We start from the raw sequence: 57,671 nt of genomic DNA, 5'->3' as shown, positions 1-57,671 counted from the left end.
AATCGCTCCCGCCGCGGCAAGCGATGCTCCAACTAAAAAGGCGGCAATAATACGCGGCAATCTCAATGTATGGATTACAATGGTATGATCGTCGGTTCCTCTACCAAAGATCGTTTTCAGGACGTCAATCGGGCTAATGTTCATATCGCCCAAGCCCGTGCTAATGATAAGAACCGCTAAATTGGCCAGGATTAATGCGACCGTAATCAAGAACGTTTTTCTATGAAGGAATATCGAAACCGGCAGTTTGCCGGGACGAAGCGGAGAAAAATGCTTCATGATTTTTCGAGCCCCTTTCGTGCAACGTAGATGAAGAAGGGAATTCCGACGATCGCCGTCACGGCGCCGACTGGAAGCTCTTCAGGCATAACGATGAACCGGGCCGCAATATCGGAAAGAAGAAGTAGTATCGCTCCAAGTATGGCACTGTACGGTATAATCCAACGATAATCGGTACCGGCAAAAAAACGGGCAATATACGGGATGACCATTCCAATAAAACCGATCGGGCCCGCAATGGCAACCGAACATCCTGCAAGTATGCCGATAATCGCACCGGCTGCGATTTTCACCGCCAGCGTTCGCTGTCCGAGTCCTTTGGCAGCATCTTCCCCCATCGTTAATACATTGATATGCCTTGCGATAAGCAGTGCGGCGATCCAGCTGACAGCCATGAACGGCCAAACGGCGGACAGCATTTCCATCGTCCGTCCCGCAACAGAGCCTGTTAACCAGAACAGCACATCATTCAAGCCTTGCTCGTCAAGGACAAGCATGCCTTGTGTAAAGGAAGAAAATAATGCGCTCAATGCCGCACCCGCCAAAATGATTTTTAACGGCGTCAACCCGTCCCGGCCGACCGATCCAAGCAGGTAGGCAGCAGCCGCTCCGACCGCCGCCCCTAAAAAAGAAATCCACATTAATGACGACGTCGATGAGACGGACAACACGGTTATCGCAAAGACAATAAAAAATGATGCGCCGTAGTTGATGCCCAGCACATTCGGGTCCGCCAGTGGATTTCTTGTAATGGCCTGGATAAGTGCCCCGGCAATTGCCAGGCTTGCTCCGATTGCTGCCGCGATAAACGCTCTCGGCATACGGGAAGTTTTGATGATAATTTGATTGTTCGAGCTTTCATCGTAATGGGTAAACGATTGAACGACGTCGCTGAACCCGACCTTTGTCGCTCCTAGAGCGATACTTGAGTAAATACAAACAATCAGCAGGAGGGCACCGATAACAATCCCCAGACTTTTGGCTGTAGCCCCCGGTAAAACGTTCCCCATTTACCTCTCTCCAGTCTCAATACGCATAAAAGAATGAGCGCAATCACTCATTCTTTTATGCCGCTTATGTGATTCCTTGCTTGATCCGAATTACTCCAAATCGAAATAGAAGTACAGATCATCCATCATCATTTTAGCTGCCGTCGCACCGCCGGACATATTCCAAGTGACGTCGTTAACCTTATAATACTTGCCGTTTTTGACGCCCTTCAAGTTATTCCAGAGCGGATTGGAAGTCCAATCCTGCTGCGATTTGAACGATTTTTCATCGCCGGCCCAGTCAGATGTAATATCAAATATAACATCTCCGTCCAGCATTGGTATCTGCTCTTTCGAGCTTAAGCCAACGACGACCTTCCCTTCGACTTGTTGGGCTTTAGGACGGGCGAGGCCAAGCTCCTGAAGGATAGTGCCTGCAAATCCGGTGACATAAAACCGTGCGCTTCCGTCGGGCTGGAAACGAATGATGGATACTTCGGTTTTGAGTCTATCGCCCATTTTCGATTTGAACTTCGCGACCCGCTTATTCCAATCGTCCATAAAAGCTGCAGCTTCATCCTGTTTGTTCAATGCTTTTGACGCAATCTCCATATTCGTTTTCCAATCAAAGACGTCTGTTGTCATGACCGTCGGGGCGATTTCGGATAATTGGTTGTAAATCTTTTCATGGCGCAGTTTGGATCCGATAATCAAGTCCGGCTTCAATGCTACAATCGCTTCTAAATTCGGCTGGTTTTCATTACCGAGGTTTTTGACGCCGCCCATGTCCGCTCTCAAGTAGTGGTACCATGGCTGTTGGACCCAAGATTCTACAGCGCCCACCGGCTTAACGCCCAACGTTAATGAAATGTCCACCATTCCGTTAAACAATACGACTACACGCTGCGGAACGCTGCTTAATACCGTTTTACCCATTGCGTGGGTGATTGTCTTTTTGCTCTCGACCGAAACTGTTTTTGCGGCTGCGTTCCAGCTTACCCACAGACCGAGCGACTCTCCAAGGAACCGCAGCGGGACAAGCGTCCTTCCGTTTTGGATGACAGGCGCTGCGTCCATGGTGACCGCCTTACCGTCTACCGTGCCTACTTTGCTGTTCACGGTAAGCACGACAGTCTTTTTCCCCTTAAGCACTGTTATTTTCCCGGTTTTTTGATCCCAACTTACTTTGGCTCCGATTTTTTCGGCTAACGTTCTGTAAGGAACTAACGTACGTCCGCTTATGTTCTGCGGCGGCACGTCAAAAGAAATCTTATTGCCGTCCAAGACGACGCTGATCGCGCCTGCAGCGGCCGCAGTGAAAGGAACCGCTCCGAATGCTAAAATAATTGCAATCGTTAATGCGAAATACCGGTACATCGATTTGACCATTGCTTTAATCTCTCCCTTTATCATATGTATAATTGATATTGATAATCATTTTCATCTATGATCATAATCTTGTATTGTCTATCTGTCAAGAGTTAATTTTTCCGTTTTAGCTTATTATTCAATGCCCAGCTTTTCGGCTAATTGTCTAAACCCTTGATAGAGTTGATAATCAATCTGTATGACAGCTTCCATATCGATTTCTGACGCATTTGTTTGCTCGGCCAGCACCGTGATTTTCTCGTCAAGGAACGTATACATATCCGGAACGTCCGATTTAATATCGGATTTCAAGGCGTCCCAAGCCTGAATGATTTGGCCGGCAATCGCTTTTATTTCCTCGGTATTGCCGTTCTCAGCCGCTTGCTTTAAATCTTTCGCAAGCGATCTGATCTCCTTCACAGCCGTTTCCATTTCGGCGTTGCCGGCATCTTTTGCGGCAGGCGCATCCGGCTCATTATTATTCATGATCGAACCCTTAACAGCTGCATTTGCCGCTTTATTCGCAGCAATTGCTTCTTTAACCTCTTGGGTTGGTTTGGATTCTTTGGGCTCTTCTATTTCTTCCTTTTTAACGGTTTCTTTCGCTTCGGTTGCTTCGGTTGCTTCATTTGCGTCTTTTGCCGTATTTGCTGCTTCGGCTTCTTTTACTTCTGCCGCTGTTTCGGTCACTTTCCCAGACGGTTCATTTATCTGTCCTTCCTTATTCTCCCCGTCATTCGTGCTTGATCCGGAATCATTTGTAACCGTCGTTGCCGTCTGATCTTCCGTAATTTCTTTATTTTCGGATACCGATCCGCATCCGGCCAGAATGCAGATGCCCACAAGGACAGCCATTACCTTCAATCGATTCACCCGAGATTTCCCCCTCATCGTTATGTAAATTTCAACAATTTCTATCTTAAAACAAATGATAATGATTATCAACAAAAATTTGATAATGATTATCAAATTCATTCTTGCCGAACACGCGATCTATAGAAATGCCGGAACCGCCAACGGCCAGCCTTTAGTTCTCCTAAGCAGCCTCAGGCCACTTAAAAGTAAGCAGTGTCCCGCAGGGACAAAAGCTTTCCACGCTTAGACTACACACGCGAACTCGCAGAATCTCTCGCGTCACTCATGTGTCCAGGTGACAAAGCGAACCAAAAGTAAAGCTGTCCCACAGGGATAAAAGCGTTCCACTCTCAGACTACACAAGCGAACACGCAGAATCTCTCGCGTTACTCATGTGTCCAGGTGACACAAGCGCACCAAAAGTAGAGCGTGTCCCCCAGGGACAAAAGCGTTCCACGTTTAGACTACACACGAGAACACGCAGAATCTCTCGCGTTACTCATGTGTCCAGGTGACACAAGCGCACCAAAAGTAAAGCGTGTCCCGCAGGGACAAAAGCGTTCCACGCTCAAACGACACACGCGAACTCGCAGAGTATCACGCGTTACTCATGTTCCAGGTGACACAAGCGCACCAAAAGTAAAGCGTGTCCCGCAGGGACAAAAGCGTTCCACGCTTAGACTACACACGAGAACTCGCAGAATCTCTCGCGTTACTCATGTGTCCAGGTGACACAAGCGCACCAAAAGTAGAGCGTGTCCCGCAGGGACAAAAGCGTTCCACTCTCAGACTACACACGCGAACTCGCAGAATCTCCTACGTTAGTCCAATTGCGGGTGTCCAGAGGGTGCAACCCTCGGGGCCCTCCCTTGGAAGGGAGGGTTTGGGTGGGTTCGAAAGCCCTTCAGGGTTTAGGTGTAAAAGCCCTTCAGGGTTTGGGTGTTTAAACTCCCTTTAAGGGCCGGGGTAAATCCCTCGAGGGCTACAGATGTAATGACGCTGCAAAATAAAGCAACCGCAGGCAAACATACGAATCGTTTTGCGCGGCGGCTGCTTTATTTTGGCTAAGACATATACAAAAACTCAGGGTGCTCCAGACTGCTGAAATCATGTGCGGAAATCGACCATCCGTATGCCCCTGCATACGGAAATACGACTACATCCCCGATTCGGAGTCTGGCGACATTTTCATTTCGTGCCAAGATGTCGCGAGGGCTGTTCATTCGGCCGACAATCGTCACTGGCTGGTCATTGATTTCAATTCTGGACAAAGGATAGAGCCATCCATCGACCGGTACGATGAAGAACGGGTGCCGGTGTTTCCATGCCCCGGGCAGTAAAAACTGATGGAGTCCTCCGTTTATGACCGCAAAGCTTGAATCCCCGATTTTCTTGATATCCAGCACTTCCGCGGCGTAATAACCGCAAGAAGCAGCCGTATATCTCCCGCACTCGAACAGAATCTCCGGACACCGGGCATTTCCTTCGGGTTCCTTTTCGATGATATGCCCAAGAAGCCGGACAAATGTGTCCCAATCGAAAGTCGCTTCCAACTTCTCATAGTTGATTCCGATTCCCCCGCCGGCATTCACATAGCGCAAGTCGAAGCCGTACTGAGTCTGCCACTTTCTAGCGCGTTCCACATAATGCCCGACCATAGCCGCATGCTGTGGCGCATCAAGCTGATTGGACAGCGAATGAAAATGGAATCCCCGCAGCGAAACGTTCGGACAGCTTCCGGTAATCTCTATCGCTTGAGGAATATCCGCTTCGTCGATTCCGAATTGCGACGGTACGCCGCACATTTGCAGCGTGCCTGAAGGCAGCGGACCGCGCAGATTAACCCGCAGCAAAATGTTGGCTTTCATGCCTAATCGGTCAGCAATCCAATTCGTCCTATGCAGCTCTGAAATGCTTTCGACATGGAGTAAAGATACCCGAAGGCGCAGCGCGTTTTCGATTTCAACGTCCGTCTTTCCCGGACCTCCGAAAATGATGTCGGCGCTGCCGGATATTTCACGAACTTTTTCCGCTTCTCCCAGCGAGGCGACTTCGAAACCATCCACAATAGGCAGAAGGGTTTCGATCATTTTTTTGTCCGAATTGGCTTTAATCGCGTAAAAATATTTAGCTCCGGCAGGCAATGACGCAACGATACGCGCTGCGTTTCGTTTAAGCTCGCCAAGATCGTATATAAACGCGTTGAATGGCTCGCCCGGATGCCTGCTTTTCCTGCTTTGAATATAATCCGATATATGATTCATCTGCTTGCTCCTTTTACCGGTAAATCGAGCGCGGTCCTGGACGCAGCCACCACCATAAGCGCGCCCAGTCCGAAAAACGCGCCGAATTGAATAAAGACGAAAGCTGGGCTGAACCAACCGGCAAGCAGCCCTCCCGTCAGCGGGCCGGCAATTTGACCGATGACGAGAACGCTGCTGGCCGAACCGATGCTCGTTCCCCGGTTATCCGCGCTTGATGTCCGGCAGACCACGAGAAATACGGATTGCAGCAGCGCGCTGAACCCAAAGCCCTGCAGCAATCGCAGCGCGACCAACCACTCGGGACTGGAAACGGCTGCCTGCAGCATAACGGCTGAGCAGCAAAGCGCGGCAGCCCAAGCGAAGTTGCGTTCGACCGGGACAGTGTCGTTCCGCCTCCCCCACCAGGAAGCCGCCGCCCAAGATGCGGCCCAGGTTACGCCTTGCAGTATGCCTATCCACATGGCCGCGCCGCCAGAATCTCCCACCATTTGCTTCACATGGGGCGCAAATACGGAAACCAAACCGTAAGCCCCGATATTGACGCATATCCCGGCTAACATAAATGCGCTGCATCTGCGGTCGGCAAGCAGTTGGCGAAGAACATCAAAAATACCCGCCGGCTTCGTAACATTTTCCCGCTTCCTGCCGATTTCTTTTAATCCGAACGCAGCAATCATCGACCATGCCATCAGTAAGACTCCAAACAGCAATAGCAATGCGCGAAAGCCGATAAAACCCCAGAACAGTCCGAAGATCAGCGGTCCTGCAAACGAACCGGCCGCAACCGCCCCCTCCAGCTTCCCAAGCGCTTTTCCCCGTTCGTTATCCGGAACTGCGCCCCCGGCAAATGCGGCACCGGCATCCACAACGCCGCCGAACAACCCTTGCAGCAGCCGAAGCAGCAGCATCTGCGCCGGCGTTTGGGCGAATCCCATCGCGATAAGTACGACCGATATGCCCACCAGCGCCCGAACGACCATCCACTTTCTGCCGATCCTGTCCCCAAGCTTGCCCCAAAGGGGCGCCGTCAGCGCATACGAAAGAGCCGGCGCCGCCAATGCCAGCCCGCTCCATAGTAAAACATCTTCCTTCTCTCCCATTTCCTCCATATACATGGGCAAGAACGGGGCGATCGCCGTCAAACTGGCGGTTGATAAAAAATGACCGCCCCACAGCAGACGCAAGGTGCTTTTCCAATTCGAAAAACCGCTCATTTTACCGTCAGCCCGCGATTACTCAGTTTTATAAACGGATTCGGGGCCAGTCCGCTTCCCGACGGCATACTTCCCCCCGGTCCGCCCTGCTGCTTCAGCAGCGGCGTCACAATTTGTTTCCACGGCCAAGTTTCCTTCTCGAACAACAGCTCCTCTACCGTTTTCCGATCCTCGTCCGGCCACCCTGCACATGATACCGCATGCTCCAAACTGCCGCGCATGACCTGCCAGAGCGAATCCTCTTCCATTCGGTAGCACCTAGCGAGCGATTCGGCAATCGCATACAAACTGACCTGAATGCCGAGAGTTTGCAAATAGAAGAGCAATTGCTCCGGAGTTTCGTTGTACAGCGAATTTGGCCGGTCGGGTTTAACGATATATTCAGGATCGGCAATACCGTATCTAGTAAGCCAGGGGATATGAAGACGAACCGTATCGTGATCGCGGAGCAGAAGTCCAGCCGGCTTTCCTTGATCCAGTACAAGCAGCACATTTTGTCCATGCACTTCGGGCAGAACACCGAAGCGCAGCATGCGCATGCAAAGATTCAAATATTCGCCGCATAATTCGCCGAATAGCTGCAAAACCGACTTCGCGCCTCGTTGCATGCCCCGCAATTCCATCCAAGAGTCGAACAAATGGCCCTCCGCCCCGGCTTCGTAAACGGAAAACGCCGACATCGGTACGAGCTGGATCGTTTGATTGGACAGCAAATGCCCCGGATACCGGCGAATCTGACAGGACAGATGCCGCGGGCGGTCGTCAAACCAGTCTCCGGCTATAGGCAAGTAAGCCCACCAAGCCGTTTCATCGCACAGGAAAAGCCGCCCGGACAACGTTTCATCAACAGCCCGCAGCCGGTGAAGCAGCCGCTGCCCCCGGTCGCCGTTCGTCATATAAAGTGCCGGAAGCGATCGAATAGCCCCGAGCGATACGATCCCGAGCGGCACTTTGACATGCTGTCCTCCGCCTGGGGGCGCCAGCGAACGGGCCGAAGACGTAGCAGCATATTCGCCGGACGCAATCCCTAGCGGGACGTATACTCCGGCCTCTAACTCGCGCTCCAGCTCCCGGGGCAGCAGCCGCTCCATCTGCCAAGGGTGAACCGGCAGCGCCGCATAATTGTCTCTGCTTAATCCGAGCCGTTCGAAGGCAGCCTTAAGCCTCCCCCGTTCTTCCGCGGACAGGAGAAAATCGGCGGGCTCCTGCCCCTCCGCGCCGTCTCCGGACAGCATGACGTCACGTCTTAACGCAATCCACTGCAGCGGGAAGGTCCCGCCGTATTCCGCACTGTACCTGACGTATTCCTTATCGTCCCATCCTTCCTTCGCTTTCGCCGCCGGGTGAAACGGACGATCCCTCAGCGCGGACCACTGTTCCAGCTCCAGCAAGGGGGCCGGAAATACCGGCGGCCTCCCGCCGTTTGACGTTTGCGCCTGCAGCGATAACGCCTTATGACTTGCCGAGAGGCGGATCTGTTCAAAAAAATGCGTGTAATCGTATTTTGCCGCTAACGATTCGTTCCAGCATTCGGCCAACACCTCTAATAGAGCTTCCAGATCCAAGCTCCTCAGGGTAACGTTGCCGTTCTTTCCCGACTTCGCTTGAATAACTCTATCGCCGCCGCGAAAGAAATACGTCTGATGGAAGGCCGCTTCGACCGGAATAAGGAGGCTGTAATCTTCTCTGCCTCGAACCTCCCGGTGGAACACGAGCTTCTTCGGGCTGCCGGCATCGTTCGCAAGATAGGCGCCACGCAGCGGCGGCGGCAGCTCGCTAACCGCTGCTGCACGGCCATTGCCGTCTTCGGACAGCAGTTCTTCCGCCAATAAGGCGTTAATCAAATCGGTCAGCACATCGGACGATGCTTGGGCAAGCGCATGATCACTTCGCATGCCCGTTATCCCTTCGTCTTCGCCCCTGACCGTCACCCAATCAATCATATGGCTCTCCTCTCGCCGCTCCGCAAATTTACACCAGGTATACGTGCTCGGGATGCGGATGGCTTAAAAAGTCATGATGCGAAATCGACCACCCATAGGCTCCCGCATAGCGGAATAAGACCACATCCCCGATCCGCAGCCGTGGAACGCGCGCATCTTTAGCGAGCACATCCTTCGGAGTACAGAGCTGGCCGACGACCGTTACTTCGGCATCTTCCAGCTCCGTTCTCGGAATAGGGTACGGCCAGTGCGGAAGAGGAATGATTTCAAACGGGTGGCTGTGCTGCCAGGATACCGGCAGACGGAAATGGTTCGTGCCGCCGCGGACGATCGCGTAGTGTTTGCCATGATTGCGCTTGATGTCTATAACCTGGGACGCATACCAGCCGCAAGCAGCCGTTATGTACCTTCCCGGCTCAAACAGCAGCTGCAGTCCGTCCCACGCCTGTTCGTCAAGCACGTTCTGCAGTTCACGCGTGAATGTATCCCAATCGAACTGGCGCTCGAGATCCGCATAGTTCACTCCGATGCCGCCGCCCGCATTCAGGACGGAAACAGTCAAGCCGAATTCCTCGGCCCACTGCCGGACGCGTGAAAAGTATAGGGAGACCAGCTCAGCGTGGCGCTTTGCGTCCAGATTATTGGAGATCGAGTGCAGATGGAAACCTTCCAGCTTGATGGCAGGCAATGACAAAGCGAGGCGGATCGCTTCCGGGACTTCCTCTTCATCGATTCCGAACTGAGTCGGCCTTCCGCCCATCGAAAGCGTCGCTTCGGGAAAGGAAGAATGGAGGTTAACCCTCAGCAGAACCTGAACAGTCGTTCCGCGCTGCTGTGCGATAAGATTGATGCGCTGCAGCTCGTGTACGCTTTCCGCATGGATCAGACTGACCCGGTGCTCAATCGCGCCGGCAAGCTCCAGATCCGTCTTTCCCGGTCCCCCAAACAAAATTGGAACGCTTGACGAAACTTCCCTGATCTTGCGGATCTCACCGAGAGAAGCGGCTTCAAACCCGTGAACGATTCCGGTCAGCTGCTTCAGAATCTCGATATCCGAATTGGCCTTGACTGCGTAAAACAACCGGCACTGCTTCGGCAGCGATTGCACTCGGAAGGCCGCATGCTCCCGCAGCGCCTGTAAATCGTAAATGAACGCGCAAACCGGTTCCGTTCGTGTCTGCGGCCATTGCTCGATAAAATTGACGACTTTATTTGCCGTTATCACATTATTCATTGTTGTTTCCTTTCCGCGCTAATTCTGAAAATGTATGAAGATGCCCGCGCAGCGCCCGGAACGAAATGCCCCTCTCGTCGCCCAGCACGAACGCGCGAACCCCTCTTTCGCGCCAATCCCCGATATCTTCGGCGGCGCGCGGGATCGCACAATACGGAACGCCATTCCGCTTAGCTGCGGCATGTGCTTGAAGCAATCCCTCGCGGACGAGCGGTGAGCGCATCTGCCAAGGCACGCCATAAGATTGCGACAAGTCCGCGGCTCCCTCAAGCACCAAATCAATGCCGGGAACGGATAAAATTTCATCCGCCCGCTCTACGCCCTCCCGGCTTTCTATCATCGGCACGACCATAATTTCTTCGTTGGCCCGCTCAATATAGGCAGCCAGATCATGCTTGCCGAATGCCCCCGGCCGACCGCCGTTGAGACTTCTTGTGCCGTACGGATAATACCGGCAGGCGCGTACGGCCAGCTCCGCTTGCTCCTTGTTCTCCACGGATGGCACGACGATGCCCCCAGCGCCTCCGTCAAGCGCCCGCAAAATTTCTTTCGGATTCAGTTCGGAAACGCGTACGAGCGCTGTAATACCGGCTGCTTCGGCAGCCCGGATCATATGTTCCAGCGTTTCCGGATTAACCAGCACATGCTCCGTATCAATAATGACAAAATCATAATCCGCGCATCCGATCATCTCGACAACGACTGGGGACGGAATGGAACAAAAGAGTCCAAATACGAGATGTCCTCCGCCCAGCTTCCGCTTCAACCGGTTCTCCTTCAACATGCGTTTGCCTCCTTTTTAGCGAAAATGGCTAAGAGGATTGGGAACGTCATGCATGCGGAACTCCGAATCGCCGAACAGACGCCGTTTCGTCAGCTGCTCAACCTGAATCGTATCTGCAAACAGATCGAACTGTTCAAACCGTTTGCGGTGCTGCGGATGCTCCCGCTGATATTCACGAATGACCTTCGCCACAATTCGCCAAAATGCCGTTTCTTCTTGGCCGAAACGCTCTTCCAGAAACATGCAGAGCTCGGCAAGATTAATGAAGAAGAACGCATCGTGGACAAAATCGCGCACGACGGCCGGATCGTCCGTTTCGATAAACGAGTTGCGGTTTATTTTCGGATGGTGAGACGGTACCGGATGCAGTGTCGGGCAAGCGTCCGGATCAGCCAGATGGCGGCGTGAGAAACGAATTCCGTCGTGAAAATCCTTGAGCGCCACACGTTCCGGTTTACCGTCCTTATGAATCAAAATCATATTTTGAGCATGCGATTCCAGCGCCACCCCATGCGCATAAAGCATATGAATGAGCGGAACTACGGAAGACCTGATGAGCGCCTCCGTCCATTCGAGAACCCCATACCGTTCGATCCATGCAGCGATAAGCGGACGGCCGGTCGCTTCGACATGGCATAGCCCGTTAAACGGCACGGCCTCTTCCCCCTTGGACAAGTAACCGTGCAGGCTTTCCCTCCAAATAACGCCAAGCGTTCCATACGCTTTCGCCTGCGCAAGCTCCGGCAGCGTTTCATGGTCGAACGCCGCACCCGCCACTTCGCGAAGAAGAACAACGTTGGTCTTCACCGCAACCGGATCGCCGTCAATGAGTCCGTGAAGCCAGTCGGAAATGAGCGGGGCATTCAAAATCGTATGGCGGGCCAGTATCCGGCCTGTTGACGTATTCGTAATGCTGAGCGGCAGCTTCAGATAGGCTTTATACGGAGATGTCGCGTTCGAGAGCGTGCGGATCGATTGCTGCGGCAGGTACGAATCTCCGCCTTCGCCGAGCGCAATGATTCGTCCTTCGGCGATATTACGGTAAAATGCCGCGCCGATGATCTCTCTCCACTGCCACGGATGAACCGCGAGCAGCGTGAATGCTTCCGGCTCTCCTCCTGCTTCTTTGATCTTTTCTTGAAAGCGCATAAGCGTATCTTCGCCCAGCTCCCTCCGAATGAATGCCGCGTAGTCAACCGAACTGGAATGGGACAAACGGCATTCTTCAACGGAAACCGCCAGCCATAAGGGTTTCACTTCCGGTTTAAATTCCGGACCGTATGCGGCATTATCGGCAAGGCTGAAACCGACCCTCGATTTGTAGCAAGGATGATAGGGGTGGCCATCCAGCACATTCGCTTCCAAGGCGTCATACGACCTTTCCGTTTCGGAAAGCGGGACGGACGAGCGAAGAGCATGCGCCTGGGTGTCTTTGAGAAGCGTCTGAATAAGTTCGTCATAAAACACCGGGATACGCTCTTCGCATCCTGCATTTCCGAGCACCTCGGTTACAAACTCCGTTAGACGCGCTTCCGTCGTTACTCCGCCTGGTTCAATCCGTCTTACGGGATTTTGACGGATTCGAATACGGCCGAAGCTTTGCTTAATCCGTCCGATACAAACATAGGCTGCGGTACCGCCATCCGTCGTCTGCACCGGAACGATAAACCGCTCCTCCCCGCCCGGCAAGCTCTCGCGCTCGAACGGTACGATCCGTTCATATAATAGCGTTTCTAGTAATTGGCTGATAATCCGGTTTTCAACAGCTTCCATATATTCCGGCTTAACGATATCGGTCCATTCGGCGCCTTTTCCGGCATCCGATTTTTCTAATAGATTTGAATGATTCATAGCTCCTCCTTGCAATGGTAAATCGGATTGGGGATATCCACATAAAGCGGCGATTCCCCCCGTTCTTGAAAACGGCTGATCAAATTGGCTTTCGCGGGAAGCTTCTCATTAGTAAGCAAATCCCCAATGTAATCGCGAAGCCTAGAGCAGGTTGATTCGTTTTGTTCATCCTCAAGGAGACGCCGGACAACGGTCCACAGCCCTTCCTCCTCCATGCGGTGATGATAAGCCATGGTATGGACCAATGCGCCCAAATGATTGACGAAGAAGTAGTATTTCAAACGAAACCATGCTTCATCTTCGGAATACAGCACCGGACTGTCTGCGGAAACGAGCGTCTGTACCCATCCGGCATGCTCTGCACGGCCGCGGTCGACACTGATGCCTTCCAAATCTCTGACGTAAAATCGGCTAGGCATGCCATTCTCAATGGTTACGAGCGAGTTTTGGACATGTGCTTCAAGGCTGACTCCGTTGTCAGCCAACAATTTCAGAAGCGGCAGCATCGATATGCGCAAATAAGCGGCCAGCCATTCTTTCGGATCAGGCATGCTTCCTTCATGCGATTGCCTTATCGCTTGAATCAGCTTCGGTTCGCGCTCCCCCGGAAAACTCTCGAGCAGCGAAGCTACGACAAAGCTGTTCAGGCTTTCGCGCCCGGCAAGCTGGTCAGCCTTGCGGAATACGACTGCGAAGCTCGCCGCAAGCCGTTCATCTATGTCCGGGCTTCCGGCGGAAGCCTTCCACCCTACGGTTCGGTACCCGGTTTCCGGCAAAATTTGAAAGCTGCCTCTGCTGCTAAAGACGCCAAGGCTGTTCAAAATTTTGGCCGCATCTAACGTACGGCGCACCTGTTCGAGCGTGTTTTCGCGAATAAAGTTCGTAATTCTGACATGCAGCGGGAGCTTAAAAAAGTATCCCTGCTCCGGATCCCACACGGTTCGAACGGATGAGGTCGGGAATACGGGAGAGCCGAGCGGCCCGAGATCGATGAGCTGTTTCTCCAGCAGCATCTGCCGTACATGCTCATCGCGCTTTACATATTGCGCCTGCCACGGATGGAGCGGAATGAGCCGGTAAAGCGGAAATTGTTCCCCTAGAATCCGTTCCGCCTGAACGAGAACGGCAGGAGCTAACGCTTCCCCGTAACCGTCAAGCTGCTCTTCTTCGACCAGCTCGGCGGATACGGCAAAATAGTGCAGCGTAAAGGCGGCCCGGAATTCCGGGGCATAGACCGGAAGCTCCTCGTCCGAGAAGCCTTCCGAGCTCTTTGGTGTCGGATGGAACGGATGGCCTTCCAGCAGCGTTTGTTCGGAACCGACGTAGTCAAGCCGGTCGGGCTTGCCGCTCTCCCTTCGTTCAAGAGCGCCGGCGATATAAAACCGCATTTTCCGCATGCTGTTCTCGATTTGCCCGCGCAGTTCCGACAGCCTTTCGCTCCGTTTCATATTCTCATCGTATAAGCTGACTTCCTCAAGAATCGCTCCGATTAAACGTTCCGGCTCTACCGGATAAAATGCGCCGCCGTTATTAGACATATAAAACGAGCCGCTATATTGATGCTGTCCGGTCTGCGAATAATAAGCAAGTTGTCCGGCAATCCGGCTTTTGCTGTGCGGAAGCATGGCCGTGAACGGTTCCCCTTGTTCGTCCGGCGGAAATAAACTGGAATCCGCTGCTCCACATCTGATATCGAATGCGCCAATTTCCCGGAGAAAGCTGTTGAGCAGCCCGCGAACCGAAGCCTGCTCGGCCAAACGGGAACTTATCGGATCGACGGCCGGTAGTAGTTGATGTCCTAGCAAATCGGTTTCTCCCTCCTTTTTAATAAAGTTTCAAGCTTATGCCCGCTTTCTCTTCCAACGCTTTGAGGTAAATATGGCGGGCGCATGAAATATCCTCAATGGCCATCCCCATCGGATTCAAAATAATAATCTCCTCATCCGATTCCCGCCCGGCTTTTTGACCGTTCACGATTTCCCCTAGCTCCGCATATAGGCTCTCGCGGGAAAATCGGCCTTCCAGCACTAGCTGGTTGATGATTTTTTTCTCGCGGTTCGATTGATCCCAATCATCCACAACCACTTTATCCGCCTTTATATATACATCTTTTTGCACGTCCATAATCGAAGTATTGCTGACAAAAACCCCTTTCTGAAGCCATTCATATGGAATGTACGGGGTATCCGTCACCGTGCATGTCACGACGACTTCGCCTTGCCGGACTGCCTTTTCAGCCGTCTGCTCGACATGGATTTTAATATCGCTATAACGTGAGGCAAGCTCGTCTCTCAGCCTTCCCGCCGCTTCAGCGTTCACGTCATAAAGATGAAGCTCTTCAATATGCGCAAACTGCTCCAGAAGAGTTCGAAGCTGTGCGCTTGCTATGAGGCCGCAGCCGATACAGGAAACATGGCGGAAGCTTTTGCGGGCAAGACGGCGCGCCGCGACTGCCGTCACCGCAGCCGTGCGCATGCTGCTGATTAGTCCTGCCTCCAATATGGCAATCGGATAATTACTTTGCGGATCGTTAAGCGCGATAAGACCGCTGGCCCTCTCAAGGCCTCTTCTCTGCGGATTGTCGTGCTTGCTCCCGATCCATTTGATACCCGACATAGGAGTGTCTCCCCCGATATGGGCAGGCATGGCGATGATGCGGTCCGCGATATGTCCGTCTTTGCTGTCGGTACGCAAGTAAGGCTTAAGCGGCTGAACGTACTCTCCCTTCGCATGCAGCGTCAGCGCCTGCTCAATCGCCTCCACATAAAGATCGGAACTTTCTCCGCCGAGCGAGGCAATCGTTTCTCTGTCTAAATAAAGCAGCGTTGGCGCTCCTCCGTCATTGGACCGTGTCTGTTCAGGCGCTGCCGTTTGGGCAATGCCTCCTGCTGTTTTCATATTCATTTATGTATGCTCCTCACTGTACGATTTATAGGGATGGATTCGGCAGTGCATCAACCCATTCGTCATTGTAAACGAGATCCAAATAGCGGTCTCCGCGGTCGGGAAACAGGGTAACGATACGAATAGGCCTTTCCGCAACCGGTTCAAGCGTCATAATCAACTTCTGTATCGCCGCGACGACTGAGCCGGTTGACCCGCCCGCAAAAATGCCCTCGCTTAGCAGAAGCTCGCGGCAGCCTCTGGCGGAATCCCGGTCGCCCACATGGATAACGTCGTTGATTTCCGCTCTGTTCAACAACTCCGGTACGCGGCTTGCCCCTATTCCCGGCAGCTCGCGCGGCCCCGCCGGACTTCCGAAAATAATCGAGCCGACCGCGTCAACGGCTACGACCCGGAGCTGAGGATATTTTTCACGCATCCTCCGGCTTGTGCCCATGATGCTTCCGGACGTGCTGACGCCCGCTACAAATATATCCGCATATTCGAGCGATTCCGCTATTTCCGAGCCGGCCCCTTCATAGTGTGCACGCCAATTGTTATCGTTGGCATACTGATTGATCCAGAAACCGTTCGGATCGGCTTGCAGCAGCTGCTGTACCCGGCGTATTCTCGTCTGCAAATACCCGCCTTGATCGTCACGTTCCTCGACCATCGCGATATTAGCGCCCATTTGCTTTAAAATGTTCAGGTTGGTCTTGGCGATTTTGGGATCGACCACACAGGTGATAGACAGTCCGTGTAAGCGTGCCATCATCGCTAAAGCTACACCCAGATTGCCCGAGGTGCTCTCAATGATATGCGTACCCGTATGGATGGCGCCGCTTCTTAATCCCTCTTCGATGATAAATCGGGCAGGGCGGTCTTTCATACTGCCTCCGGGGTTCATATACTCTAATTTCGCGATCACTTCGACGTGCGTCTGCGGGAACATTCGGCTTAAGCGGACCAGGGGAGTATTACCGACACACTCGGCCACCGAATTTTTAATGGCTGACCGCTTTTCATTTTTTTTCATTACCAAAACCATTATTTCCATCTCCCTTACTGACCATAGAATGTGATATTGATAATCATTATCATCATGTCCATATTCAGATTAGCACGATGCCCGGTCCCTGGTAAATTATCCGATCGGATAATTTCTTTTATCCAATTAGAGTATGCTCTTCACTAATTCCCTCCTTTTTTCAGCATTTGCTTTAAGATATAAATAAAATCCGCGCCTGATTTGTCGCTCCCGAGCGCCTTTTTCATGTTTTGAATATGCTTTTTAACCGTATTTTCAGAAACGTAAAGCTCTCCGGCAATGCGCTTTATTGAATAATGCTCACAGAGCATGGCCGCAATTTGCTGCTGCCTGCTGCTCAGATCCGCCGGAAGCGCCTCATCTTGACCGGAAAGCGGCTCCTCTGCCGAATCCTTCTCCTGAAAAGCGCCATTACATTCAAGAGTTACTTTTACGTATTCGGAGATACCAAGGCGCATCGCTTGCTCCATAACGACGAGATGCAGATCGGCCAGCTTGGCGCGTGCCGTCTCATCCTTCACGCTAGAATCGATCGTTAGTCTAATTTTTGTTAAAGACATAGTCCCCTCCCAATATTCCATTAAAAATCATGACGGATTCGAGTTCCTAAACAATGAAAAGGAGAAGCGACTTTTCCGTTCAAGTTGCTTCTCCTTCCTCTGTGCGCCTTATGGTTTCCCTTGTGCCGGTATTGGCTTTTGTTCGCTTGCGTGAGCCGCCAAATATTTCTCAATGCGTTTCTCATCCGATATGAGAGGGCATGTATAACAATAGCGGTCCTCACCGGGCAGACGGTAATTTAAACAGCATTTTGCCCGAAGCAAAATATGCTGTCCTTCATGCAGCGGATCGTCTACACTCCGAAACCGGCTAATAATAGGGTTTGCCGCCTTGCCGGGAAACCATTCCGGTTTATTTTGCTCGGACATAGCACGGAAAACATTCTCAATATGTTTGCGGTTATCGCTTGATTCAGCCTGTTTGATCCATTCCTTCTTCCAATACGCAAGCAGATAGGATAAGGTAGCCCACAGGTTTGATTCCCGGATTCCGGTAAGATGCACGGTATTAGCAAACACGGGATGGACGTTTTCCGAAAGTAAATGTCCGATATACAAATCGTTTTTCCGATTCGGATCATGGATAGATTTCACTGGATTAAACTGGGTCGGATCTGCGATATGAAAGTTCAGCCCGCTGCCGTTTACCGTTATTTTCACCTTCTCCACCGACATATCGATCCCGATTTGATGGTGCGTCCATAAATACAGTCCCCCGGCAATTAACGCGCCGTAGCGTTTAATGAATAGTGAACCGATTACGCTCCTATTCGACGTATTCAACCCTTCACCGAATCGCTTCAGCAAGTAAACAAAATGTTCTTCAGAATCCAAAGCTATACTTTCCTTGGCTTCCTTATTCGTGCATGCTTCAAACGAGATATTGAATCGATTTTGCAATAAAGGTAAATCGAAGGGAACCATATGCTCTGTCTCCTAAAGGGTTAATGAACCTATCTGATGATTATGATAATCGTTCTCAAAACGGATGTCAAATATTGCTTGTCATAAACTTGAATTCGATAAGCAAAACAAAAAAAGACACTAGTCCGCTCACTAGTGTCATTTGAACTATTTAAAGTACAGCGCCAGTTAATCGACCGCCTTAACAATCCCTTGCCGTTCCGAATTCTCATACCTAATTTAAAATTCATAGGTTATCTCCTAATAAGGCTTATAGCCTGCAGCTTGGTAAATCATCTCGGTAAGACCAACCACTTTTTTCGCGAAAATACCCGGTACCATCACTTCATGGCGTCCTAAGATGGCGTCGACGAAGCTTTTGTCCTGATTCGTCGTTTGCTGCGGCAGTTTCGGTATAATCGGCTCCTTACCCAATCGGCGCAACATGATCTTCCCATTATCGTAAAAAATAGCGCCGTCCTCCCCGCAAAACATAAAGGTTTCATGCCAACAAGGAGCACAGCCTACAATGTTCAGTCCGGCTATCGCCCCTTCAGCAAAGCGTATCGACGTAAAGCTATCGATTTCTACAGGCGCCCCCTGCTGATAAAGCTGCGGCTTGACCTCTACCGGAGTCATACCTGTTGTCCATAACAGCACGTCAACGATGTGGCTGCCGGAATCCATCAGCATCCCGCCGCCCGATAACTCCGGTACCTGCCTCCATGTACCGGTTGTCATCTGCTTCCATTCCTGATAAAGCGAAGCGTTAATGGATGTTAGCTTACCGATTAAACCATCGGCAATCGCCTGACGAATATAGAGGAACTCCGGCTGGAAATGCCGTTGATAGGACACCTGCAGCAGCTTCCCCGCTTGTTCTGCCGCAGCGATCAATTGTTCAGCTTCTTCCGAAGAACAGGTCATCGGTTTTTCGATTAACACATGACAGCCGCTTTCCAGCACATCCATGGCTTGATAAAAATGAAGCGTATGAGGGGAACAAATGATAGCCGCGTCCATATCGGCTTGAGCCAGCATCTCTTTATAATCATCGAACTGCTTCACATCCTGCAGCTCAAACTTAGAAACAAACGAATCCCGGCTGTCGGGATTTGGATCCGCAATAGCAGTAATCTCAGCCTCATCCAATTCCAACAATTGTCGCGCATGCAAGTGGGAAATGCCGCCGGTTCCGATCATCCCTATCCGAACTTTGCTCAATATCTGTCCCTCCAGTTAACTGCAATTATTTTTTTATTTAATGCCTGAGAAGGTAATCCCTTGAATAAAAGATCTTTGAACGATGAAGTAAAGAATAATAATCGGAAGCGTAACTAAGACAGAGGCGGCCATTAGCATTTGCCATTCAGCCCCGTGCTGGGTCTTAAAGGCCTGCAGGCCCAACATGATCGTGTACTTACTCTCATCCGACAAATAAATCAATGGTCCCTGGTAATCCGTCCAGCTTCCCATAAACTGAAATAAAGCAATCGTTAACAAAGCGGGTTTACATAACGGAAGCATGATCCCCCAATAAATGCGCAGCTCCGACGCCCCATCTATCCGTGCCGCGTCCTCCAATTCCTTCGGCAGACCCATAAAAAACTGCCGTAGTAAAAATATATAGAAAGGAGCACCGAAAAATGCAGGCAGCCACAGCGGTATGCTAGTCCCGACCCAACCGAAATTTTTAAATAAAATAAAGATAGGAATCATCGTTACCTGATAAGGCAACATCATAACGATCAATGTTAAGGCAAAGAGCGGCTTCGAGCCTTTCCAGGGAATACGGGCTATTCCGTACGCTACCAACGGACAGGCAAACAAGACGCCGAGCGTCGCCAATCCGGAAATGGTCAGTGTATTCCTTAAGTAATTGAAGAACGGTACGTAGTTTACCGAATCCGGATAGTTGCTCCAAACAAGCAGGCCGGGAATCCATTTGGGCGGCCACAGAAACAATTCATTATCCGGTTTTAATGAGGTGGATACCATCCAAATAAACGGCAATAAGAAGAACAGACCGACTAGAATAAGAAAAGCATGCGCACATGCATTTTGTATTCGTTTTATGGATAGCTGAGATCTCATCGATTTCGCCCCCTAATCTTTTCCTTGATAATAGACCCAGCGTTTCTGAGAGATAAAGATTAACGCAGTCAGTATCACTACGATCAAGAAAAGAATCCACGCCATCGCGGATGCATATCCCATCTTCAAATAGCCGAAACCATTCGTATAAAGATACATGACATAGAACATCATCGAGTTAGCCGGCGTTCCCTGCCCGTTCGTTAAGGTATAGGGAAGCACAAAGTTTTGCAAGGCGCCAATCGTTCCCATAATAAGGTTAAAAAATATGACCGGGGTCAAAAGAGGCAGCGTAATATGCTTTAAGCGCTGAATGATGTTGGCGCCGTCGACATCAGCAGCATCATAATAATCCTGAGGAATATCTTGCAAGCCTGCAAGATAAATGACAATGGACTGTCCGACTCCCCATAAGCTCATGAGAATGACTGACGGTTTAGACCAATACTCGCTACCAAGCCAAGCGGGTCCCTGAAGTCCGATTTGCTCCAGCCAATGATTGACCAGTCCGAACTGGGGATTAAGCAGCCACAACCAAATTATCGTCGTTGCGATCGGCGGCACCAAGCTTGGCATGAAGAACATCGTCCGGTAAAAGCCTTGGCCGCGGATTTTCAAGTTTAAGATAAGTGCAAGACCTACCCCGAAAACAATACTGATCGGTACAAAAAATACAGTAAAATAAAGTGTATTATAAATGCTTACCCAGAAGACATGATCCTGGAACAACGTTTGATAGTTCTCTAAACCGACCCACTCCCCGGGGTCAAGGATACTGTAAGAGGTAAAGCTGTAATAGATCGACATGATAAGCGGATAGGCATGGAACAGCAGTAGCCCCAGTATCCAAGGCAAAGTAAAAATAACTCCGTACAATGCCATCTTTCTCTCAAACCGTGTTTTCTTGGGCTTGACCATTAACATTCCCTCCTTAAAAGAACAGATGATGAGCGTACAGCAGGTGAGAAGGGGATGAGCAGCCTCCCCTTCCTCTTCATTAGCGTTTGCTATTTTTTAAGCTTAGCCAATTCAGCATCTACGTTCTTTTTGACTTCATCCAGCAGCTGCTGAGCTTCACCCTTGCCATTAATGGCCAGGTCCTGTACGCGCATCGTTTCATTCCATAAGAAGGAACCCACCGGCGTTACCGGTCTTGTAAAAGCGGTAGGCATCATATCTAGAAATATTTTCAGGTTAGGATTTTCAGACAGCTTCAGCTCTTCATTGACGGAAGGCATCACGCTGATATCATTGCCTGCAGTCGGGCGCTTGTTCCATAACAGCGTACCTTCCTTGTGAGCCACAAATTTCAAGAATTCCCATGCTTCCTCCGAATGCTTTGCTCCCTTCGGAACAACGTATGACCAACCGCCGGCCCAAGTCACATTCGGATAGCCTTCTGCAGCCGGCATCGGCGCCACGCCCCATTCGAATTCAGGCTTATATTTATTAAGATCGTTCAAAACCCAGTTGCCGTCGAACACAAAGGCTACTTTCCCTGTCCAGAAAGGATTCATTCCCGTCTGGCCGATCGCGGTCGAAAAGCTGGTTAAATTTTCAATATTGTATTTCTTCGCGTACCCGGCCATCCAATCCAGAGCTTTTACGATTTGCGGATGGTTCGGAGTCAGCTCGCCGTCCTTCTCCCACTCGCCGCCCCAGTTCCAGCCTTGCGTGTATAAAAAGCCTTGATTCATCCATGGTATGAAGCCGATTTCGTCATATTTGCCGTTTTTACCTTTAACAAAGGTGGCTTCCGCCATTTTATCCAATTCAGCCATAGTCTTCGGTGGGGTGTTTGGATCCAAGCCCGCTTTTTTCATCAGCGTTTTATTGTAATACATGGCCCGGTTATCGGTGCCCCAAGGCAGGGCATATACCTTATCCTCATAAACGCTCTCGGCCCACACGCTTTTGTAGTAATCATCAGGCGATATCCCGTCTCTTTCAACAAATTCAGTCAAATCGGTCAAGGATCCTTTTGAAGCCCAAGAACCAATGAGGAAGCGGTCAAACAGCGCTACATCCGGGGGATTGCCCCCGGCAATGGCGGTCAGCAGCTTATCCGACGACTGTGTCTGGCCGGACGATTCTACAAACGTCATCTTCACTTTAATATTAGGGTGTTTTTTCTCAAATTCATCTACAACGTACTTTTTAAAATCCTTCTGATAATCCCCGCCCCAAGGAAACCAAAAATCAATCGTAACCTTCTCGGCGCTGCTTGGCTTTGCAGGATCCGTTTCGTCGTCGGTACCGCTTTCAGATACAGCATTCTTGCTGCTGCATCCCGCCAAAACTAAGGTAAGCACTAAGGTGAAGCCGAGAATAATAGAAATCCCTTTCCTGCTCCGCCAAGCTTTTGGTCCCGTATTTCTTTTCATTTTTTTAGCCTCCCTGTCATTAAATTAATAAGGATGTCATCCCGCCCGGGTTAACTAAATTGTATACGCTTCCATTATGATCCAGTAAGGAGAGTGCTTTTGTTTTTTGTGTGTTTTTTGGTTTTTTTCAGGTTCAGCTTAACGGTAAAATCAATGTCACCTTCGTGCCGTCTCCCCATTCACTTTTCAAATCCAATCCATACTGTTCGCCGTAAGCAAGCTGGATCTGGCTGTTAATATTTTTAAGCGCAAAATTCTCTTCTCTAGTAAAATCATTGCTCTCAAGCGCTTCTTCAATCTGCCTCAGCTTCTCGGGTGAGATCCCGACACCATCATCTATGACCTCAAAGCAGAGAAGACCGCCCTTTTGAATCCAACGGATATCGAGCCGTCCTTTTCCCCTCTTACTCTCAATGCCATGGTAAATCGCATTCTCTACCAGCGGCTGAAAGACGAATTTTAGAACCTCATAATCCAACAGCTCACGATCCACCTCCAGATTCACTTCAAACTTGTCCTGATAACGCACCTTTTGGACCGATAAATAGCTTTCGACTAACGATACCGCCTCCCTTACCGTCACCTTGTCCCTTCCATCGGATAAGCTAATCCGCAAATAATTTGACAGGCCGAATATCATCGTACTGATATCATGAACCTTGTGAATGCGGGAAATCCAATGAATCGAATCGAGCGTATTGTAAATAAAGTGGGCATTAATTTGGGAAGCCAGCATTTTTAATTGATTTTCCTTTTTCAGAAGCCGCTGAACGTATAGCTCATTGATCAAGCTTTTGATTCTGGATACCATTATGTTGAAGCTGTCAAAAAGAATACCGAATTCGTCCTTTCGATGATTCACGATCTGAGTTTCGAAATCTCCTTCTTTGGCTTTGCGCATCGACCGGAGCAGGATCTGAACGGGATGATGCATTTGCCGGGCGATTATCCATGCCAAGATGACAGCAACGACCGTGAACAAGGTAGCAAGATAAAAGGTATATAAGCGAATCTCGCGGGAATCCTTCACTAATTGCTGCGCAGGAGCCATCCCGACAAGCTTCCAATCGTTAATCGCCATTTGATCATATACGACCATCATCTCTTTTTCGTCTAGCGCCATATGTTTGATCCCGCTCGTTTCAGTAGTCAGCTCCAGTTCGAAAGGGCTCAAAAGGCTCCGGCCATCCGAATCTCCAACAACGATGTTGTTCCTGTCAACAATAATAGAAGTACCGAATGCCTTAAAATCAATTTCCGATAAAATTTGTTGAATTTCGCTCGGATCGATTTCAATTAACAGGACACCGATGATTTCGCCATTGCCCCATATGTCCTTCAAAGCCCGCCCATAGCAAAAGACCGGCTGAGCCTCTTCTGACGGCCGATTTTCATGAATAAAAGAAGGTCGGATTCCGAACCAGACCGGCCGGCCGTCAGCCTCTTTTATTTTCGTATACCAATTCTGCTCCTGTTTCATAGGTTCAATAGGTTCTCTCACGGAGAAAGTGGGGCTGCTTGTCAAAGAATAGTGATAAGAAGCGGCGTCCTCCCCAAAAATAAACACATTTGCCGTATCGTTTTTGGAATTCGCAAAGCTGGATAAAAATTTATTAATTTGCTCGGTATTCTGCATTCTTTCATAATTATCCCTGAATTCCCCCAGAATCCCTTTCTGCAATTCCCTGTAGCCGAAAATGAAGTATGACCGGTTTTCATATTCTTTCATAATCATTTCAAGCCGTTTATTCGCTTGCTGAACGGTTTGCAGGGCGACCCCGCCCACGTTGACTTGAATGATTTCATTTGCTTTGTTATAGGAAAGATAACCCATTATCATAATAGAAATCGTCATGCTGACAAAATAAATAATGAACATTTTAAAACCGACAAACCGCCATTTCGATGGACTATTCATCTTCTGGTGCCGCACCTCCATATGCTAGGGTCGATAGGATGGATGAACTATATTCCAAGATCGCGGTACTTCCCGGGTGTCATTCCTTCGAGTTCTTTGAAAGTTTTGGAAAAATGACGGAAATCGGCATACCCGACTTTTTCGGCGATTTCATAGACTTTGAGCGTGGATGTCTTCAGCAGATGCTTCGCCTTGTTCATGCGCAATCGGGTGAGATATTTACTGTACGTTTCCCCGACCTCCCCGTGAAACACTTTACTGAAATAAGACGGGTTAAGGTAGAGATGTTCGGCCACATCGTTCATCGTAATGCCTTCCATATAATGTTGATGGGAAAAATGCATGCCTAGCTCGACGATTCTTTTGTGATTGCCCGTCCCCCGTGATTCGTAAGCGCACTGCAGGAGGGCGTCCGGTAATTGTTCTCTAAGCTCCGTTAAAGTGAAGTCCCGGTTTAAAATGGTTTCATTGAAAACGTCAATACCCGGCGCTTTCATAAACGGATGCGCTGCCTCCCACCTTTTTGCTACGCTCTGAAGCAGCACCCTTAAACCGCGGGAAACGTCCAGCGGTGAGCTTTGATCGCGAGCAGCTTGCAAATGCTCGATCAGCTGCTCGACCGGTTCATTGACCGCACTGTTATCCGCTTGCTTCATGGCTTGAATTAGTCTTGTTTCCCACGAACCGTCAGGACCGATATAAGCTTGAAGCTTCTTTTCTCTCATAGGAAGCCTTGCCGCATCATATACTTTCCCAAAACCGTCATAGAAGGATAAAGAACAAGCATTTAGCGCTTCCTCAAAGCATTGTGCCACCTTCACCAAATTCCCTTCCCTGCTGATTCCGATGCTTATGGTTATGCCTAAATACCGCTGCGCCGCATCAACCAACGCTATCATTCCATTTGAGAAGGCATCGACCGTATCATTTTTTTTGCCGGACGCAAAGTTTCCGCGTGAGAACAACACAGCCAGCTCCGTATCCGCGTTATTGTCGAGCGGACAGGCAGCAGCTTGTCCCCAGCTCATCATAATTTCCTCGGCAATATTGCCAAGGGCAAGCCGAATCAGCGAACGGTCCTTTTCCCGCGTTGCCCTTGTCCCCCAATGATGGATCTTTACCACAAGAACAGTTAGGCAATTCGGATCTAAGGTCATATTTAAGGCCTGCCACCTTGCTTCAAGATCGCCTAAAGGATCGACGATACGGCCGAGCAGCAGCATTTCCAAAAAATGCTGACGGGCGAGAGGCAAGCTTTCGCGAATCCTCCCTGACATTTCCTTCAGTTGACGGTGACGTTTGTTGTCTTGTTCCAGATCATTGACACACCTCCGCACAACTTCGAGCAGCACCGTTTCCTCGATTGGTTTCAAAACATAATCGTATGCGCCGTATTTCAATGCTTTCTGGGCGTATTCAAAATCATTGTAGCCGCTAATAATAATCACGTAGGCTTTTTTTTGCTGATGCCTTAATGCTTCAATTAAATCCAACCCGTCCATTCTGGGCATTTTAATATCCGTAATAATAATGTCAGGAGAATCCGTCTGGATCCGTTGAAGCGCTTCTTCTCCATCCTCCGCTTCCCCTATAAGCTCAATCCCTTCCGCCATCCAATCGATCGTTAAAGAAAGACCTTGCCGAACCCATTTTTCGTCGTCCACGACAAGCAGCTTATACACGAGATCCCTCCTTTAATAGGTAAGTTAATCTGAAATATGATCCAAACCCCATCTCAACTATATCTTTCGTGCTGCCATTTGAATATCCTTTTGAACAAGCGTAAACGGCTGTCGCTACGCACGAACCGCTAGCTGTATGAATGAACAGCTCGGTTCTGTGCCGACTTTGGCGGCAAAAGCTCGTTTCGCGGTGAAATATAAGCATCGTATAAGGTTCAAATTTATACTTTCTTTTATTTTGAAAAAGCAGCACCTCCCTCTATCAAGGAAAGTGCTGCATTTTAGTTTACTCTCTATTTGTACTTACCCCTTGACTGATCCTGCCGTCAAGCCGCGGATGAAGCTTTTGGAGCCGATTGCAAACAGGATAAGCACTGGAATCGTTCCTAGCGTCAATCCTAATATTTGAGCTGCCAAGTCGGTGCGGTAAGCGTCTCCGAGCGCCGTTATTCCGAGCGGTATGGTGTACAGCTCGGGTTCATTGACTATAATCAGCGGGAGCAGGTAATTGTTCCATGACCATAGGAACACCAGAAGCGAAAGAGTCGTAATCGCCGGATAAATAAAGGCAACCACTATCCGGAAAAATACGCCGATGTCTGAGCAGCCGTCAATCCGCGCGCTTTCCAGCACCTCTGTCGGAACCGCGCTTTTAATAAACTGCGTCATCCAATATACGCCGAACGCATTCGCCACCCAAGGCAGAATGAGCGGAAGCAAGGTGCCCGACATGCTGAGATAACGCATCTCAATGACATAAGCGACCAGTCCGAGCTGGCCGGGAATCATCATCGTGAGCAATACGGCGGCAAAAATCTTGTTTTTATATTTAAACTCGTGCTTGGCAAAGGCAAATCCTGCAAAGGCACTGACAAAAACCGATAGCACCGTGCTGGCCAGCGAGACGATCAGGCTGTTCCAGTAAACCAGATCGAATCGGCTGGCGGCCACCGTTTTGAAATTCTCAATCAAGTAGGTTCCCGGCAATAAAACGATTTTCGTAAAAAGGTCCTCGTTCTGATAGGTTCCCATGATCGTCATGATGTAAAAGGGCAACAACGCGAATATGGAAAGAAGAGCAATCGCGGACGTTGCTATCGTCGTTCGAAACGTGTGGCTCATTCCTGTTCCCCCCTATAAAACCTTGCGCCGATGAATGAGAAGAACGCAATGATGAGACATAGCCCGTACGCAATGGCAGCCCCTAGCCCATAACGCGTCGTACTGCCGTAGGCGGTATCATACATATTCCAGACGGTGGTTAAGCAGCATCTGTCCGGTCCCCCGATGACTGAAGTACTTGATCCCATACCGGATCCCCCAAGCAGCAGCATCGGCTCCTCCAGCAGTTGAAAGCCTCCAATGATACCTGTAATGACGATAAAGACCGTCACCGGCTTTAGAAGCGGAAGCGTGATCGACAGGAACGTTCGGAACCCTGAGGCACCGTCCACTTGCGCGGCCTCATTCAAATCCTTCGGTATGTTGGCAAGGCCGGCCAGGTAGAAGATCATCGTATAGCCGAAGCCTTTCCAGAACAACATCACGATGATGACCAAACGTGCATACAGCGGATCGCCCAGCCAATAGATACCCTCGTCGATCAAGCCCAGATGAAGTAAAACCTTATTGATAAATCCCGCCTGCCAGTCGAACAGCAGGTTGAACATCAATCCTACCGCGACCGGCGTTACGATATAAGGAAGAAAATTGACCAATTGGAAAAAACCTTTCCACTTCACCCAGCGGCTGTAGAGCAGCGAGGCAATGATGAGTCCAAATATCATTTGAAGCGGAAGCGTAAATGCGACAAACAGCAGCGTATTGCCGATCGATTTGAAAAAATAAGAATCGGGGTTAAACAGGTACTTGTAGTTCGCGAATCCGACGAAGGCTTTGTCCCCGATACCATCCCAGCTCGTCATGCTGACATATAATGAAAAGACCATTGGAATAAGGCCGAAAGCAAGATAAAACAACATGTACGGCGAAAGGAAAAAGTAAGGCGCCCATCTTCTTTTTACGGCATCCATCGCTCTCATCACTCCCAAACGATGTTCGGCGATTTCGCTTTCAATTCCTTTTGAATCCTTTCCATCGCTTGCTCTACACCGAACGAATCGTCTTTAGCAAGCGTCTGGAGCACAATATTCATCACTTCATCCAATACGAGGTCATTAATATTTTCCGGCATGTCCTTCGTTGTTGCCGAGATGTCGACGAAGAACTTTTCGCCGATATCCTGGCTGCCGAAGTTCCGCCATGTCCAGTTGGTAAACGATTGATCTTCATATGCTTTTTTGAAATGTGTGAACACGCCATCCGTTTTCTGCGCGTCTGCGCCTTCCTGCGACATGGATGTAAATTCGATCCATTTCCAGGCAAGCTCGGCGTTTTTGGCGCCTTTCGGGATACCGTGCGAGGAGCCGCCTCTAATGAAACCGCCGCCTGGAGGCACCATCAGCGCCCAACGGTCATCCTTCTTGTCGTTAGGTCCGATTACATATTGCGGCATCCAAACAGGTGACATGGCGAATATATATTTCTCCCCGCCGAATGCAGCATTCCAGGCAGGCGTCCATTGATCGAGCTTATCTATTACGCCGGAGTCGCGAAATTTGACTAAAGTGGTTATCGTGCTTTCCAGCATTGGCACATTCAGTTTATCCCCGTCAAAATACGGCTCTGAAATCTGGCCTTTAAGTATTTGCTGAACGTCGCCGAGACTTGGGAACATTTTCACTTTACCGCCGCTTTGCTGAAGCGCCTCTTTCCCTTTTTCGATAAACACATCCCAGTCTGTGAAAATGGCTTCCATTTCCTCCGGATTATCGGTTCCGAAATATTGCTTGGCAAGCGATTTGATGTAGGCTATTCCCGCTACGCTCATATCGTCCGGAATCGCGATCATATGGTCGTCTTTGGAGAAGGCCGCGATATCATAATCGAACAGGATCGTTTTATCCGCGTTATACGGCGGCGCTTCGAGATTCTCGAGGATGTCCATATCGAATATTTTAGCTTTTTGGCCGCGCTCGATCCGTATGACGTCAGGCAGCTCGCCGCCTGATGCGATGGTCGTTTGCAGCTTTTTTGAAATATCCTCATTGGCAACGTTCACCCGCTTTAACTTTATGTTCGGATATTTTTCATTGAATGCTGCCAAAGCCGTAGGATGCTCTGGCTCCCACGTCCATAGAACGAACTCTCCCTTGTAATCCTCGTTCCCTTTGATTGCCGTCCCGGCATTATCGCCTTCTGAAGTATTTTCATTCTTTGTGCCGCCCTCTTCCTTGCCGGAACCCTCTCCAGTTCCGGCATTGCCGCCTCCGCAGGCTGCAAGCAAGCCGACTAGCATCATAATGGAGATCAATAGGCTGATTCGTTTCGTCCAATTTTGCGTATGCATCGAATAATCTCTCCTTTTATCCACCGTTATTGTTTACGCTTTCAATATACACGTCTATAAATGTAAGCGTAAACATTGCAATCCTACACTTTTGGTCGAATTCCTACACTCCCTATTGATTCGAAGGCCACCCTGTACGTTATAATCAATAACACATACAAAACTAGTGGAGGTAAGGTCTATGAAGGTCATATTGGTAGACGACGAGCGAATCGCCCTGGAGCATGTCAAAAGTCTTCTGCCTTGGGACGAGCATGGCTACGAAATCGCGGCAACCGCGACGAATGGCAGAAGCGCACTTCGCCTATGCGAGGAAATCCGTCCGCAAATCATGATCGTCGATATCCGTATGCCTGTGATGGACGGCCTGGAATTGATCCGGGCGGTTTCCGGGCGCAAGCTGGGCGTTAAGTTTATTGTCATGAGCGCTTATGAGGATTTCGAATATGCCAGGCAGGCCATATCCATAGGAAACGTCTCCAGCTATCTGATTAAGCATGAGGTTGACCGGAATAAATTGCTCCATGAGCTGAACAAGGCTAAGGAGGCCTGGGAAACCGACGAGAAACAAAGAAGGGTTCAGCGTTCCGAGCAGCTTATGGACCTCTTGACGGGAACGGAACTAACGAGCGTATTCCTTGAGAGCGGAGCGAAGCCTCCCTTCGCCATGCTCCTTATTCAAGGAGATTCACCGTTCTCGGACATACCTTCTGTAAGCGGAAGGACTGAAACCATTCAATCGCTCAAATGGGCGTCAAGCGAGATTCATTTGTACGCGGATCAATCGTCTTGGCAGCTTATCGGCGAATTCCCGCTTAACCGAAACCAATTCATCGCCTTGTTCTCCCAAAAAAATAAATCCGCAGCGCTAATGCGGGAGTCGTTTCGAGAGCTTACGTTAACCATTCATTCTCATATAAAGCGGCAATACGGCCGGAGCTGTTCCTTATATTTCGCTTTTCAAAGCCATGATTCCTCATCGCTTCCGAATTCCCTTCGTTTAGTCGAGGCTGCCGCGCGCCATGCCGTCTTTTGCGGCAAGAATATGATGCTCTGCGCAGATGAGCTCCCCTTGCTGACCCCTGACAAAGCGGGAAGCATGGCAACTCGGAGCATTCGCCTCGAAAAGCTGATTGAAGCTATGAATCAGAAGGATGCCGGAACAATTGAGAGCGCTATCAAAGATCAATTTCATTCTTTATGCTATCCGCAATGGGATTTGCCGGGCCTGTACGAGACCGTGCATGCGCTGACCGGGCTTATCAATAAGCGTCTTGCCGCCAAAGGTTTGCCGGAGATCAACCCTCTTGATGAAGATGCAGGAGAGCCTATCTATCACATTGACCAAATAATGAATAGATTCATCTTAATTATTCAGAGACTCTGCGCCAACAATGATGAACAAGACCAGATATCAGGCAAAATGCTGAGAGCGCTGCGCTATATTCAAGAGCACTATCATAAAGATATTAACATCGAGGATGTCTCCCGCTCAACGGGAATAAGCGCCTCCTATCTCCATCAATTGTTTAAGCGTGAGCTCGCGCGTACGTTTCTCGATTACTTAACGGAGCACAGAATCAATCAGGCTAAGCTCATTTTGAGCCAAGAGGACGCTAAAATGACCGAGGTTTGCGCAAGAGTCGGTTATCGTTCGCCACAGCATTTCAGCCAGGTATTCAAAAAAACGACGGGTATTCTTCCTCATCAATACCGCCATGGAGGCTATAGCTCATGAAAAGCCTCCGTTCGGTCATCCTGCAGCGGATCGTCATTGTTGCCAGTATAAGCTTCCTATTGTCCGCGGCATTTACCTATTATTATTATCAGACCATCTTGGTGAAGCAAATGATCCATGAGGATGAGACAAAGCTCAGCCAAACGGTCAGACAGCTTGAATATATGTCGGACGATATCGCCAAATTTTCATTTTCATTAATTATTTCCGGTCAATTGCAGTCCTTCTATAAAACGTACGACCAATTGGATACCTTCGGACAATTTGCGATGCTTCAAGACACATTGGATTATTTGGATGAAAACAAAGGCTTGCGCAAGGAAGTATCCAGCTTTGCCCTTCTTTTCCCTAACGGCCGCGTATTCTGGAGCGAAGCCAGGAATGACCAGTACTTTAGCGAGCATCTGAAAGAGGATTGGTATCAGAATCATGTCCAGTCAAGGCAGCAGCATGCCTTTACCGAACCGCATGACATGATCATAACCGGCAATTCTGTCAATGTAGGCAAGATGATCAGCTTTATCGTAACCGTAAAGGATATTGAGCAGCCCGGGCGTACGATCGGCGAACTGATCCTAAACCTCGATTACGAAAGCTTCGAACAATTGCTTGACTTTGGCAGCGCGGATTTCGAAGAATTTCTTTGGAGGAATGACGCAGGCTATCTATTATATGAGAAAGAGAATCCGGCATCAGACATCTCGCTCACCCCTTCGCTCCTTTCAGCCGCTTCCGTGAAGGAGGAGGAAGGCATCTTCAGAATCCAAGGAGGTTACATGCTGGTCGACCGGTTCGAGATCAATAACTGGGAGCTTGTGTCCTTTATTTCCAATGCTTCATTAATGGAACGAGGCAAAATCGTCCTTTATTTGCTCGGCTTTTTTTCACTGACCAGTACGATTTTGATCCTGCTGCTTATGATGCCGGCGATCTTCCGGATTACGAGACCGATCATGCGCTTATACCATGCTATGAATGCCGTCTCGAGCGGGAATCTGCATACATCGGTGTACATTAGAACCGGCGATGAATTGGAGAAGCTGGGGCAGGGCTTTAACCGTATGACCAATCAGCTTCAGGTGCATTTGGAGGAATCGATCCGCCATGAGAAGGATAAACGGGAGCTGGAGCTGGAGCTTCTCCTCTCCCAACTGAATCCGCACTTCGTATACAATACGTTGAACGCCGTCATTTACATGGCACAGAAGCAAGGAAATGATGATATTGTCCGGATGGTCGGTTCTTTTATCCGGATTTTGCAGGATGCCACCAAAATGGGCGGGGCCCAATCCCTTATCCCTCTCCGTGAAGAGATCGGATTATTGCGGGATTATATCTCCATTCAGTCATATCGGTATATAGATATGTTTGAGGTAATATGGGACATCCAGGAGGAGGCCTATGATTGCCTGGTTCCCCGCAACCTCATCCAGCCTTTTGTCGAAAATGCAATTTTCCACGGCATTTGCCCGAAAGAAGCTCAGGGGACGATACGTATATCCGCATCCGTTTCTAAAAGCGTTCTTACCATTCAAATTGAAGATGACGGAATAGGGATCGAAGCTGATCAGCTTCCAACCATTTGGGATAAGGGGGAGAACAAGAAGAACTCTGGGCTCCGGCATATCGGGTTATCCCATACCCGGAAAAGGGCGGAGCATTTATTTGGCAGACAAGCTTCCATGCGGATGGAAAGCAGCCCCGTTCAAGGGACTACCGTAACGGTTGAACTGCCGAGGCTTGTTAACCATGGTAGTTAAGAATAGCGGCAATTGACATGACTTATGCAGTTCGTCCCATCTAACAGGGGTTCGCTCTTTCGTGAGCTTGATTGAACAGCAATGATTATGCATTGCTAGTAGTCAAGGACGTGTTCGGAACGCTTTAAAAACAGAAATCGAAACGGATCCAATGTCCATGGCTAACCGTAGGTGGACATTGAATCCGTTATTCGCCGCAAAACATAGCTTCCGGCACTTCCGCCATCGACAATAATAATACGTATCACGTTGGCCGCCCCTTTACCACCTTCCATCGAACATTTGCCATTTCTCGAACAAGCGGTCTACTTTGTTTACAATTGACTTTTCCGAAACCGTTGCAAGCTCTCCGTCGTTAACAATGAATTTCCCGTTCACCACAACATCGCTTATAGCGTTCGGCTGCATGGCGTATACAATGTTCGCGAACAGCTCCCGTTTTGGCGACAAGGAAAGATCATCCAGATTAAGCGTTACGAAATCGGCCTGGTAACCTTCTTGCAGGACGCCTACGGGCAGACGCAGAAGCTCTCCGCCAACCTTTGTCCCCATATCGAACACTTGCTTCGCGTTAATGCAGGTGCCGTCCAGACGGGTTACCTTTTGCAGAAGTGAGCACATTCTCATCTCTTCGAATACGCTGATCCGGTTATTGCTGCAAGCCCCGTCTGAGCCTAGCGTGATCCGAACACCAGCTTTCGCGAGATCCGGTATCCGCGTTACCCCGTCCGATAGAAACATGTTGCTTGAAGGACAATAGGCCAAAGCAGCATTTTTCTCGCCTAAGAGCCGGATCTCCGAATCCTCGAGCCAGACCAGATGAATCGCAATCATTCTTTCATCAACTACCCCTAGATCATTCAAATAATGAACGGGCTTAAGCTTATATTTCTCAAGCGTTTCTTCCACCTCAAACATCTCTTCCGCTACATGGATATGGAAAGGGGTATCGAGCTCCTGCGCTAAACGGTGTCCCGCCTTAATCATCTCCGGGGAAGCGCCATGCGGACTGTGAGGGGCCGGATGAATCGTTACCATCGGATTCCCTTGATGCTTTATAGCCAGTTTACGGGTCCGATGCACCGCATCCTTTACGGTTTCTCGATAGCTCAGCGGAGCCCCGTCCCAATCGTACATCGTTCGTGCCAGCACCAAGCGGATTCCCAAATCCTGCGCCGCTTGAATAACCGCTTCGTCAGTAGCCGTTCCCCCGTTGTGGACATAGAAAAAATCGCTGACGGTAGTCACGCCATACTTCAGCATTTCGCCGAATGCAAACAATGCGCCGGTATAAATCGCTTCTTCATCCAGAAGAGGCGTATACTTGTAAAGGGCGTTGTCGCGCCATTCCAGGAAAGGACGGTCAACGGCGATTCCTCTCAAGAGACTTTGAAAAGAGTGGTTATGTGCGTTAACGGTGCCTGGGACGATGGCTTTGCCGCTCAAGTCTGTTTGCCCGGCTCCTGCATACTTCGCTTCCATCGCTTGCCGTTCTCCTATTTCCTTAATGACACCATTCTCGACAAGCATCGCTAGATTGTTCTGAAACTTCTCTTTAAAGTAAATATAATCGGCTTTATATAATTGCGGCATCTCGGTTCACTCCTTAGCGGTCTAATCGTTGATCCAGTTCCAAAATGGTATGAAGCAGTACGTTGGCTGCCTTCTCAATGTCTTCCATGCGGCTCTCTTCATCTGGACAATGGCTTTTTCCGTCAATACTCGGCACAAACAGCATCCCGCTTCTTGTGATAGAAGCCATATGAGCCGCATCGTGGCCAGCCATGCTGCCAAGCAATTGAAACGGATAGCCTAATAAATGCGCCTGCTCCTGACTGACTCGAATCACTTCGTCATCCATTGGCGCCGGAGGCTGATCCAGCATGACCGTGCGCTGCACAATTGCGCCGCGCTCCTTCTCGATCACCGAAATACAGCTTTCCCAGGCTGTGATTACTTCTTGAATTTCCTTGCGGCTTTTCCCGCGTATTTCAGCGATAAACCAGGCCTTCTCAGGGATGATATTGGCGGCATTTGGCGTTATAACCATTCTCCCCACCGTACCGACAACTTCACTCGCCGGGTGGTTCCGGCATACCTTTTCCAGTGAAAGAACGATCCCGCAAGAAGCGGTCAATGCGTCTTTCCGATCCTCCATCAAAGTGGTTCCTGCGTGATTCGCCTCGCCGGATACCATAACGGTTTCCCGGTAAATGCCGGTAATCGCGGTTACGACGCCAACGGGAATATTCCGTTCTAATAAGCGTTTCCCTTGCTCGATGTGAACTTCAAGAAATGCGCTCAATTCCTCCGGGCCGCGGGCGGCATCTTCAAAACGGTCCGGATCGCCACCCGCACTCCGCAAAGCATCTGTCAAAAGCTGTCCGGCCGGATTTTTCACGTCCATAATATCCGTTCTTTTCAGCTTCTTCGTAACAGCCCTGCTGCCGAATGTCGATAACCCGAAGGGATTTGGCTCCTCCGCGCTAAACGAGACCAGTTCCAGTGGATGTCTCGTGATAATCTCATGCTCTTGCAGCACTCTCATCACTTCTAGCGCAATGAGAACGCCCAACGCGCCATCATATTTGCCGCCATTAGGTACAGTATCGATATGGGATCCGAAAGCAATAGCAGGAAGAATTGGCTCGTTTCCCTTCCGCACGGCCCATATATTGGCCGCTTGATCAACTCTGATCTCCAAAGCTATCCTGGCAAGCTGATCCTTCAGCCAATCCCGCGCTGCCAATTCCGCAGGCGTGAAGGTTGTGCGGTCGAGCCCGCCATGTTCGTTCCTGCCGAACATGGCCAAAGCGTGGATGCTCTGCTCCAAACGGGCCGTGTTAACCCGAAGCTGTTTTTTTCCCAAGCAAAACACCTTCCTTAACCGCTATTCTCCCGTTTTTAATAACGGTATCAACAAGATTGACTGCGAAGTTATATTGAAGCATTTGATAATTAGAGGCGTTGAACAAAACGATATCCGCTTTCTTCCCGGCTTCGATGCTGCCGATTTGATCCGCTCTTCCAATCGCATGCGCCGCATTAATCGTCGCTGCTGCAAGCACCTCGGCTGGCGTCATTCGCATAGTTATGCAGGCAGCGTTCATGACAAACGGCATCGACTGGGTAGGAGATGAGCCGGGGTTGCAATCGGTGGAGAGCGCTACAGCTACCCCTTCCTCAATCATCGTTCGAGCCCTTGCAGGCTGCTCCATAAGGAAGAAGGCCGTCGCCGGCAATAGAACGGCAATCGTTTGACTGCCGGCAAGCTTGCGGATTCCTTCGTCGGATGCCTGCAGCAGATGCTCCGCGGAAACAGCGCCTACCTTAACCGCCAACTCGGCGCCGCCGGTATAAACGATTTCATCCGCATGGATTTTCGGCTTTAATCCATACCGTTTGCCGGCTTCGAGTATGCGTTCGGACTGCTTTACTGTGAACACCCCTTCTTCGCAAAATACGTCGCAGAACTCAGCCAGATTTTCACTCGCTACGAGCGGAATCATTTCATCGGTTATAAGACTGACGAACGCTTCGGGATTTTCTTTGTATTCAGCGGGAACAGCATGCGCTCCCATAAACGTGGATACCAGATCGACGGGATGAAGCTCATTCAGTCTGCGGGCGGCGCGCAGCTGTTTCAATTCATCCTCAACCGTCAAGCCGTACCCGCTCTTAGCTTCTACCGTCGTAACTCCATGCTGGAGTAAACGGTTCAGCCGCACACAGGATTGCTCAACCAGCTGTTCCAAGGTGGCCTCCCGGGTACTCTTCGTCGAGCTCAAAATTCCGCCGCCTTGTTTTAAAATATCGATGTATTTGACGCCCTGCAGCCTCATCTCGAATTCTTTCTCCCGGCTGCCTGCGAATATGAGATGAGTATGAGGATCCACAAGTCCGGGCGTGACCACTTTGCCCGCCGCATTTATTGTCGTAACGTTTCCCGTCACCGTATCCAAATAGTTGACTGCCTCGTCATCCGTACCTGCAAAAGCAATACGGTCATCAACTAAAATGACGCTGCCGTTCTCAATAATGCCCAGCTCAGATAAGTCCCGTCCCCGCTTCGGCAACTGGCTTGCCCCTTTAACGGTTACGACCTGATTCGCTGATTTTATATAAATAATCGATTTCGATTTCATTTCGCAGCCATCCTTTTCGTCTGAAATCCGGTGCACGCGGCGCTTTTATAGGCAAACGATACGTTTTGTTGTACTCCTATTATATGCCTCCATTTTCAGGTATTAGCAGTCTAATCACTTCCGGATATGCCACATACAATATAGTTATCATTTGGATTAGGGGCTTAGAAATTGATCCAGTTCAAAGTTGTGAAGAGGCCGGTCATTGCCATTACAGGCAGTGCGGGAAAAACAACGACCAAAGAAATGATGGCATCCATCTTACAAAAACAATGCAAGGTTTTTAAAACGAAATATAATAAAAATGCGCCTCTCGACATTGTCCGGCAAATAAAAAAATAAACGCCATGCATAAAGCGCTTGTCATGGAGTACGGGATGACTAGAGCAGGGCAAATCCGAAGAAGTTGTCAATTGCTTCAGCCTAATATTGGAATTGTCACAACGGTAGGTAATGACCCGAACTAAACACTTTTTAAATCAAAGCAAATTGCATAAGTATTTGAGGAATATTACCAAACCAAACTCCACAATACTGGTTAAGGGCTCTCATGAAATGAAGATGAGTCAAACCATCCGATTTTTAAGAAACACATTTCGAGGGAGGCCTAAACAATAAGAAAACCCGCCCTGGTTTGTGCCAGTGACGGGTTCCTTTTGTTGCACATCGGTACGATTGTTAAGCGGTGCTAAACCATAACTTTGCAAATATCGTTTGTGAATTCCACAGGATCGCTAATCGTCAATCCTTCGATCAGAAGGGCTTGATTGTACAGCAGGTTTGTATACAGATTCAGCTTCTCTTTATCGCTGCTATAGGCGGCTTTCAATGATTGGAATACCTCATGGTTGACGTTAATTTCAAGCACCTTGTCCGCTCTTACGTCTTGTCCGTTAGGCATGGCTTTCAATATTTTTTCCATCTCAATCGTGACTTCGCCCTCGGTGGACAGGCAGACAGGATGGGATTTCAAGCGCTTGGACGCTTTTACGTTTTTCACTCTGCCCGACAACAGGCTAGTCATATGTTCAAAGAGATCCTTGTTATCGTTCTCTTCCGCATCAGACTGCTTGTCACCCGCATCCGGTTCAATCCCCAAATCGCCGCTCGATACTGATTTGAACTCTTTCTCTTTGTATTTCGAGATCATCTTGATCGCGAACTCATCGATATCGTCGGTAAAGTAGAGAATCTCGTAGCCCTTGTCCGATACCAGCTCGGTTTGCGGGAGCTTCTCGATCCGTTCGATCGATTCGCCGGAAGCATAATAGATGTACTTCTGATCTTCAGGCATTCTCGATACATACTCGTCCAACGTGACCAGCTTCTTCTCCTTGGAGGAGTAGAACAGCAGCAGATCCTGCAGATCTTCTTTATTTATTCCGTAATCGTTATATACGCCGAATTTCAGCTGTCTGCCGAACGATTTGTAGAACTTTTCGTAGTTCTCTCTTTCATCCTTTAAAACGCTCAGCAGCTGACCCTTGATTTTGTTCTTGATGTTCTTCGCGATGAGCTTTAATTGTCTGTCATGCTGCAGCAGCTCTCTCGAAATATTAAGAGACAAATCCTCTGAATCGACCATCCCTTTCACAAAGCTGAAATAGTCGGGAAGCAGGTCTGAGCACTTGTCCATGATCAGCACGCCGTTGGAATAAAGCTCCAGCCCCTTCTCATATTCCTTCGTGTAATAATCGAATGGCGTGTTTTCAGGAATAAATAGAATAGCATTGTAAACGACGGCGCCATCGGCACTGATATGGACATGCTTAATGGGCTTATCGAAGCCGTAACGTTTTTCAAAATAAAAATTTTCGTAGTCTTCAGGCGTCAGCTCATTTTTATTTCTCCGCCAGATCGGAACCATGCTGTTGACGGTTTGTTCTTCTTGATACTCCTCGAACTCATTTTCGCTGTCTTCCTTCGGCCGCTGTCCCTTCACATCCATCTTGATCGGGTAGCGAATGAAGTCGGAATATTTCTTGATGATCGCTCTTAAGCGATACTCTTCCAAATATTCATCATAGGAATCATCCTCGGTGTTCTCTTTGATGGTCAGGATAATCTCGGTACCCACCGAATCCTTCTCGCAAGGCTCAATCGTATATCCGTCTACACCCTTGGATTCCCATTTATAAGCCTCATCGCTGCCCAAAGGCTTCGTGATAACCGTAATCTCATCCGCTACCATAAACGCGGAATAGAAGCCGACACCGAATTGACCGATGATATTGTGTCCGTCTTTCGCCTCATTTTCGTTCTTGAATGCAAGCGAGCCGCTCTTGGCAATCGTCCCAAGATTATTCTCAAGCTCCTCCTGCGTCATGCCGATCCCCGTATCGGTGATCGTCAATGTTCTACGTTCTTTGTCGGCTGTCACTTTGATGTAATAATCTTCTTTGTTGAACACCAATTGGTCATCAGACAACGCTTTGTAATAGATTTTGTCAATAGCATCGCTGGCATTGGAAATGAGCTCTCTTAGAAAAATTTCTCTCTGCGTATAAATGGAGTTGATCATCATCTCCAGCAATCGTTTCGATTCTGCTTTAAACTCTTTTTTGGTCATGAGTGGAGCTCCTTTCAGATGGTCGAGGATTTAGCACTCCAACCATTTGAGTGCTAATTCTTCCTTTTATATAACATATTCTAATTTTTAATGTCAATATGGTGCTCTGTTTTTTTAGACTAATAATTGCGGTTTGTAATTCGGACCTCGGGTTCTAATCGTCTGAACTAAGCCCATTTTATATGGTCAAGTGCCCTTTTTCTGATTCCAGCATAATGTAGAGTATGCTAAAAAGGAGGAAAACCATGCAAAATCATCCTTATTTTCAACACCCGGCAGGTTCGCCGAAGTTTCATCCAACGCCGCAAAATAATGAATTTCAACCAAATAGCACTCTTCGCCCTCGTGATGACTATTTTCAAGCATCCCATTACACTTGGCACCACGATTCCGACCAAGACGATATCGATCCTGCAATGTATCAAACTCAAGAACACGATGCTGTTATGAAACAAGGGGTTCAGGGAGTTCAGGGATTTCAGGGATTTCAGGGAGTTCAGGGAGTTCAGGGATTTCAGGGAGTTCAGGGAGTTCAGGATGCCAGTCCTGATATGCATCACCCTTGGCTACACACTCATTCTGTCAGTCCAGCTATGACACATCCTTGGAATCCCCACGTTCATGATGTCAGTCCTACTATGTATAACCCTATGGGTCTGCACATTCATGATGTCAGTCCTGCTATGTTTCATCCTTGGGATCCTGACCACGATCCTCATCCGGAAGGGTGGGCACACTACTCTGTTGACTATCATTATGATTGGTACCAGCATTGGGATGATGATGATCAACGTGCTCAAGACTTCTATCCTGCCGGTTACAATCCGTGGCTTGACTACCGTTGGTAGAAACAAAACCCGCTAGAACTGAAAGGGCAGATCAAATGTGATAAACATTCAATCTGCCCTTTCGGCCCCAATTAGCGGCCCAAACTCCCCTCCAAACGGGGACACGCACGATACGTACCAACCGGAATTTGGATCAGGCTGGTTTTCCCTTGGGGAGTCATCTTGTAAATTTCATCACTCAAGTTTACATCAAATCCAAGGAGCGGGCGTCCCCCCATCTGAACGGCGGACGCCGCCAACAATAAACGTTGTACAAGCATTCCCGCCTCCATTTGTTGAATGCGGTAGCCTCGATAGCCAAGCTGCGAATGAAGATGGTTCCTATCCCCGCACACATGGAAGCAGAGCGGTACTTGGAACAAATTGATATTGTCGAGAGACATTCCATTCTGCAGCCATGATCTATGATCTCCGGGACGCAACTGCCGCAGCTCATGAGCAGTGCCGTCATAACGATAAGCGCCATCCGGAATGCCTTCAACGCCATAGAAACAACCATACAGGAAGACACGAGGCACGGGTTTCTCTCGTGCTCCATCCAAATCATTTTGATAAGAATAAGAAACCGCCGCCTCCTGCAGCAGAGCGGCCAAATGCGATATGGTGACTTGGTTCAAAACATAATTTGCCTCCGGTGAATGCCGCTTTCGGCAAACCGACGCCAAATCATACGACGGCCTGTTCACGCGGGGCAACACGATCGCACCGTCCTCCTCACAAAAAACGGCGTTCTCCTTTGCGGTCTGCCGAAACAATTGTACGGAGTCCAGCATAGACGCTTCATTCATCTCGGTCACCATCGGATATTCCGTAACAATCCGCGATCGGATGTAGTGATCATGCCGAACCGCTGTCAGCTCACGGCACAATTCGGACGATGAGATATCACTGTCACCGTCATTAGCAAACCAATTGACCGTTGAATCTGCCGATAACGGTATAACCGCATATACGCTCTCCTCCTGATCGGCAAGCCCGAGCAGGTGATTGACGGCCCGGTCAAGAAATTTGAAATACACACAAGGCGCAAATCCAAACCGTTTCGCCACTTCCAGCATCTGCCCGATCAGCACGCCGGCATCAAGCCCCTGCAGGCGATAGGAAAAGTTATTGTATTTAAAAAAATTTTTCCAAAACATGGTCGAAACAAAAGCGACGCCGAAACAATTTTGCACGTCGCAACGGTTTCCAAGTGTCTTGCCCAGATAGGAGTCAAAATTTCCTTCACGCAGCAAAATCAAACGGTGGTGCGCCACATCATAATGGTAGACACCGGCAGGCAAATCCTCGAGCTTAAGATACATATACAATTCACTCGGATATAACCCTCCGCCGGAAGGAACGGAGCGCCGGTACATTTGATGAGATATGCTCAGCGCTTCCTCAGCGGTATCCGCGGCTAATAAGGACTGGCTCATTTGCACGAGTCCGAATACGTACCAGAGAAAATGGCCGATTACCCGAAGATCCGGCTTCACGGGCGCTTCCCTTCCGCTTTCGAGCGTCAGCGGCACCTCCGCGGACAGCGGAATGGCCGGCATCCGGCGATAGAGCTTATATGGAAGCGGCGCATCCTCCCAATCCGCCTCCCAATCCGGGGGTTTGGCCTTGTCCGGGTCAAAATGCAGATGGTTTAAAAATGCCTTCAGACTCATCATTCTCCCCCTTAAGATTACATAAAGGCTAGAGCTTATGGGAACGGGTGCGGGTGCGGATTGAGCTCTTCAGGCGTCAGCGGTTCTTTCACATATCCGAGTACCACCGGCACCTTTAACACCCTCTCCAGCCCACTCAAGCGGATTAGATGTTGTCCGAACGTCATCGGCAGCATACCCGGAATCAATACTTTTACACAATGCAGTCCGTTGCGCAGGGTCTCCGGAGTCGTCTGATCCACAACGATCACATCCAGATTCAAACGGCGGAAGACCTCTAGGAACGACTTCAGATCATCGGTTAGATCGGCATTCCTGACGCTGCGTTTAAATTCCTCGTCAAACGTTCGCAGCGGACGATTTTCATCCAATAAAAATTGCAGGCGTTCCTCCGCTTGCGGCAAACTGTACAGCATGGAATGGTCCTCCATTTGCCGCACCTCGAAAGGATCGTGGAGCATTCTTTCATATTGCTCCCGGTTCTCCTCGAATTTCTCGTTAGATGTCAGCAGCATACCCGCAACCTCGTGGATTGCGCTTTTCACCGCCCTTACAGGATCCGGGCTGGCTCCGGCCGCACAAATGAGGTTCACTCCCTTTTGCGTCCTGTTTTTCGCCAATACCCATACGCATGGAATCCCGTGCTCCATTGTCGAGTTAAACAAATGCACATCATATCCCGTCACCTCCTGCAGACGCTCAACCATTAAACTCAGTTCAAGGTCGCCGGCTGAATACGGGTCAAGGCGCGGAATAGGCAGCTGCGCATACCAGGTCAAGAGGAACGAATCGCGTTCAACTACTTCCAAAATGCCATAAAAAATGGCTTCCTCCAAACTGCCGCCTAATGCGCATCCGTTGGAAGTTTCATAGACAAAACCATGGCCGCAGCCCGAACTGTAGTAGGCGAGAAGCTCCGGGACAAGAATCGGACGTTCCTGCAAAAACGAATAGCCCCACACCCAGTCGATTGACCGGTCGGGATCAAACGGCTTGAACGGAAAATCTGGCCGTTCATACTGTTTCTCCTCGTGTACGCCTACCTGAACGGGGTTCAGCGCACGGTCTTTCAAATTACGGAAACTATCGTGGACTACCGTCCGTTTCCCGCGGGGAGATAGACCGCAGTAACGCTCCAAGCCCTCCAAAATGGCCGTCAGTTCGCTATCCGCATAGGAATTAGTCCGGCCTGCGCAGCCCTCATCCCCCCCGAACAACGGCAGGTTAATACTCGAATCGGCAAAGGGCGACACAAGGTCAAGCAGTTTCCCGTTCAAAAAGCCCGTACGGGCATCCAGATACTCTTTGGCCAGAACGCCCTTAAGTTCATCCATTGGACGGCTGCGGTAACTATCGGGGCTGATCTTCGGGCTTGGTTGAAGTGAAATACGGGCCGCTATCTCAGAATCGTCGGGCAATTGGCTGCAGACCGGACACAGCGGATCAGGCAAAAAGAAGTGGCGCGAGTTCTTCAGGGTTTGAAGATTGATCAAAAACAACTGACCTTCCGTATGAGCATGCCTGCCCTCCAGTACCTTCCCGGCCTCCGCCACAAGCAAATGAGCCACCTGCAAAAGTCCTGTACGAGAAGCCCATACGTCATGGGGCAATCCCTTGTGCTCCGGCAACCTCTGCTGCAGCTCCCACATTTCCTTGCGGTCGCTTCCTGCCATTAGTCGCCGATTGTCCGCGCATTGAGAGCAACCGGACATCCCCGGGCGAACAAGCGGCCCAATTACGCCCTCGCCAAATGAAACAAAGCCGCGAAGCCAAGGGGTTCCGGTCTGCTGAAACATTTCTTCCGCCAAGTGATGAATGGAAGGATCCCACGCATCGTTCAACACCAGCGCCATATCCGCCTCTTTCGGTACTCCTGATGCGAAATCGGCCTGTCGAACGAGCTGGTATTGGGTAGACAATTCCTTGCATACAAAGTCCGTGAGCAGCCCTTCTCCGATTACCGCCACGGTTCCGCTCATCGGCGCTCCTCCTCTCGCAGCGACACGCCAAAGACTCCCGCCAGTTCCTCTTTTAAAAACGGTTCGGAAGCCAGGTCACAGACCAGAAGCCGCTTGTGATTCCGTTTCAATACCTTCAAGGCGGACCGCAGAACCTTCCCGTGTCCAGACTCTTCACACGATGGGATCACAATTTTCTGAGGCGCCTCTTTCTCCGCTTTAACAGATGAAATCGTAAGGACTTGCTCCCTATGGTAAACCGGATTATTTTGAGCCTTCAGCAGTGCTTTCTGCAACGCCTTCCGCAGCGCCAATGTCCGATTTAAGTCGATACTGCCATGCCAACAATTGTTTACACCGACCCATACTACAGGGAAGCCCGACACATCCTCACCCAAGCCGATTACCGGCGCTCCCTGCATCGTAGTCAAAGCACGCAAATAATAACGGCAGCGTTCATCTTCTACCGCACTCAGCTGTACACAAAATACAGAAGGGTTGCGTGCGTCCAGCCGGCTGTCCAGTTCTTCGGCTAAACACTTTTGCAGTCCGCGGCATACGCCTTCCGCAACCGTTTCGCCCGCTCCGACACCTGTGGTTCCGAACATTCGCGTTACGTACGCTTCGATCCCGGACAGACCCGCCTCACGCCGCGCTTCCATATGCGTCTGACCGTTACAGATGATCTCCGGGAGCAGCACAGCGGGTCCTTCCGACAGCGGATCGGCTGCCTGCACGCGGCATTGAGAAAGAGGAAGCTGCTTTATATCCCCTTCCTCCCAAATATGGAAAATACCCGTTTCCGCCGATGTCAACTGGCTGAAGTAAGGAATCAGTCCGTTCGATTCCTTTTTGACCGAGCTCTGCTCGAGCTGAAAATCGAAATCTTCTACCCATTCGGCTGCAGGACTTCCATTCACAAGCGGATGCGGCAGGAACGGTCTCCAGTCACTTTCCAACGTTTCCAGATCGAGCAGGAACAGTTTATTTTGTAATTCCGATACAGTCGTGCCTGTAGCTGTTTTTAGCCATTCAAACACGATGACGTTCGCAAGCATCGCTTCCGCCGTGGAGGAGACGGTATGCAGCTGAGGATCTTTGCATAGCGCGGAAAGGTGTACGCGGCGCCATGCCGATTCTAAGCAGCCTTCCGAATCCGGATGCACCAAGGGCCCAGCCAGACCCGCCTGCTGCATAAATATGGCGGGAATAAGTACCTTCTTCTCCTCTCTGCAAGCCGAGTGAAGGGCCCTCAGTTCCGCGACGCCGCTCTCCTGCGACACATACAATATCGAATCAAATGGCCGCACGATCTCACGCCAAAAAATGTCCCCTTCCTGCGGCAGACTGATCTCCTTCACCTTTACCTCAGGGTCCGTTTTACGGGCATGCGCCACTAGTTCCGTTAGACGCTGCCGGTTCGTCGCTGCCGGATCCGTGACAAGCATGCGGAATTGAGGCAATCCGGATTCCAACAAAGCCGCAATGAGCGAGACAAAAAACGAACCGGAGCCGACCGCGAGCACTTTGGCCTCACGATAAGACTGAAATCGGTGCGCGCCTGAACCGCCATTGGTATCCAAAAATTCAATTTGAGAAGCATACTTCTTGAGAATCTCATCCGGCAATTGATGCGGACGGTCTTGGCTTACGTCCCGAACAAAGCCGTTTGCGTGCAGTACTTCCGCGATTTCATACACCCGTTCCCGGTATTGGTCCGGTAATCCGTCCGTCAAATCCTCCAACGTGTATTCCCCGTTGAACACCGGTATCAATTTATCAATCCACTGGTCAATCGCGGTGCCTTCCATGCGGAACGAGCCTATATTGTTGCGAAAATAGACGCCTCCTTCCGGAGAAGGGAGAAAAAACGTATCCCCTTTCACTTTCAGACGCATAGAGGGATTCAAATCCATTCCTCCTTCAGGTTTTACTTTACGCAAAACCCTCTTCTTAAGCATAAACGCATCAATTTCTCTTAATGGTATGTATGGCTATTTGTCCCTCATTCCAGAACTTATAAAGAATAGCCCCTGCCAGCAGAGCCGCTTGCAGGGGCACCTCTTATCTCATTCAGAAAATTAGCCGCCGCAGCGTGCACAGCTTCCGCATCGGGAACAATTGCTGCAGCGTGCACAGTTGTGGCTGCATCGGAAGCAGTTGCTGCACCGGAAGCAGTTGCTGCAGCGGAAACAGTTCGCGCATGAGAAACAATTTGCACAAAAACCTATGCAGAATCCAATGCAAAAACCAATGCACAGCCGCGAATCATTAGGATCATTTTGGCCTTGACCCGTGGCCTGTGTCATCCCGCTCGCATTGAATTCGCCAATTGACAGATTTTGAAGATCCTTTTTGAAATCATTCATTTTTATAACCTCCGTTTAATATTCCTTACTTTTAAGCACACTGGACTGGTCATGATGCCGAATATCGACAAAATATACATATGAAATTTGCTCCGCTAGTGTTCCTAGTACAAACACCTATAAATGAACCTCAACTAGTCTTTTTTACTTGGCTATTACCTCGCGCGCAAACAACAAAAAAAAACCGACGCTAAATGATGCGTGAGCGTCGGTTTTTAAAATCAAATCATATCAATGCAATATCCGGCTTAAAAATAATCGCGTACGCTCTTCCTTCGGATTGGACAGCACTTCCTCAGGCGAGCCCGTCTCAATGATTTGTCCTTTATCCATAAAAATAACCCGATCTGCGACTTCACGGGCAAAGCCCATTTCATGTGTAACCAGCGCCATCGACATACCTTCCACAGCCAGCTGCTTAATAACCTGAAGCACCTCGCCTACAAGCTCGGGGTCCAGCGCCGACGTCGGCTCATCGAACAGCATAAGCTTCGGCTGCATAGCCAATGAGCGAGCAATCGCGACACGCTGCTGCTGTCCGCCCGACAGCTGACTCGGATAGGAATTCAGCTTATCCCCCATCCCTACCTTCTCCAGCAAGCTGGCTGCCAGCTCCCGGGCCTGCACCTTATTCATCTTCTTTACCCATGTTGGGGCTTCCATTACATTTTGGACGACGGTCAAGTGGGGAAACAAATGAAACTTCTGAAATACCATTCCGATTTCGGTACTCAATTGACTCTGCTTCTGCTTCAGAATGGATTGTCCGTTAAACAGGATGTCGCCGGACTCAATCTTCTCCAATCGGTTGATGCAGCGCAGCACCGTACTTTTGCCCGAGCCGCTCGGCCCTATAATAACGACCTTTTCGTTGTGCTTAATCGACAAATTAATGCTTTTCAATATATGGTTATGTCCGTAAAATTTATCAACGCTTTTAAATTCGATCATGCGCGCTCAGCCCCTTCTCCAGTCGGTGAGCAACAGCCATCAGCAAGGAGTTTATGACTAAATAGATGAAACCAATAATCGTGTACACCTCAAAGCTGCGGAATGTCGTCGTAATGATCGTCTCACCCGTGCGGAACAATTCCGCAATCGTAATCAAAGAAACCATCGATGAATTTTTAATCGTCGTAATAAATTGGTTAACGAGTGGCGGAATCATAATTTTGCTTGCTTGAGGACCAATAATACGAATCATGCTGATGGACTTGCTCATCCCGAGAGAACGCGCCGCTTCCATTTGCCCCTTGTCGATTGCCTGTATGCCGGAGCGGACAAGCTCTGTACAGTATGCTCCCGTGTTTAAGGCTAGTCCGAGTATACCCGCTTCGAACGGCTCTAACTGAATCCCCAGCTGCGGGAGACCAAAGTATAAAATAAACAGCTGCACCAGCAACGGCGTCCCTCTGAAAATCCACGTATACGCAAAAGCAATATTTCGCAGCAGCTTCGATTCCGATACCTTGCACAGCCCTCCGGCAATACCAAGCAGCAAACCGATCACAAGGGACAAGATAGAGAGCTTTACCGTCATCCATGCACCGTCTATAAAAGCTGGCAGGAAAGGCATTACGGTTGAATAATCCAGATTCATAACTGATCCTCCCGAGATTCCTTTAGTATTACTTCAGCCATTTATTAAACGTTTCTTCTGCAGCTCCGCTATCTTTAAACTCTTTTATGACTTCATTCGCAACCGCGAGCAGCTCGCTATCTCCCTTTTGCACCCCAATACCCAGATCGGCGTGAACGAAAGGCTCTCCAACCAGCACAAGCTTATTGTCCGGGTTTTGCTTATTATAGCCAAGCTGATTCAGATAGTCGTTAAAACCGATGTCCAACCGGCCCAGTGACAAGTCCAGCAAGTATTCAGGATTGTCCTTGTATGCCTTAATCGTCAATTTCGTGCCTTTCGCGACCAAATCATTAGCCACCTTCTCACTCGTTCCGCCCGCTTTAACGCCGACCGTCTTCCCTTCAATGTCGTCCATGCTGTTGACCGAATCGTCATCCGCCCGCTTAACAAGGGATACGCCAGTTGCTAAATACGAGTCGGACATATCAATGACCTTTTTTCGTTCATCGGTAATGTACATGCCGGCAATGACCATGTCCGCTTGTTTGTTTTGCAAGGTCGGTATTAATGCAGTAAACTGCATATCGACCCACTCTACAGGAACGCCCAGCTTCTCTCCGATTTTGTTGCCGAGGTCGATATCGTAGCCAATAAGCTTGTTGTCCGGATCGCGAAATTCGAACGGATAATAATTGCCTGTAGCGATAATAAGCTTGCCTCGCTTTTTGATTTCCGCGATTCTTCCCGTTTCCTGGGCACCTGCCCCCGCTTCAACACTCTCCGGTTTCTTATCCGCACCGCATCCAGACAGCACCATAGTCAACAGCAGAATAGCCGCCATAATGATTTGACCCGTCGCTTTTGTTCTCATATTATCCCATCCTTCTATTAAAATTTAGTTTTACATAACTTTTGGTCGGTTAATTCTACATCAAGCAATCTAGAATCAAACAATCTAGAATCAGCAATCTAGCAATCTAGTAATCCAGCTCCCCCAGCATCTATTATCACCTCAACGAATTTAATGTTATGTTTCATAACATATATTCAATGTACATTCACATATTACAGTCTGCTACCCTCTAAATCAATGTATAACCTAGCTGAAAATACTTTTTCTTATTGTTTAATGTGAACAAATATAACATAAACGTTTCATGATTTTATAACTTCTTTTGATGGATAGAGAGCATTTTGTAACGGGAAAACATCCCGTTAATTATTCAATTTGAACGATATATAATCATATAAATGGAAAACCTCCCGTTAATATTATCCGATTCGCTCAATGATCATAAAAACCACGATTTAGATGGAGGTTTTCCCGTTAGAAAAAATCCTCCCGATTTCGTAAACAAATTAACAGGAGGATTTCCTTATAAGTAAGGGGCCACTACCGATTCTGGAGCGCTCTGATGGACTTACCAAACAACAAAAAGGGCTGTCTCAAAGGTTTAAGAACCTTAGAGACAGCCCCTTGGCTGCTTTATTTTGGTGGAGAAACGAAACGGATCCATGAGCTAGCATACAAGGACATCAAATTCGTTATTTGTCCGTTTCTCCCTTCTTTTAAGGTATTTACGGACATCGAATCCGTTATTTGCTGCAAAACGGTTATTTTCGGCGTATTCTAAGGTGTTTGACGGATCTGATGTCCGCATCCCCTCAAGCTAGCGGAACCCTAAGACTCATTCAAGGTTATTTCTCGGCTTGTTAGGCTTCACCTTTTTCATATCAACGATATATGCCGGCTCGACTACGCCATTATTGGCTATGTCATAGACATACACTTCAACCGGTTTAAGCCCGGGTTTAAGCGGGACCTGAACGCTAAAGCTGCCATCCGGGGCTATAACGCCATCCGCTTGAACCCAGCCTCTGTCATAGTATAATGCGGCAACCCCGATAGCCGAATAATCGCCAAACAGGTCAATCATAAAATCACTTTTAATCTGTCCGGTAATCGTTCCTATGCCATTCTGGGAAGTAACAGCCGGATTATCCAATGCCGAGACCGGCGCGTTCACATCAATTACAAAAGGAGATGCCTGTTCCTCAAGCGGTGTAACTGACGTTTCATCTCCTACCCAAGGAATGATGACATAAAAGCCTTCCTCTAATGGGGCCGAACCTGCGTCATTCGTTACTATACCGTCCCAGGCTTCAATGATATAGCTTCCGGGATCGATGCCATCGTCAGCCGCTGCAATGGTTCCTTTCCACTGTGAAGTGACGGCATCATAAACATCCAAAGAGAAATAGGGTGAAGCCAAATTTACTTTAAATGCGATATCCGCAGTATCCGTCACACCGTCACCATTTGGAGAGAAGAAAAGGGGGTCCAGCGTTACATCGGATATAGCATCCGGTATATCCGCCTCGCCAACATACACGGCGAATGGAACCTGCAGGGTATGCCCTTCTCCTTCTGCTGCGGTCAATACAATTTCACCTTCATAACGGCCGTCCGCCGCATTCGGATCCACTTGCAAGGTTACGTCAAAAAGAGTCGAGCCTCCGGCGTTTACTGCCGCGTTAGCTTGGCTGGCTGTGATGCTGCCGGCGGAAGAACCGTGCCATGTCGTAGTGATCGCGTAAGAGGAAGCGGCTCCGGCAATATCTTTTACGGTAATGGTTCTCGTATCAAGCGCCCCGGCATCCTTCTGTCCGAAGGAGATGCTCCCTGTAAAATATGGCATGCTCTCCCCGTTTGGCACCGCGTTGGTTGCTTGTTCCACCATAGCTACCGCCTTCGCTTCAAGGGTATTCCCGAGGTCTGCTCTGCCTGCTCCTTGTACCATATGCGAATAGCGCTGGCCATCACGGTCGGCCAATTCGACCGCGTTATTCATCAATACGGACTTTACTTCGAACGGATCCATCGAGCTGTCCTTCTGTAATAACAGCGCGGCGGCTCCGGCAATATGAGGACTAGCCATACTCGTTCCTTGTAAGTCGGCGTAGGCATCCTCATAGTTTCCATCAAAAGCAGGAACCGAGGAACGAATCCCCACGCCAGGCGCCGAAATATCCGGCTTGATCGTTAGCCCCGGCAAAGTCGGTCCGACCGAACTGAATTCCCCCATTAAATCCTGCTCAAGTTCAATGCCAAACGTAAAGGGATAGGACTCGACCGTATCGGTTTTAGCTTTGAGAGCGAGTCCATCTTCTTGCGAAATGCTCATAGTTGGAACATAATTGCCCTCTTCTCCTAAGGTGCCGCCAAAGTTTCCGGGTTCATTGTTATAAATAATAACGGCGACAGCACCAGCTGCCTGCGCATTCAATGATTTCTCGGCAAAAGAGATAGAGCCGCGGGAGATTAATGCCGCTTTGCCAGTCAAATCCTTTCCTTCAAAATCCGCAGAAGTGCCTAACCCGGCAAATACAAGATTTAAGGCTCGACCTTGCAAATCTCCGAGTTCCGGGGAAAATGCCATAATGCTCGCATAAACCTTCTCTATTCCGTCTGCTTGTATAGTCGGAACGTTAAGCGGAGGCGAAGAAGCGCCGACAGAAATAGCCATGTCCGCCGATGCCGGGGAACCGACCGTATAGGAATTGGGTCCGTCGTTTCCGTTCGAGGTTACGGCAACAACCCCGCCGAGCATAGCGTTATTCAGCGCAATGGAGGTGGCATCATACTGATCGTTAACGCTGCTCCCTAGGGATAAGTTAATGACATCCATCTCATCCAGCACGGAGCGCTCTATAGCGGCTATAACATCCTCCGTTGAACCTGTACCGCCAGGCCCGAGAACGCGATACGCATATATATCCGAGCCATACGCCACGCCGCGGACCCAACCTGTCCCGCTGCCGGGATTGAGAGGATCTCCCCGGCCGGCAATCGTACCCGAAACGTGGGTACCATGGTCCGTATCTGCTTCCGGATCGTCCGGATCCGGGAGCGTCTCCATCGGATCGGTATCATCATCCACAAAGTCGTATCCCCCTTTATAAGCGGATGCTAAGCTTGGATGATGATAATCGATTCCCGTATCCAGTACGCCGACCTTAATTCCGGTTCCGTCGAAGCCAAGATCCCAGTAGAAATCGGATCCCATAAAAGGCGCGCTTTCATCCATATTCGGAGTGATACTATCAATTGGAGACACTTTAAATTCTATATTCGGATAGATGGCCTTTACTCCTGGCAGCGTTAATAGGCTGTCCACTTGATTGGCAGGTATCTTTAAGGAGTAGCCGTTAAATACATGTTTGTATTGTCTCTTCGGCTTTGTTTTTATTTTTGCCAAAGCTGCAGCGAAATCGGTTTGTTCTGCTGATAATTCACTTTGATAAGCCGCATCGGATTTCTTTAGGCCTTTCTTTACTTTCACTTGATAAACGGAAACGGGGTCAGTCTTTAGCTCCACAATGACATCGATTGGTTCCGTGCTGTCCAAAGCCGGGACATAATTTTGCGGCTTGATCGTCTGAGATATAGTAGGATTATTAGTGCTGCTTGCCTGTTGTTTCATCGCTTCCAATTTTGATGAATGATCGAATGGTGAAGCTATATTGGCCGAAGGCAGTGACAGATGGTCTGCTTGCAGGGAAGAATGCAGGAGCTTTGCTTCAGCAGCCGTTCCTGCTGCAGGGGAAGTGAGAGAAAATACGAGAGCGAACAGGAATGAAAGGGCCAACCATTTTTTTCGAAATATTGCTTTGTACATCTTATCCCTCCAATACCATTTTTCTAAAAATAAACGCGGCCTTTACTTAACCGATCCGTACGTCCCCCCTTTCCCCTATCGGCGTGTAATGTTTTTAGTGTAAATGATGAATTTTAAATAATTTGTTGAAATCTCTGAAAATTGAAAAATAAGTAGATTTTCCTATAATTTGGAGCGTCGGTTCCGACAAAAAAAGCCCATTCCCAAATGAGATGGACTACTACTTATAGCTGATACAAACGACCTTAAGGCCTGCTAGGTGTAAGCCAGTTATAAACTTCTCTGAAGCTATGCCTGAGGTTATCGTAACTTAAAAATTGATAATCAATAAAATCCAAATATTTCAAAATCCGCTTCCGCTGCAGCCTGTCGTTATTATTTTGGAGCCAACGCTTTCTTTTAACCGGGAGTTCCTTTATGTTGTCTAACATCGGATACGACTCATAAACAATGGATAATGTCCGTACGAGCCTTTTTCGCGTTTCATGGGCCGAGGCATCTTGAAAAAGAAGATCATAGTTTAGGCTATCTTTTAAAACATAGATCAATTGGATGATATCGATAAAATATTTAGGGGATTGTAAATTATGTCTCCACCCGTGCAGACAAATCATGTAGAAGGTATGGTAATCCGATAATGCCATAACATAGTCGTATTGTTTAAAGGGGACCGCATTATTCCAAAATGGTTCAATCTCAAAATTAGAAGTGGTTTCTTTTACGATATTCCAGTGGATTTCTACCGTTAAAGGAATAACGGCCCCTGGTATCCGTTTGCTGAAGCATAAATGAAAGTGGGATGGAATCGGCTCTTGCTCGATCTGAAAGCCCAAAGCTATAACACAATCGACCGCGCGCCCGACATCTTCTTTTCTAACTAATAGATCAATGTCCGAAGTCCCTCTTGCGCCAATATGACCAAAATACTTTTCAGCGAAATAGACTCCTTTTAATGGGATGACGTTCAGCTGGATCGTCTCAAACCTTTGCAGGATCCGGTCGGTTTGATTTTTAATAAACAAATTCAGGTGCAGTGCTTCGTTATAAACGTTTTTCAGCCTTTCCCGGAAAAACAATGGCGTATCTTCAAGACGGCCCTGTTCTTTTAATAAATGGTAGATTTGAGAAGAGACCGCATATGCTTCAATTTCCTCAATCGCTTGCCTATAAAACTCTACATCTTCTGTTAAGCTGCAGCTCCGATCATACAGTGCTTTTAGAAGTTGATTGATCAACTATTCTCTTCCCTTCTATTGATTAAGCATTCACGGCCAAAGGATTAGCCGCGCTTGACTGATTGGGAACCCGCGTTTTATTCAGCTCGCTGTACAGCCCCTTCTCATGGATCAACTCATGATGCTTCCCCATTTGGACGATCTTTCCTTGATCCAAAACAACGATGACATCAGCATGCTGAATCGTAGATATTCGATGGGCAATAATCAGTGTCGTACGATTTTTCATTAATTGGTCTAATGCATCCTTTACTAAAAATTCCGTTTCACTGTCTAAAGCAGAAGTGGCTTCGTCTAATAATAGGATGGGAGCATCTTTGAGGATGGCTCTTGCAATCGATATTCTCTGTCTTTGTCCGCCTGAAAGCTTTACCCCTCTTTCCCCAATTTCCGTATCATATCCTTTAGGAAGAGCTGTAATAAACTCATGAATATTGGCGCTTCTTGAGGCATTTATCATCTCCGCTTCAGAAATGCCCGGACGTGCCAGCATTAAATTATCTCTGATCGTTCCGCTAAACAAAAAGGTTTCCTGTGGCACATAAGCAATCGAGTTTCTTAGCTCGGAGAGGGTAATATCTTCTACTGAAGTATCGTCTATGCGAATAGAACCCGATTGGCATCTATAAAATCCTTGGAGCAGATTAAATAAGGTTGATTTCCCCGCTCCGCTTGGACCGACAAAAGCTACGACCTGACCCTTTGGAATTTGCAAATGAAAATGCTCAAACACATTTTTTTGTCCATCATAACTAAACGTAATATCATGGAATTGGATACGATTATGCAGAAGCGGCGTTGGAGCAAAGGAAGGAAGCTCTTTGGAATCCCTGGGTTTATCGAGCAGATTGATTATACGTTCTATCGCTGATAATGCTCTTTGATAGCTTGCCCATTGTCCGGCTAGACCCGTAAGGGGATTGACCATACGGCCGACAAGCGTAATAAATGATAATAAGGCGCCAATCGTAATGACGTTTCCGGAAACAAAATAGGCTCCCACAATGAAACTGACAAGATAGGCGGTTGCCCCAACAGCCTCACCTCCCGCGTAGAACCAGCCCCGCAGCTTAGCATCCTTTAGCTCTAATGAATAAAGGTCTTGATTCATACGGTCATATTTTGTAAAAAACAGCTTCTCTAACGTAAATGAGCGAATGACCACAAAGCCGTGAAACGTGTCGTTAAGACTTTTATTAATGCTGCTGATCAGTTTATGTATAAGACGGCTATTATTTCGAAGTAATAACCCGAATACAGCACCGCCAATAATAGCAACAGGAACAACTAATAGACTAAGTAAGGACAGCTTCCAGCTAATTTGTACCAAGTAAATGAAGGATGCGATCGAGATAACGGGATACCTGATTAAGTTGATTAATCCCCTGCCTACAATTCCATCCACATTATGGATCTCATTCGTAAAATGGGATAATAATTCGCCTGAATGAAGATTCGATACATGGTTTCCCGGCAAAAGTAAAATATGTTGATATAAGTCCAAATTCAGATCTTTTTTCACTGCGTTAACGGCTATGGTTTCCAGATACGTATCCATGAAGTTTGTAGTAATACTCGTTGCAGTTAAACCGACTCCAATAAACAGCAGCCCCTTGAGACGGTCAAAATCACGATGAACCGCCGCATCGGTTAATTGGCCAATAAACCATGCAAATGCCAGTATTAATGAAATATCGATCACCATCAGCAAAAATAAGCTTATATAGGCCTTTTTATGCTTCAGGATATAGGGCTTTAATAAGTGATACGTTCTTTTCATTTCCTTTGTAGACATATATGGTTTTAAATCAATTTTTTTCGCTGCTCGTATAAATCTCATTAGGACACCTTCTATTCAAGTAAGCTCTTAGAAAGACAGTCAGGATCGGGAACAGAAGAATCATTTGGCTCCAAACATGAACAGATAAGCTCGGCAGCTTGATCCGGTACTTTCCTTTATTTATTGAAGTCAGCTTGCCGATCAGCTGTTCTTGACCGACAGGTTCATCGGCACCAAAATTCGTGTCGCCCTTTAGCCGGTAGGTAACCTGCTCATTTAACGATTCGACAGACAGTAGGCGATGAGCAACCAAGCTGCCCGATAAAGTATGAAACAATATAATTTCACCTTTTTTCAGCTTCATCGCTTCACATGGAACAAATCGGCAAATATTGCCTTGTTTGATAAGGGGATACATGCTTGTGCCTTCCGCCGGAAGCTCTACCCATCCCTGTTTCCTTATAACCTCTTTAATCAAATAACAAGCGGTTAGATTAGCTGGCATGCCGGATTAATCCGCAATCCATTAAATGAGTTACAAATTGCTCAATATCCTGCTCGATGGATTCGTCCTCTACTGCATAATGAGTTTGAACGGTTTGAATCATTTGCCGGATCGTGCATGGCTCATGCAGCAGCGACCAGCAAAAACTCCCAACCTCATTAAGAGTCGTCACCATAAATGCATCTGCATTTAAGATAACGGACTCCCCGTCAAGCTCCAGCACCTCGAATTTTTCCTTGTGAATATAGCTTGCCATTAGGAAATCAGCTCCCAAAAAGTATTGTTCTTTTGAAAATGCAGCTCATAAACCGGAATTTCATTCACGACTAGCTTTAAAAGACGCAAAATCTTAGTCGGCTCCTCCGCCCTATAGGACCAAAAAAACACTTTGTCCGTCATTTGCAGAAGGGCCTCGGCTTTCTTTAGCTTCAACCTTTTATTGGATCGTGACTGTTCTAATAGTTGAATGCTGGCTAATGGACAGTTTTCATGATGATCCGTTGACTGAAGCTCGCTGCGAAACGGTGAATTAAAAACCGTAATGCTTTCTTCGGTGATTTTCAAGATCGTAGCTTCGTCTGACAAAAGCTTTCTAGGATAAGATAATTTAGCGGCTGTTGATTTCCCGGCACCGGAATGACCCATGAAAACATGCGCCCGGCCCTCTTCTATCACACAGGAGGAATGGATTAAAAGTCCCCAGTTGTGATGGACGATAAATGAACTGTACAGATTCATTAGGGCATGCTTTAGAGCTAATTCATCATGAACGGCGACTGTCGCCTGCTTATAATCATCGTCCACTTGGATGGAATAATCGGCTCTTAGGAAAGAGATTTGATTACCTTCTTTTAAAATATGAACCTCATAATCAACAAAAGGGGTTCCGTAGCCATCTTCCAAGAGGATAGCTAAATCCGGTTGACACTCAAATGAATGATCAAAATATTGAAAATGTGTTTTGAGCATATGTATAACATCACCGGAAGCACACATAACTTGCATGAAATGCTCGCCAATTTTTAGCGTTAACTTCTCCATTTTAAAACCCCTTAAACGAATTAATTCGGGCAGAGAGGTCTTTAGAGTATCGACCCTGACCTCTCCTCGGCTACGGAATAATCATTTCTTGTCTTTTTTCGGATTATAAGGTTCATGTGGATAATTGTCCCCATTGCTTTTTCCA

General features: G+C 48.7%; 47 protein-coding genes (2 of these 47 cut by a window edge). 5 read left to right on the top strand and 42 right to left on the bottom strand.

All coding sequences use genetic code 11. The features are described 5' to 3' along the window. The 24 genes from DFP97_RS24400 to DFP97_RS24285 all read right to left on the bottom strand — a co-directional run. Positions 1-279, bottom strand: the beginning of a protein-coding gene (locus tag DFP97_RS24400; protein ID WP_114383237.1) for a FecCD family ABC transporter permease. Its footprint begins 765 nt before the window's first position; only the first 279 of its 1,044 coding nucleotides appear in the window; it begins with the start codon at positions 277-279; the stop codon falls past the left edge of the window. Next, entirely contained in the window at positions 276-1,289 is a 1,014-nt protein-coding gene (locus DFP97_RS24395; RefSeq protein ID WP_114383236.1) for a FecCD family ABC transporter permease, read from the bottom strand. Before DFP97_RS24395 ends, DFP97_RS24400 begins: the two co-directional genes overlap by 4 nt. A 90-nt stretch (positions 1,290-1,379) precedes the next feature. Then, a complete protein-coding gene (locus DFP97_RS24390; protein ID WP_181873666.1) occupies positions 1,380-2,657 on the bottom strand; it encodes a stalk domain-containing protein in 1,278 nt (425 codons plus the stop codon). Between the two features lie 114 nt (positions 2,658-2,771). Continuing rightward, positions 2,772-3,509 (bottom strand): hypothetical protein, encoded by a 738-nt coding sequence (locus DFP97_RS24385; RefSeq protein WP_114383233.1) that lies wholly within the window; start codon positions 3,507-3,509, stop codon positions 2,772-2,774. A 1,046-nt stretch (positions 3,510-4,555) separates the two neighbouring features. Then, positions 4,556-5,755, bottom strand: a complete 1,200-nt coding sequence (locus tag DFP97_RS24380; protein WP_114383231.1) for a type III PLP-dependent enzyme — start codon at positions 5,753-5,755, stop codon at positions 4,556-4,558. Next, entirely contained in the window at positions 5,752-6,969 is a 1,218-nt protein-coding gene (locus DFP97_RS24375) for an MFS transporter (protein WP_114383230.1), read from the bottom strand. The genes DFP97_RS24380 and DFP97_RS24375 overlap by 4 nt, the downstream gene beginning before the upstream one ends. Next, the gene (locus tag DFP97_RS24370; RefSeq protein ID WP_114383228.1) at positions 6,966-8,912 is read right to left on the bottom strand and encodes an IucA/IucC family protein; all 1,947 of its coding nucleotides are present in this window, start codon (positions 8,910-8,912) and stop codon (positions 6,966-6,968) included. The genes DFP97_RS24375 and DFP97_RS24370 overlap by 4 nt, the downstream gene beginning before the upstream one ends. 28 nt (positions 8,913-8,940) lie before the next feature. Continuing rightward, positions 8,941-10,146 carry a type III PLP-dependent enzyme gene (locus tag DFP97_RS24365; protein ID WP_114383226.1) on the bottom strand — a complete coding sequence of 402 codons (1,206 nt, stop codon included), beginning with the start codon at positions 10,144-10,146 and terminating at the stop codon, positions 8,941-8,943. Next, the gene (locus DFP97_RS24360; RefSeq protein WP_114383224.1) at positions 10,139-10,930 is read right to left on the bottom strand and encodes an HpcH/HpaI aldolase family protein; all 792 of its coding nucleotides are present in this window, start codon (positions 10,928-10,930) and stop codon (positions 10,139-10,141) included. The genes DFP97_RS24365 and DFP97_RS24360 overlap by 8 nt, the downstream gene beginning before the upstream one ends. Before the next feature lie 15 nt (positions 10,931-10,945). Next, positions 10,946-12,781, bottom strand: a complete 1,836-nt coding sequence (locus tag DFP97_RS24355) for an IucA/IucC family protein (protein WP_114383222.1) — start codon at positions 12,779-12,781, stop codon at positions 10,946-10,948. Next, positions 12,778-14,586, bottom strand: coding sequence for an IucA/IucC family protein (locus DFP97_RS24350; RefSeq protein WP_114383220.1), 1,809 nt, complete (start codon positions 14,584-14,586; stop codon positions 12,778-12,780). Before DFP97_RS24350 ends, DFP97_RS24355 begins: the two co-directional genes overlap by 4 nt. Positions 14,587-14,605: 19 nt before the next feature. Continuing rightward, positions 14,606-15,685 (bottom strand): 2,3-diaminopropionate biosynthesis protein SbnB, encoded by a 1,080-nt coding sequence (gene sbnB, locus DFP97_RS24345; protein ID WP_245976578.1) that lies wholly within the window; start codon positions 15,683-15,685, stop codon positions 14,606-14,608. Between the two features lie 25 nt (positions 15,686-15,710). Continuing rightward, positions 15,711-16,712: a 2,3-diaminopropionate biosynthesis protein SbnA gene (sbnA, locus tag DFP97_RS24340; RefSeq protein WP_425453557.1), complete on the bottom strand. Its 1,002-nt coding sequence runs from the start codon at positions 16,710-16,712 to the stop codon at positions 15,711-15,713. A gap of 143 nt (positions 16,713-16,855) precedes the next feature. After that, complete coding sequence (locus tag DFP97_RS24335) at positions 16,856-17,272, bottom strand: response regulator transcription factor (protein WP_181873665.1); 417 nt, start codon at positions 17,270-17,272, stop codon at positions 16,856-16,858. Between the two features lie 108 nt (positions 17,273-17,380). Continuing rightward, positions 17,381-18,196 (bottom strand): (2Fe-2S)-binding protein, encoded by an 816-nt coding sequence (locus DFP97_RS24330; RefSeq protein WP_114383217.1) that lies wholly within the window; start codon positions 18,194-18,196, stop codon positions 17,381-17,383. A 240-nt stretch (positions 18,197-18,436) separates the two neighbouring features. After that, positions 18,437-19,399, bottom strand: coding sequence for a Gfo/Idh/MocA family protein (locus DFP97_RS24325; protein ID WP_114383215.1), 963 nt, complete (start codon positions 19,397-19,399; stop codon positions 18,437-18,439). Positions 19,400-19,432: 33 nt separating this feature from the next. Then, the gene (locus DFP97_RS24320) at positions 19,433-20,269 is read right to left on the bottom strand and encodes a carbohydrate ABC transporter permease (protein ID WP_114383213.1); all 837 of its coding nucleotides are present in this window, start codon (positions 20,267-20,269) and stop codon (positions 19,433-19,435) included. A gap of 12 nt (positions 20,270-20,281) precedes the next feature. Further along, positions 20,282-21,187 (bottom strand): carbohydrate ABC transporter permease, encoded by a 906-nt coding sequence (locus DFP97_RS24315; RefSeq protein WP_114383211.1) that lies wholly within the window; start codon positions 21,185-21,187, stop codon positions 20,282-20,284. Between the two features lie 89 nt (positions 21,188-21,276). Next, the gene (locus DFP97_RS24310; RefSeq protein ID WP_114383209.1) at positions 21,277-22,653 is read right to left on the bottom strand and encodes an ABC transporter substrate-binding protein; all 1,377 of its coding nucleotides are present in this window, start codon (positions 22,651-22,653) and stop codon (positions 21,277-21,279) included. A gap of 133 nt (positions 22,654-22,786) precedes the next feature. Then, positions 22,787-24,571 (bottom strand): cache domain-containing sensor histidine kinase, encoded by a 1,785-nt coding sequence (locus DFP97_RS24305; RefSeq protein WP_181873664.1) that lies wholly within the window; start codon positions 24,569-24,571, stop codon positions 22,787-22,789. A 47-nt stretch (positions 24,572-24,618) separates the two neighbouring features. Continuing rightward, on the bottom strand, positions 24,619-26,253 hold the full coding sequence (locus DFP97_RS24300; protein ID WP_114383205.1) for a response regulator transcription factor: 1,635 nt from the start codon (positions 26,251-26,253) through the stop codon (positions 24,619-24,621). Between the two features lie 303 nt (positions 26,254-26,556). Next, positions 26,557-27,375 (bottom strand): carbohydrate ABC transporter permease, encoded by an 819-nt coding sequence (locus tag DFP97_RS24295; RefSeq protein WP_114383204.1) that lies wholly within the window; start codon positions 27,373-27,375, stop codon positions 26,557-26,559. Then, entirely contained in the window at positions 27,372-28,286 is a 915-nt protein-coding gene (locus DFP97_RS24290; protein ID WP_114383202.1) for a carbohydrate ABC transporter permease, read from the bottom strand. The genes DFP97_RS24295 and DFP97_RS24290 overlap by 4 nt, the downstream gene beginning before the upstream one ends. 8 nt (positions 28,287-28,294) lie before the next feature. Beyond that, the gene (locus DFP97_RS24285; RefSeq protein WP_114383200.1) at positions 28,295-29,662 is read right to left on the bottom strand and encodes an ABC transporter substrate-binding protein; all 1,368 of its coding nucleotides are present in this window, start codon (positions 29,660-29,662) and stop codon (positions 28,295-28,297) included. Between the two features lie 181 nt (positions 29,663-29,843). Between DFP97_RS24285 and DFP97_RS24280 the strand changes: the two genes are divergently transcribed. Both DFP97_RS24280 and DFP97_RS24275 read left to right on the top strand, forming a co-directional pair. Next, entirely contained in the window at positions 29,844-31,400 is a 1,557-nt protein-coding gene (locus DFP97_RS24280; protein ID WP_114383198.1) for a helix-turn-helix domain-containing protein, read from the top strand. Further along, positions 31,397-33,160: a sensor histidine kinase gene (locus tag DFP97_RS24275; protein ID WP_114383196.1), complete on the top strand. Its 1,764-nt coding sequence runs from the start codon at positions 31,397-31,399 to the stop codon at positions 33,158-33,160. The genes DFP97_RS24280 and DFP97_RS24275 overlap by 4 nt, the downstream gene beginning before the upstream one ends. A gap of 261 nt (positions 33,161-33,421) precedes the next feature. Here DFP97_RS24275 and DFP97_RS24270 read toward each other — a convergent pair whose 3' ends face one another. The 3 genes from DFP97_RS24270 to hutI are packed head-to-tail and all read right to left on the bottom strand — an operon-like array spanning position 33,422 to position 37,305. After that, positions 33,422-34,753, bottom strand: coding sequence for an amidohydrolase family protein (locus DFP97_RS24270; protein WP_114383195.1), 1,332 nt, complete (start codon positions 34,751-34,753; stop codon positions 33,422-33,424). A 13-nt stretch (positions 34,754-34,766) separates the two neighbouring features. Next, the gene (locus tag DFP97_RS24265; protein WP_114383193.1) at positions 34,767-36,029 is read right to left on the bottom strand and encodes a Zn-dependent hydrolase; all 1,263 of its coding nucleotides are present in this window, start codon (positions 36,027-36,029) and stop codon (positions 34,767-34,769) included. After that, on the bottom strand, positions 36,004-37,305 hold the full coding sequence (gene hutI / locus DFP97_RS24260; protein ID WP_114383191.1) for an imidazolonepropionase: 1,302 nt from the start codon (positions 37,303-37,305) through the stop codon (positions 36,004-36,006). Before hutI ends, DFP97_RS24265 begins: the two co-directional genes overlap by 26 nt. Before the next feature lie 171 nt (positions 37,306-37,476). Here hutI and DFP97_RS31985 point away from each other — a divergent pair, with 171 nt between their 5' ends. Beyond that, positions 37,477-37,647: a Mur ligase family protein gene (locus tag DFP97_RS31985; RefSeq protein WP_114383189.1), complete on the top strand. Its 171-nt coding sequence runs from the start codon at positions 37,477-37,479 to the stop codon at positions 37,645-37,647. Between the two features lie 346 nt (positions 37,648-37,993). Here the strand turns inward: DFP97_RS31985 and htpG are convergent, their stop codons facing one another. Beyond that, complete coding sequence (htpG, locus tag DFP97_RS24245; RefSeq protein ID WP_114383185.1) at positions 37,994-39,874, bottom strand: molecular chaperone HtpG; 1,881 nt, start codon at positions 39,872-39,874, stop codon at positions 37,994-37,996. Between the two features lie 245 nt (positions 39,875-40,119). Between htpG and DFP97_RS24240 the strand changes: the two genes are divergently transcribed. Continuing rightward, the gene (locus tag DFP97_RS24240; protein WP_114383183.1) at positions 40,120-40,722 is read left to right on the top strand and encodes a hypothetical protein; all 603 of its coding nucleotides are present in this window, start codon (positions 40,120-40,122) and stop codon (positions 40,720-40,722) included. A gap of 71 nt (positions 40,723-40,793) precedes the next feature. On the opposite strand, the gene DFP97_RS24235 is transcribed toward DFP97_RS24240, so the two are convergent. From DFP97_RS24235 to DFP97_RS24210, 7 genes are all read right to left on the bottom strand, one after another. Continuing rightward, positions 40,794-42,377, bottom strand: a complete 1,584-nt coding sequence (locus DFP97_RS24235; RefSeq protein WP_114383181.1) for a SagB family peptide dehydrogenase — start codon at positions 42,375-42,377, stop codon at positions 40,794-40,796. A gap of 35 nt (positions 42,378-42,412) precedes the next feature. Next, positions 42,413-44,356, bottom strand: coding sequence for a TOMM precursor leader peptide-binding protein (locus tag DFP97_RS24230; RefSeq protein WP_114383179.1), 1,944 nt, complete (start codon positions 44,354-44,356; stop codon positions 42,413-42,415). Next, entirely contained in the window at positions 44,353-46,251 is a 1,899-nt protein-coding gene (locus tag DFP97_RS24225) for a putative thiazole-containing bacteriocin maturation protein (protein WP_245976577.1), read from the bottom strand. The genes DFP97_RS24230 and DFP97_RS24225 overlap by 4 nt, the downstream gene beginning before the upstream one ends. Positions 46,252-46,408: 157 nt before the next feature. Then, a complete protein-coding gene (locus DFP97_RS30955) occupies positions 46,409-46,549 on the bottom strand; it encodes a hypothetical protein (RefSeq protein WP_220271191.1) in 141 nt (46 codons plus the stop codon). Between the two features lie 386 nt (positions 46,550-46,935). Next, a complete protein-coding gene (locus DFP97_RS24220) occupies positions 46,936-47,655 on the bottom strand; it encodes an amino acid ABC transporter ATP-binding protein (protein WP_114383177.1) in 720 nt (239 codons plus the stop codon). Beyond that, a complete protein-coding gene (locus DFP97_RS24215; RefSeq protein ID WP_114383176.1) occupies positions 47,642-48,304 on the bottom strand; it encodes an amino acid ABC transporter permease in 663 nt (220 codons plus the stop codon). Before DFP97_RS24215 ends, DFP97_RS24220 begins: the two co-directional genes overlap by 14 nt. Positions 48,305-48,332: 28 nt before the next feature. After that, the gene (locus DFP97_RS24210; protein WP_114383174.1) at positions 48,333-49,157 is read right to left on the bottom strand and encodes a substrate-binding periplasmic protein; all 825 of its coding nucleotides are present in this window, start codon (positions 49,155-49,157) and stop codon (positions 48,333-48,335) included. A 544-nt stretch (positions 49,158-49,701) separates the two neighbouring features. Between DFP97_RS24210 and DFP97_RS24205 the strand changes: the two genes are divergently transcribed. Continuing rightward, on the top strand, positions 49,702-49,920 hold the full coding sequence (locus tag DFP97_RS24205; protein ID WP_114383172.1) for a hypothetical protein: 219 nt from the start codon (positions 49,702-49,704) through the stop codon (positions 49,918-49,920). Between the two features lie 54 nt (positions 49,921-49,974). On the opposite strand, the gene DFP97_RS24200 is transcribed toward DFP97_RS24205, so the two are convergent. The 7 genes from DFP97_RS24200 to DFP97_RS30950 form a co-directional block, all read right to left on the bottom strand. Then, positions 49,975-52,965 carry a S8 family serine peptidase gene (locus DFP97_RS24200; protein ID WP_114383170.1) on the bottom strand — a complete coding sequence of 997 codons (2,991 nt, stop codon included), beginning with the start codon at positions 52,963-52,965 and terminating at the stop codon, positions 49,975-49,977. Between the two features lie 245 nt (positions 52,966-53,210). Next, positions 53,211-54,200: a nucleotidyltransferase family protein gene (locus DFP97_RS24195; RefSeq protein WP_114383169.1), complete on the bottom strand. Its 990-nt coding sequence runs from the start codon at positions 54,198-54,200 to the stop codon at positions 53,211-53,213. Between the two features lie 22 nt (positions 54,201-54,222). Then, positions 54,223-56,040 (bottom strand): ABC transporter ATP-binding protein, encoded by a 1,818-nt coding sequence (locus tag DFP97_RS24190; protein ID WP_114383167.1) that lies wholly within the window; start codon positions 56,038-56,040, stop codon positions 54,223-54,225. Further along, a complete protein-coding gene (locus DFP97_RS24185; RefSeq protein WP_114383165.1) occupies positions 56,009-56,485 on the bottom strand; it encodes a signal peptidase I in 477 nt (158 codons plus the stop codon). Before DFP97_RS24185 ends, DFP97_RS24190 begins: the two co-directional genes overlap by 32 nt. Next, on the bottom strand, positions 56,475-56,741 hold the full coding sequence (locus DFP97_RS24180) for a PqqD family protein (protein WP_114383163.1): 267 nt from the start codon (positions 56,739-56,741) through the stop codon (positions 56,475-56,477). Before DFP97_RS24180 ends, DFP97_RS24185 begins: the two co-directional genes overlap by 11 nt. Then, a complete protein-coding gene (locus tag DFP97_RS24175; RefSeq protein WP_114383162.1) occupies positions 56,741-57,526 on the bottom strand; it encodes a hypothetical protein in 786 nt (261 codons plus the stop codon). The genes DFP97_RS24180 and DFP97_RS24175 overlap by 1 nt, the downstream gene beginning before the upstream one ends. An 81-nt stretch (positions 57,527-57,607) precedes the next feature. Then, positions 57,608-57,671, bottom strand: the 3' portion of a protein-coding gene (locus tag DFP97_RS30950; RefSeq protein WP_181873661.1) for a hypothetical protein. 107 nt of this gene lie beyond the right edge of the window; only the last 64 of its 171 coding nucleotides appear in the window; the start codon falls outside the window, past its right edge; the stop codon is at positions 57,608-57,610.

This window comes from Paenibacillus prosopidis, assembly GCF_003337375.1.
Lineage (GTDB): Bacteria > Bacillota > Bacilli > Paenibacillales > Paenibacillaceae > Pristimantibacillus > Pristimantibacillus prosopidis.
Note: the sequence above shows the minus strand (reverse complement) of the source record. Positions and strands in the feature narration are given on the sequence as shown.

Excerpts from the sequence above, each read along its gene's own strand:
- DFP97_RS24395 (WP_114383236.1), bottom strand. The coding sequence starts at position 1,289 with ATGGGGAACGTTTTACCGGGGGCTACAGCCAAAAGTCTGGGGATTGTT.
- DFP97_RS24390 (WP_181873666.1), bottom strand. The coding sequence starts at position 2,657 with ATGGTCAAATCGATGTACCGGTATTTCGCATTAACGATTGCAATTATT.
- DFP97_RS24380 (WP_114383231.1), bottom strand. The coding sequence starts at position 5,755 with ATGAATCATATATCGGATTATATTCAAAGCAGGAAAAGCAGGCATCCG.
- DFP97_RS24375 (WP_114383230.1), bottom strand. The coding sequence starts at position 6,969 with ATGAGCGGTTTTTCGAATTGGAAAAGCACCTTGCGTCTGCTGTGGGGC.
- DFP97_RS24370 (WP_114383228.1), bottom strand. The coding sequence starts at position 8,912 with ATGATTGATTGGGTGACGGTCAGGGGCGAAGACGAAGGGATAACGGGC.
- DFP97_RS24365 (WP_114383226.1), bottom strand. The coding sequence starts at position 10,146 with ATGAATAATGTGATAACGGCAAATAAAGTCGTCAATTTTATCGAGCAA.
- DFP97_RS24360 (WP_114383224.1), bottom strand. The coding sequence starts at position 10,930 with ATGTTGAAGGAGAACCGGTTGAAGCGGAAGCTGGGCGGAGGACATCTC.
- DFP97_RS24355 (WP_114383222.1), bottom strand. The coding sequence starts at position 12,781 with ATGAATCATTCAAATCTATTAGAAAAATCGGATGCCGGAAAAGGCGCC.
- sbnB (WP_245976578.1), bottom strand. The coding sequence starts at position 15,685 with ATGAATATGAAAACAGCAGGAGGCATTGCCCAAACGGCAGCGCCTGAA.
- sbnA (WP_425453557.1), bottom strand. The coding sequence starts at position 16,712 with ATGGTTTTGGTAATGAAAAAAAATGAAAAGCGGTCAGCCATTAAAAAT.
- DFP97_RS24335 (WP_181873665.1), bottom strand. The coding sequence starts at position 17,272 with ATGTCTTTAACAAAAATTAGACTAACGATCGATTCTAGCGTGAAGGAT.
- DFP97_RS24330 (WP_114383217.1), bottom strand. The coding sequence starts at position 18,196 with ATGGTTCCCTTCGATTTACCTTTATTGCAAAATCGATTCAATATCTCG.
- DFP97_RS24320 (WP_114383213.1), bottom strand. The coding sequence starts at position 20,269 with ATGAGATCTCAGCTATCCATAAAACGAATACAAAATGCATGTGCGCAT.
- DFP97_RS24315 (WP_114383211.1), bottom strand. The coding sequence starts at position 21,187 with ATGGTCAAGCCCAAGAAAACACGGTTTGAGAGAAAGATGGCATTGTAC.
- DFP97_RS24310 (WP_114383209.1), bottom strand. The coding sequence starts at position 22,653 with ATGAAAAGAAATACGGGACCAAAAGCTTGGCGGAGCAGGAAAGGGATT.
- DFP97_RS24305 (WP_181873664.1), bottom strand. The coding sequence starts at position 24,571 with ATGAATAGTCCATCGAAATGGCGGTTTGTCGGTTTTAAAATGTTCATT.
- DFP97_RS24295 (WP_114383204.1), bottom strand. The coding sequence starts at position 27,375 with ATGAGCCACACGTTTCGAACGACGATAGCAACGTCCGCGATTGCTCTT.
- DFP97_RS24290 (WP_114383202.1), bottom strand. The coding sequence starts at position 28,286 with ATGGATGCCGTAAAAAGAAGATGGGCGCCTTACTTTTTCCTTTCGCCG.
- DFP97_RS24285 (WP_114383200.1), bottom strand. The coding sequence starts at position 29,662 with ATGCATACGCAAAATTGGACGAAACGAATCAGCCTATTGATCTCCATT.
- DFP97_RS24280 (WP_114383198.1), top strand. The coding sequence starts at position 29,844 with ATGAAGGTCATATTGGTAGACGACGAGCGAATCGCCCTGGAGCATGTC.
- DFP97_RS24275 (WP_114383196.1), top strand. The coding sequence starts at position 31,397 with ATGAAAAGCCTCCGTTCGGTCATCCTGCAGCGGATCGTCATTGTTGCC.
- DFP97_RS24270 (WP_114383195.1), bottom strand. The coding sequence starts at position 34,753 with ATGCCGCAATTATATAAAGCCGATTATATTTACTTTAAAGAGAAGTTT.
- hutI (WP_114383191.1), bottom strand. The coding sequence starts at position 37,305 with ATGAAATCGAAATCGATTATTTATATAAAATCAGCGAATCAGGTCGTA.
- htpG (WP_114383185.1), bottom strand. The coding sequence starts at position 39,874 with ATGACCAAAAAAGAGTTTAAAGCAGAATCGAAACGATTGCTGGAGATG.
- DFP97_RS24240 (WP_114383183.1), top strand. The coding sequence starts at position 40,120 with ATGCAAAATCATCCTTATTTTCAACACCCGGCAGGTTCGCCGAAGTTT.
- DFP97_RS24235 (WP_114383181.1), bottom strand. The coding sequence starts at position 42,377 with ATGAGTCTGAAGGCATTTTTAAACCATCTGCATTTTGACCCGGACAAG.
- DFP97_RS24230 (WP_114383179.1), bottom strand. The coding sequence starts at position 44,356 with ATGAGCGGAACCGTGGCGGTAATCGGAGAAGGGCTGCTCACGGACTTT.
- DFP97_RS24225 (WP_245976577.1), bottom strand. The coding sequence starts at position 46,251 with ATGGATTTGAATCCCTCTATGCGTCTGAAAGTGAAAGGGGATACGTTT.
- DFP97_RS24220 (WP_114383177.1), bottom strand. The coding sequence starts at position 47,655 with ATGATCGAATTTAAAAGCGTTGATAAATTTTACGGACATAACCATATA.
- DFP97_RS24215 (WP_114383176.1), bottom strand. The coding sequence starts at position 48,304 with ATGAATCTGGATTATTCAACCGTAATGCCTTTCCTGCCAGCTTTTATA.
- DFP97_RS24210 (WP_114383174.1), bottom strand. The coding sequence starts at position 49,157 with ATGAGAACAAAAGCGACGGGTCAAATCATTATGGCGGCTATTCTGCTG.
- DFP97_RS24205 (WP_114383172.1), top strand. The coding sequence starts at position 49,702 with ATGGACTTACCAAACAACAAAAAGGGCTGTCTCAAAGGTTTAAGAACC.
- DFP97_RS24200 (WP_114383170.1), bottom strand. The coding sequence starts at position 52,965 with ATGTACAAAGCAATATTTCGAAAAAAATGGTTGGCCCTTTCATTCCTG.
- DFP97_RS24190 (WP_114383167.1), bottom strand. The coding sequence starts at position 56,040 with ATGAGATTTATACGAGCAGCGAAAAAAATTGATTTAAAACCATATATG.
- DFP97_RS24185 (WP_114383165.1), bottom strand. The coding sequence starts at position 56,485 with ATGCCAGCTAATCTAACCGCTTGTTATTTGATTAAAGAGGTTATAAGG.
- DFP97_RS24180 (WP_114383163.1), bottom strand. The coding sequence starts at position 56,741 with ATGGCAAGCTATATTCACAAGGAAAAATTCGAGGTGCTGGAGCTTGAC.
- DFP97_RS24175 (WP_114383162.1), bottom strand. The coding sequence starts at position 57,526 with ATGGAGAAGTTAACGCTAAAAATTGGCGAGCATTTCATGCAAGTTATG.